General features: G+C 64.0%; 58 protein-coding genes, 1 tRNA gene and 1 pseudogene (1 of these 60 running past the window's edge). 31 read left to right on the plus strand and 29 right to left on the minus strand.

Annotated elements, in window-relative coordinates:
* Positions 1 to 84: pseudogene (locus CFE42_RS18160) on the plus strand (integrase core domain-containing protein); the annotation flags it as partial.
* 58 nt (positions 85 to 142) lie between these two features.
* Here CFE42_RS18160 and moeB read toward each other — a convergent pair.
* The 3 genes from moeB to gpmA all read right to left on the minus strand — a co-directional run bounded on the left by moeB (position 143) and on the right by gpmA (position 3443).
* On the minus strand, positions 143 to 892 hold the full coding sequence (moeB, locus tag CFE42_RS18165) for a molybdopterin-synthase adenylyltransferase MoeB (RefSeq protein ID WP_004633505.1): 750 nt from the start codon (positions 890 to 892) through the stop codon (positions 143 to 145).
* 69 nt (positions 893 to 961) lie between these two features.
* Positions 962 to 2578, minus strand: a complete 1617-nt coding sequence (locus CFE42_RS18170; RefSeq protein WP_004633503.1) for a S41 family peptidase — start codon at positions 2576 to 2578, stop codon at positions 962 to 964.
* A gap of 118 nt (positions 2579 to 2696) precedes the next feature.
* Positions 2697 to 3443, minus strand: a complete 747-nt coding sequence (gene gpmA, locus CFE42_RS18175; RefSeq protein WP_037044602.1) for a 2,3-diphosphoglycerate-dependent phosphoglycerate mutase — start codon at positions 3441 to 3443, stop codon at positions 2697 to 2699.
* A gap of 174 nt (positions 3444 to 3617) precedes the next feature.
* Between gpmA and CFE42_RS18180 the strand changes: the two genes are divergently transcribed.
* From CFE42_RS18180 to CFE42_RS18195, 4 genes are all read left to right on the plus strand, one after another.
* The gene (locus CFE42_RS18180) at positions 3618 to 4040 is read left to right on the plus strand and encodes a rhodanese-like domain-containing protein (protein ID WP_004633499.1); all 423 of its coding nucleotides are present in this window, start codon (positions 3618 to 3620) and stop codon (positions 4038 to 4040) included.
* Between the two features lie 18 nt (positions 4041 to 4058).
* Positions 4059 to 4316 carry a glutaredoxin 3 gene (gene grxC / locus CFE42_RS18185; RefSeq protein WP_004633497.1) on the plus strand — a complete coding sequence of 86 codons (258 nt, stop codon included), beginning with the start codon at positions 4059 to 4061 and terminating at the stop codon, positions 4314 to 4316.
* Between the two features lie 160 nt (positions 4317 to 4476).
* The gene (gene secB, locus CFE42_RS18190) at positions 4477 to 4995 is read left to right on the plus strand and encodes a protein-export chaperone SecB (protein WP_004633494.1); all 519 of its coding nucleotides are present in this window, start codon (positions 4477 to 4479) and stop codon (positions 4993 to 4995) included.
* A 107-nt stretch (positions 4996 to 5102) separates the two neighbouring features.
* A complete protein-coding gene (locus tag CFE42_RS18195) occupies positions 5103 to 6119 on the plus strand; it encodes an NAD(P)H-dependent glycerol-3-phosphate dehydrogenase (protein ID WP_024973709.1) in 1017 nt (338 codons plus the stop codon).
* Between the two features lie 29 nt (positions 6120 to 6148).
* Here CFE42_RS18195 and trmL read toward each other — a convergent pair whose 3' ends face one another.
* Both trmL and CFE42_RS18205 read right to left on the minus strand, forming a co-directional pair.
* Complete coding sequence (gene trmL / locus CFE42_RS18200) at positions 6149 to 6619, minus strand: tRNA (uridine(34)/cytosine(34)/5-carboxymethylaminomethyluridine(34)-2'-O)-methyltransferase TrmL (protein ID WP_004633490.1); 471 nt, start codon at positions 6617 to 6619, stop codon at positions 6149 to 6151.
* A gap of 111 nt (positions 6620 to 6730) precedes the next feature.
* Complete coding sequence (locus CFE42_RS18205; protein WP_004633488.1) at positions 6731 to 7453, minus strand: ComF family protein; 723 nt, start codon at positions 7451 to 7453, stop codon at positions 6731 to 6733.
* Positions 7454 to 7561: 108 nt separating this feature from the next.
* On the opposite strand from CFE42_RS18205, the gene CFE42_RS18210 reads away from it, so the two are divergent.
* The 9 genes from CFE42_RS18210 to CFE42_RS18250 all read left to right on the plus strand — a co-directional run bounded on the left by CFE42_RS18210 (position 7562) and on the right by CFE42_RS18250 (position 14040).
* Positions 7562 to 8503: a methyltransferase domain-containing protein gene (locus CFE42_RS18210; RefSeq protein ID WP_004633486.1), complete on the plus strand. Its 942-nt coding sequence runs from the start codon at positions 7562 to 7564 to the stop codon at positions 8501 to 8503.
* 192 nt (positions 8504 to 8695) lie between these two features.
* Positions 8696 to 8881 carry a hypothetical protein gene (locus CFE42_RS18215; protein WP_004633484.1) on the plus strand — a complete coding sequence of 62 codons (186 nt, stop codon included), beginning with the start codon at positions 8696 to 8698 and terminating at the stop codon, positions 8879 to 8881.
* A gap of 3 nt (positions 8882 to 8884) precedes the next feature.
* Positions 8885 to 9082 carry a DUF2244 domain-containing protein gene (locus tag CFE42_RS18220; protein ID WP_232295848.1) on the plus strand — a complete coding sequence of 66 codons (198 nt, stop codon included), beginning with the start codon at positions 8885 to 8887 and terminating at the stop codon, positions 9080 to 9082.
* A 47-nt stretch (positions 9083 to 9129) separates the two neighbouring features.
* Positions 9130 to 10386: a cytochrome c oxidase subunit II gene (gene coxB, locus CFE42_RS18225; protein ID WP_004633482.1), complete on the plus strand. Its 1257-nt coding sequence runs from the start codon at positions 9130 to 9132 to the stop codon at positions 10384 to 10386.
* A 40-nt stretch (positions 10387 to 10426) separates the two neighbouring features.
* A complete protein-coding gene (gene ctaD / locus CFE42_RS18230) occupies positions 10427 to 12031 on the plus strand; it encodes a cytochrome c oxidase subunit I (protein ID WP_004633481.1) in 1605 nt (534 codons plus the stop codon).
* A 53-nt stretch (positions 12032 to 12084) separates the two neighbouring features.
* Positions 12085 to 12216 (plus strand): cytochrome oxidase small assembly protein, encoded by a 132-nt coding sequence (locus CFE42_RS18235; protein ID WP_009277177.1) that lies wholly within the window; start codon positions 12085 to 12087, stop codon positions 12214 to 12216.
* Between the two features lie 49 nt (positions 12217 to 12265).
* Positions 12266 to 12874, plus strand: coding sequence for a cytochrome c oxidase assembly protein (locus CFE42_RS18240; RefSeq protein WP_004633477.1), 609 nt, complete (start codon positions 12266 to 12268; stop codon positions 12872 to 12874).
* Positions 12875 to 12878: 4 nt separating this feature from the next.
* Entirely contained in the window at positions 12879 to 13091 is a 213-nt protein-coding gene (locus CFE42_RS18245) for a DUF2970 domain-containing protein (RefSeq protein WP_004633475.1), read from the plus strand.
* Between the two features lie 88 nt (positions 13092 to 13179).
* A complete protein-coding gene (locus CFE42_RS18250) occupies positions 13180 to 14040 on the plus strand; it encodes a cytochrome c oxidase subunit 3 (protein ID WP_004633473.1) in 861 nt (286 codons plus the stop codon).
* A gap of 125 nt (positions 14041 to 14165) precedes the next feature.
* Here the strand turns inward: CFE42_RS18250 and CFE42_RS18255 are convergent, their stop codons facing one another.
* Positions 14166 to 14375: a twin transmembrane helix small protein gene (locus CFE42_RS18255; RefSeq protein ID WP_004633471.1), complete on the minus strand. Its 210-nt coding sequence runs from the start codon at positions 14373 to 14375 to the stop codon at positions 14166 to 14168.
* 69 nt (positions 14376 to 14444) lie between these two features.
* On the opposite strand from CFE42_RS18255, the gene CFE42_RS18260 reads away from it, so the two are divergent.
* From CFE42_RS18260 to CFE42_RS18280, 5 genes are all read left to right on the plus strand, one after another.
* Complete coding sequence (locus CFE42_RS18260) at positions 14445 to 15215, plus strand: SURF1 family protein (RefSeq protein ID WP_004633469.1); 771 nt, start codon at positions 14445 to 14447, stop codon at positions 15213 to 15215.
* Positions 15216 to 15267: 52 nt separating this feature from the next.
* On the plus strand, positions 15268 to 15924 hold the full coding sequence (locus tag CFE42_RS18265; RefSeq protein WP_004633467.1) for a protein SCO1/SenC/PrrC, involved in biogenesis of respiratory and photosynthetic system: 657 nt from the start codon (positions 15268 to 15270) through the stop codon (positions 15922 to 15924).
* A gap of 3 nt (positions 15925 to 15927) precedes the next feature.
* Positions 15928 to 17019, plus strand: a complete 1092-nt coding sequence (locus CFE42_RS18270; RefSeq protein WP_004633464.1) for a COX15/CtaA family protein — start codon at positions 15928 to 15930, stop codon at positions 17017 to 17019.
* Between the two features lie 20 nt (positions 17020 to 17039).
* The gene (cyoE, locus tag CFE42_RS18275) at positions 17040 to 17981 is read left to right on the plus strand and encodes a heme o synthase (RefSeq protein ID WP_004633461.1); all 942 of its coding nucleotides are present in this window, start codon (positions 17040 to 17042) and stop codon (positions 17979 to 17981) included.
* Between the two features lie 69 nt (positions 17982 to 18050).
* Entirely contained in the window at positions 18051 to 18656 is a 606-nt protein-coding gene (locus CFE42_RS18280; RefSeq protein ID WP_004633458.1) for an SCO family protein, read from the plus strand.
* A gap of 66 nt (positions 18657 to 18722) precedes the next feature.
* Here CFE42_RS18280 and rpoH read toward each other — a convergent pair whose 3' ends face one another.
* Together rpoH and CFE42_RS18290 are read right to left on the minus strand one after the other, a co-directional pair.
* Positions 18723 to 19652, minus strand: a complete 930-nt coding sequence (rpoH, locus tag CFE42_RS18285) for an RNA polymerase sigma factor RpoH (protein ID WP_004633456.1) — start codon at positions 19650 to 19652, stop codon at positions 18723 to 18725.
* Positions 19653 to 19850: 198 nt separating this feature from the next.
* The gene (locus CFE42_RS18290; RefSeq protein ID WP_004633455.1) at positions 19851 to 22769 is read right to left on the minus strand and encodes a diguanylate cyclase; all 2919 of its coding nucleotides are present in this window, start codon (positions 22767 to 22769) and stop codon (positions 19851 to 19853) included.
* A 240-nt stretch (positions 22770 to 23009) separates the two neighbouring features.
* Here CFE42_RS18290 and CFE42_RS18295 point away from each other — a divergent pair, with 240 nt between their 5' ends.
* Complete coding sequence (locus CFE42_RS18295; protein WP_004633452.1) at positions 23010 to 23414, plus strand: OsmC family protein; 405 nt, start codon at positions 23010 to 23012, stop codon at positions 23412 to 23414.
* Between the two features lie 13 nt (positions 23415 to 23427).
* Entirely contained in the window at positions 23428 to 24297 is an 870-nt protein-coding gene (locus tag CFE42_RS18300) for a pirin family protein (RefSeq protein ID WP_004633450.1), read from the plus strand.
* 14 nt (positions 24298 to 24311) lie between these two features.
* Here the strand turns inward: CFE42_RS18300 and ybiB are convergent, their stop codons facing one another.
* The 5 genes from ybiB to CFE42_RS18325 form a co-directional block, all read right to left on the minus strand.
* Positions 24312 to 25322, minus strand: a complete 1011-nt coding sequence (ybiB, locus tag CFE42_RS18305; protein WP_004633448.1) for a DNA-binding protein YbiB — start codon at positions 25320 to 25322, stop codon at positions 24312 to 24314.
* A gap of 176 nt (positions 25323 to 25498) precedes the next feature.
* Positions 25499 to 26302, minus strand: a complete 804-nt coding sequence (locus tag CFE42_RS18310) for an ABC transporter ATP-binding protein (RefSeq protein WP_004633445.1) — start codon at positions 26300 to 26302, stop codon at positions 25499 to 25501.
* Between the two features lie 17 nt (positions 26303 to 26319).
* Positions 26320 to 27171, minus strand: a complete 852-nt coding sequence (gene ntrB / locus CFE42_RS18315; protein WP_004633443.1) for a nitrate ABC transporter permease — start codon at positions 27169 to 27171, stop codon at positions 26320 to 26322.
* A 55-nt stretch (positions 27172 to 27226) separates the two neighbouring features.
* Entirely contained in the window at positions 27227 to 28507 is a 1281-nt protein-coding gene (locus CFE42_RS18320) for a CmpA/NrtA family ABC transporter substrate-binding protein (protein ID WP_004633441.1), read from the minus strand.
* A gap of 445 nt (positions 28508 to 28952) precedes the next feature.
* Positions 28953 to 29591, minus strand: a complete 639-nt coding sequence (locus CFE42_RS18325; RefSeq protein WP_004633439.1) for an ANTAR domain-containing protein — start codon at positions 29589 to 29591, stop codon at positions 28953 to 28955.
* 147 nt (positions 29592 to 29738) lie between these two features.
* Between CFE42_RS18325 and CFE42_RS18330 the strand changes: the two genes are divergently transcribed.
* Positions 29739 to 30440, plus strand: a complete 702-nt coding sequence (locus CFE42_RS18330) for a fumarylacetoacetate hydrolase family protein (RefSeq protein ID WP_004633438.1) — start codon at positions 29739 to 29741, stop codon at positions 30438 to 30440.
* 26 nt (positions 30441 to 30466) lie between these two features.
* Positions 30467 to 31117 (plus strand): maleylacetoacetate isomerase, encoded by a 651-nt coding sequence (maiA, locus tag CFE42_RS18335; RefSeq protein WP_004633436.1) that lies wholly within the window; start codon positions 30467 to 30469, stop codon positions 31115 to 31117.
* Between the two features lie 80 nt (positions 31118 to 31197).
* On the opposite strand, the gene ftsY is transcribed toward maiA, so the two are convergent.
* A complete protein-coding gene (gene ftsY, locus CFE42_RS18340; RefSeq protein WP_004633434.1) occupies positions 31198 to 32382 on the minus strand; it encodes a signal recognition particle-docking protein FtsY in 1185 nt (394 codons plus the stop codon).
* A 60-nt stretch (positions 32383 to 32442) separates the two neighbouring features.
* On the opposite strand from ftsY, the gene CFE42_RS18345 reads away from it, so the two are divergent.
* From CFE42_RS18345 to CFE42_RS18365, 5 genes are all read left to right on the plus strand, one after another.
* On the plus strand, positions 32443 to 33939 hold the full coding sequence (locus tag CFE42_RS18345) for a pitrilysin family protein (RefSeq protein ID WP_037044596.1): 1497 nt from the start codon (positions 32443 to 32445) through the stop codon (positions 33937 to 33939).
* On the plus strand, positions 33939 to 35291 hold the full coding sequence (locus CFE42_RS18350; RefSeq protein WP_004633430.1) for a pitrilysin family protein: 1353 nt from the start codon (positions 33939 to 33941) through the stop codon (positions 35289 to 35291). Before CFE42_RS18345 ends, CFE42_RS18350 begins: the two co-directional genes overlap by 1 nt.
* Positions 35292 to 35384: 93 nt before the next feature.
* Entirely contained in the window at positions 35385 to 36041 is a 657-nt protein-coding gene (gene rsmD / locus CFE42_RS18355; protein ID WP_004633428.1) for a 16S rRNA (guanine(966)-N(2))-methyltransferase RsmD, read from the plus strand.
* A gap of 197 nt (positions 36042 to 36238) precedes the next feature.
* Positions 36239 to 36742, plus strand: a complete 504-nt coding sequence (coaD, locus tag CFE42_RS18360; RefSeq protein WP_004633426.1) for a pantetheine-phosphate adenylyltransferase — start codon at positions 36239 to 36241, stop codon at positions 36740 to 36742.
* A gap of 50 nt (positions 36743 to 36792) precedes the next feature.
* On the plus strand, positions 36793 to 37056 hold the full coding sequence (locus CFE42_RS18365; RefSeq protein ID WP_004633424.1) for a YfhL family 4Fe-4S dicluster ferredoxin: 264 nt from the start codon (positions 36793 to 36795) through the stop codon (positions 37054 to 37056).
* Between the two features lie 68 nt (positions 37057 to 37124).
* Here CFE42_RS18365 and CFE42_RS18370 read toward each other — a convergent pair whose 3' ends face one another.
* The 8 genes from CFE42_RS18370 to CFE42_RS18405 all read right to left on the minus strand — a co-directional run bounded on the left by CFE42_RS18370 (position 37125) and on the right by CFE42_RS18405 (position 43941).
* Entirely contained in the window at positions 37125 to 37763 is a 639-nt protein-coding gene (locus tag CFE42_RS18370; protein WP_004633422.1) for a DUF4124 domain-containing protein, read from the minus strand.
* Between the two features lie 24 nt (positions 37764 to 37787).
* Positions 37788 to 38390: an aminoacyl-tRNA hydrolase gene (pth, locus tag CFE42_RS18375; protein ID WP_004633420.1), complete on the minus strand. Its 603-nt coding sequence runs from the start codon at positions 38388 to 38390 to the stop codon at positions 37788 to 37790.
* A gap of 169 nt (positions 38391 to 38559) precedes the next feature.
* Positions 38560 to 39186 (minus strand): 50S ribosomal protein L25/general stress protein Ctc, encoded by a 627-nt coding sequence (locus CFE42_RS18380; RefSeq protein WP_004633417.1) that lies wholly within the window; start codon positions 39184 to 39186, stop codon positions 38560 to 38562.
* A 152-nt stretch (positions 39187 to 39338) separates the two neighbouring features.
* Positions 39339 to 40289, minus strand: a complete 951-nt coding sequence (locus tag CFE42_RS18385; protein WP_004633415.1) for a ribose-phosphate pyrophosphokinase — start codon at positions 40287 to 40289, stop codon at positions 39339 to 39341.
* Positions 40290 to 40369: 80 nt separating this feature from the next.
* Positions 40370 to 40446 (minus strand) — tRNA-Gln (locus CFE42_RS18390).
* Positions 40447 to 40496: 50 nt separating this feature from the next.
* Positions 40497 to 41366: a 4-(cytidine 5'-diphospho)-2-C-methyl-D-erythritol kinase gene (ispE, locus tag CFE42_RS18395; RefSeq protein ID WP_004633411.1), complete on the minus strand. Its 870-nt coding sequence runs from the start codon at positions 41364 to 41366 to the stop codon at positions 40497 to 40499.
* A 14-nt stretch (positions 41367 to 41380) separates the two neighbouring features.
* On the minus strand, positions 41381 to 42004 hold the full coding sequence (gene lolB / locus CFE42_RS18400; RefSeq protein ID WP_004633409.1) for a lipoprotein insertase outer membrane protein LolB: 624 nt from the start codon (positions 42002 to 42004) through the stop codon (positions 41381 to 41383).
* Positions 42004 to 43941 (minus strand): tetratricopeptide repeat protein, encoded by a 1938-nt coding sequence (locus tag CFE42_RS18405; RefSeq protein ID WP_004633407.1) that lies wholly within the window; start codon positions 43939 to 43941, stop codon positions 42004 to 42006. Before CFE42_RS18405 ends, lolB begins: the two co-directional genes overlap by 1 nt.
* Positions 43942 to 44042: 101 nt before the next feature.
* On the opposite strand from CFE42_RS18405, the gene mutM reads away from it, so the two are divergent.
* The 3 genes from mutM (at position 44043) to mutY (ending at position 48403) form a co-directional block, all read left to right on the plus strand.
* Entirely contained in the window at positions 44043 to 44918 is an 876-nt protein-coding gene (gene mutM, locus CFE42_RS18410) for a bifunctional DNA-formamidopyrimidine glycosylase/DNA-(apurinic or apyrimidinic site) lyase (RefSeq protein WP_004633406.1), read from the plus strand.
* Between the two features lie 288 nt (positions 44919 to 45206).
* Positions 45207 to 47150 carry a dynamin-like GTPase family protein gene (locus tag CFE42_RS18415; protein ID WP_004633404.1) on the plus strand — a complete coding sequence of 648 codons (1944 nt, stop codon included), beginning with the start codon at positions 45207 to 45209 and terminating at the stop codon, positions 47148 to 47150.
* A 104-nt stretch (positions 47151 to 47254) separates the two neighbouring features.
* Positions 47255 to 48403, plus strand: a complete 1149-nt coding sequence (mutY, locus tag CFE42_RS18420) for an A/G-specific adenine glycosylase (protein WP_004633402.1) — start codon at positions 47255 to 47257, stop codon at positions 48401 to 48403.
* A 30-nt stretch (positions 48404 to 48433) separates the two neighbouring features.
* On the opposite strand, the gene CFE42_RS18425 is transcribed toward mutY, so the two are convergent.
* The 7 genes from CFE42_RS18425 to CFE42_RS18455 form a co-directional block, all read right to left on the minus strand.
* Complete coding sequence (locus tag CFE42_RS18425; protein ID WP_004633400.1) at positions 48434 to 49087, minus strand: LON peptidase substrate-binding domain-containing protein; 654 nt, start codon at positions 49085 to 49087, stop codon at positions 48434 to 48436.
* 102 nt (positions 49088 to 49189) lie between these two features.
* Positions 49190 to 50083, minus strand: coding sequence for an RNase adapter RapZ (gene rapZ / locus CFE42_RS18430; RefSeq protein WP_004633398.1), 894 nt, complete (start codon positions 50081 to 50083; stop codon positions 49190 to 49192).
* Positions 50084 to 50176: 93 nt separating this feature from the next.
* Positions 50177 to 50518 (minus strand): PsiF family protein, encoded by a 342-nt coding sequence (locus tag CFE42_RS18435; RefSeq protein ID WP_004633396.1) that lies wholly within the window; start codon positions 50516 to 50518, stop codon positions 50177 to 50179.
* 187 nt (positions 50519 to 50705) lie between these two features.
* On the minus strand, positions 50706 to 51680 hold the full coding sequence (gene hprK, locus CFE42_RS18440; protein ID WP_004633393.1) for an HPr(Ser) kinase/phosphatase: 975 nt from the start codon (positions 51678 to 51680) through the stop codon (positions 50706 to 50708).
* Positions 51681 to 51753: 73 nt separating this feature from the next.
* The gene (gene ptsN, locus CFE42_RS18445) at positions 51754 to 52209 is read right to left on the minus strand and encodes a PTS IIA-like nitrogen regulatory protein PtsN (RefSeq protein ID WP_004633390.1); all 456 of its coding nucleotides are present in this window, start codon (positions 52207 to 52209) and stop codon (positions 51754 to 51756) included.
* Between the two features lie 346 nt (positions 52210 to 52555).
* The gene (gene raiA, locus CFE42_RS18450; protein WP_004633388.1) at positions 52556 to 52909 is read right to left on the minus strand and encodes a ribosome-associated translation inhibitor RaiA; all 354 of its coding nucleotides are present in this window, start codon (positions 52907 to 52909) and stop codon (positions 52556 to 52558) included.
* Positions 52910 to 52959: 50 nt separating this feature from the next.
* Positions 52960 to 54125, minus strand: the 3' portion of a protein-coding gene (locus tag CFE42_RS18455) for an RNA polymerase factor sigma-54 (RefSeq protein ID WP_004633386.1). It continues 346 nt past the right edge of the window; 1166 of the gene's 1512 nt are visible here — the last part of the coding sequence; the start codon falls outside the window, past its right edge; the stop codon is at positions 52960 to 52962.

Consider the following 54125-nt stretch of genomic DNA (forward strand, 5'->3'; position numbering starts at 1 on the left):
GTGGCGCAGGCCGTGCATATCTACAACCACGAACGGCCTCATCTGGCCTTGAAATACAAAACGCCCGATGCGGTGCATCGGGCGCTCGGAGACTGAGCACAGTGTCAACCTATGGCAGGACTTGACAGCGTGTACCGGCGCGTCAGTGCGTGCCCCCGCAGACCGGACAGGACGGCTGTCGAGCGATGCGCATCGTCGTCCATTCCATCGTTAAACCGTCGAGCATCAGAAGGCGGCCGGCAAGCGAACTGCCGATGCCGGCGATCAGCTTGAGTGCCTCGGCGGCCTGCACCGTACCCACCATGCCCACCAGCGGCGAGAACACGCCCATCGTTGCGCACGCCACGTCGGGCGCGGGCTCGTCGGGTGGGAACAGGCAGGCGTAGCAGGGGCCGCCGGCGCGGCTGTCGAACACGCTGATCTGTCCGTCGAAACGGATGGCTGCGCCCGACACCAGCGGCACGCCAGCCCGCACGCAGGCAAGGTTGGTGGCCTGGCGAGTGCCGAAGTTATCGGAGCAGTCCAGTACCACGCTCACGCCATCAAGGCGTGCGCCGATGGCATCCGTATCGAGCCGGCGCTGCACGGCATGCACGCGCACGTCGGGATTCAGCCGAGCGATGGCCGCCTGCGCGGATGCCACCTTCGGCTGCCCGACCGATTCCGTTGTGTGGATGATCTGGCGCTGCAGGTTGGTCAGGTCCACCGTGTCGTCGTCGACGATGGTGAGCGTGCCTATGCCCGCCGCCGCCAGATACGGCAGGGCCGCAGCGCCCAGCCCGCCCGCGCCGATGACAAGCGCATGGCTTTCAAGCAGGCGCGTCTGCCCCTCGATGCCGATTTCGTCGAGCAGGATATGGCGCGAGTAGCGCAGCAGTTGATCGTCGTTCATGGTGGTGCAATGAAAAAGGCCGTGCAGTGCACGGCCTCGTAAGTTTGCCAGTGTTTGCCGGCAGGTGTCTTATCGTGCGCCGGTGGGCTCCGGCGCAGGCTGCACGCCGCTGGCCGGAACATTGGGCTTCGGTGCAGGCGGCTCGGAAGCCGGTGTGGCCTTGCCCTTGGGCAGCTTGGCCGGGGCGCTAGAATCCTTGGCCGCCGGCGATTTCACCGCCTTGTCCGGCACCGCGGCAGCCGCGGCTTCCAGCACCGACTTCGAGCGCTTGACCGGCTGACCCTTCAGGTCGGCAAGGGCTTGCTGGAGCATGAAATCTTCGGCCGAACCGAACTCGATCGGCTTCTTGTTGCGCTCCTTCTCGCGCTGCTCGGGCGTCTTCTTGGCGTTTTCTTCTTCCAGGCGACGCAGCTCTTCAACGCGGCGCTTTTCGCGCTCGGTCATCTCGGCTTCTTCCGATTCCTGCTTGTTGTGCAGGTGGCGTTCGGTGTCGATTTCGCGCGTGATCAGCGCGTCGTCCGGGTCGCCGTCCGGGTTCTGGTCAACCGGAATATCCGGGCGGATGCCCTTGGCCTGAATCGACTTGCCCGACGGCGTGTAGTAGTAGGCGATGGTTAGCTTGATGCCGGTGTCGTTCGACAGCGGACGCACCGTCTGCACCGAGCCCTTGCCGAAGGTCGTCTTGCCCATCGTCTTGGCACGGTGATGATCCTGCAGCGCGCCGGCCACGATTTCTGAGGCCGAAGCCGTGTAGGCGTTGGTCAGCACGATGATCGGCACGGTCTTGAACTCGGGATCCAGGCCCACCAGAGGGTCGGAATCCAAGTTGCTCAAGCGGTAGTTTGCGAAGGTCGCCTTGTACGTGCGCTTGGCATCTGGCACCTGGCCGTTGGTCGACACCACCGTCGCGTCCGGCGGCAGGAATGCAGCCGACACCCCAACTGCTGCCTGCAGCACGCCACCGCCGTTGTTGCGCAGGTCCAGGATCAGGCCCTTGAGGTGGGGGTCCTGTTTCGCCAGGTCATTGAGCTTCTTGGCCAGGTCCGGCACAGTGCGTTCCTGGAAGCTGGTAATGCGCACCCAGGCAATGCCGTTGTCCAGCATCTTTGCCTTGACCGACTGCACCTGGATCTCGGCGCGAGTGATGGTCAGCGGGAACGTGCGCTCTTCCTTCTTGCGGTAGATGGTCAGCGTGACCTTCGTGCCCGGGGCACCGCGCATGCGCTTGACGGCTTGCTCCAGCGGCATGCCGCGCACGGGCTTGTCGTCGATGCGGGTGATCAGGTCGCCCGGCTGCACGCCGGCGCGGAAGGCGGGGGTGTCTTCGATCGGGTTGATGACCTTAACCAGACCTTCTTCCTGCGAGATCTCGATGCCCAGACCGGCGAAGCGGCCTTGGGTCCCTTCCTGCAGCTCCTGGAAGTCCTTCTTATCCAGGTAAGCCGAATGCGGGTCGAGGCTGGCGACCATGCCTTTGATGGCTTCGGTCAGCAGCTTGTCGTCGTCCACCGGCTCGACATATTCACGCTTGATTTGGCCAAAGATGTCCGCCATGAGCCTGAGCTTTTCCAGCGGGAGCGGGCCGACCGTCGCGTTTTGCGCGGTGGCGGAGAGCTGGAGCGTCGCCAGGACCCCGGTGACGAGGCCGATGGCGATCAAGCTGATGTTCTTGAGCGAAGTTCGCATGTGTCGAGCGTGGACGTGGGAACAGTAGATAAACATGACCCGGGACGGCTCGCGCACATCCCGGGCTACAGGCTTCGACAGTATAAAGGCGTTGGAGTGCCGCAGCGCCCGTTACGGTTTATTTCGACTTGCCTTGGCTGGCCACCGCCGCGAGCGACGCGGCAATCGCTTCCTGGTCGCCCAGGTAGTAATGGCGGATCGGCTTGAGCTTGGCGTCCAGCTCATACACAAGCGGCGTGCCGTTGGGAATGTTCAGGCCGACGATGTCCGCGTCGGAAATGCCGTCCAGGTACTTCACCAGCGCGCGAATGCTGTTGCCGTGCGCGGCGATCACCACGCGCTTGCCGCTCTTGATGGCCGGTGCAATCGATTCTTCCCACAGCGGCATGACGCGTGCGACGGTGTCCTTCAGGCATTCGGTCAGGGGCACCTGTTCGCGCGTGAGGCCCGCGTAACGCGGGTTGCCGAAAGCGTCATTGTCGGCGCCGGGCTCCAGCGCGGGCGGCGGCGTGTCGTAGCTGCGGCGCCAGACGAGAACTTGCTCGTCGCCATATTGCGCGGCGGTTTCTGCCTTGTTCAGGCCCGACAGCGCCCCGTAGTGACGCTCGTTCAGACGCCATTCGTTGCGGGTCGGGATCCACATCAGGTCCATTTCGTCCTGCACGTGCCAGAGCGTGCGGATCGCGCGCTTGAGCACCGAGGTGTAGGCCAGATCGAACGTGAAGCCGGCTTCGCGCAGCAGTTTGCCGCCTTGGCGGGCCTGGGCGACGCCCGTGTCGGTCAGGTCGACGTCGACCCAGCCGGTGAAACGGTTCTCCAGATTCCACGTCGATTCGCCGTGGCGGATGAGGACGAGCTTATGCATGACTGCCATGATGAGAAGTGAGAAAACCTGCGCGGGGCTGTGGCGACGTGTCGTACGTCATCGTGCAGCCGCTGAAACCAACTATTTTATAATGCCGCGGGCATTGGGCCCCCGAATCGTTCGGCTGATGTTCGCCCAGTAGACTTGCTCGACCCATCCCAGGAAACCGATACCGTGAAGTTCTTCGCCGATTACAACAACCTCGCACTGCTTGCCGTCGCCATCGTTTCGGGTCTGCTGCTGCTCTGGGCGCCCATCCAGCGCCGCATTGCGGGCGGCGGTGGCGCCAAGGTAGGTGCTTCGGCGGCCACCCAGCTCATCAATCGCCGCAATGCTGTGGTGGTGGATGTGCGTGAAAACGCTGAATACGCCGCCGGCCATCTGCCGCAAGCCAAGCACGCGCCGCTTGGGGAGCTTGCAGGCAAGGCTGCCGGGCTTGCAAAGAACAAAGAGACCCCCATCATCCTCGTGTGCCAGACCGGCCAGCGCGCTGGGCGGGCCCAAGCAGTCCTGAAGCAGGCCGGTTACAGTGAGGTGTATTCGCTGGAGGGCGGATTGGCCGCCTGGCAACAAGCTGGCCTTCCGGTTGTGAAATAAAGAAACGAGGTTGAAGTTATGGCGCACGTGGTCATGTACAGCACCACCGTCTGCCCCTATTGCGTGGCAGCGGAACGACTCCTGAAGCAGCGCGGTGTTGAGCAGATCGAGAAGATCCTGATCGACCGCGAACCCGGAAAGCGCGAAGAGATGATGACGCGCACGAACCGCCGCACGGTTCCGCAGATCTACATCGACGAGCGCCACATCGGCGGCTTCGACGATCTGTCTGCGCTGGACCGCGAAGGTGGCTTGGTTCCGTTGCTGGCTGCTTGATTCGGCGGACTGCGCACCACACAGAAATGCCCGGCTTAGACCGGGCGTTGTACTTTCAGGCCGGCTCTCATAGCGGGCACCATCTGGTCATGTACCATACGCGTCTTGCGCGGCGGACGCTTCCGCCAAGCACTGTCCACATCCCATTTGAAGGCGAGTCATGAGCGACCAGCAACAGCAGCAACCGGGCCAGGATGGCCAGCCGTTCTTCAACATCCAGCGCGTCTATCTGAAGGACCTGTCGCTGGAGCAACCGAACTCGCCGCACATCTTCCTCGAGCAGGAACAGCCGTCCGTCGAAGTGCAGGTCGACGTGGCCGCATCGCAGCTGGCCGAAGGCGTATTTGAAGTGACCGTCATCGGTACCGTGACGACCAAGGTGCAAGAGAAGGTGGCGTTCCTGGTGGAAGCCAAGCAAGCTGGCATCTTCGATATCCGCAACGTGCCGGCCGAACAGATGGACCCGCTGCTGGGCATCGCCTGCCCGACCATCGTGTACCCGTACCTGCGCTCGAACATTGCCGACACCATCGGCCGCGCCGGCTTCCAGCCGATCCACCTGGCCGAGATCAACTTCCATGCGCTGTACGAACAACGCCTGGCCGCTGCCATGGAGCAGCAAGGCCAAGCCGGTGGCACTGGTCTGGTGATGCCGGACGGCTCGAAGGCCACCCACTAAGTACGAGGCGCACTGCGCCAGAGGCCCGCGCCAGCCGCACGCTTGCGCGGGCTTTTTTTTGCCCGACCTGTTGCTCGACCTTTGCCTGACCGATGTTGAACACGCGCATGCGAATTTCCGTTTTGGGTGCCGGTGCCTGGGGCACTGCCCTGGCCAGCCACGCCGCGCAATCGCACGACGTCATGCTGTGGGGGCGTGACGCGAACCTCGTCGCGCAGATGGCCGCCACACACATCAACGCGCCGTATTTGCCGGGCATGACGCTGCGGGCGTCGTTGCATTTTTCTGCTGATCTGCAAGCCGCGCTCGACCATGCGGCGGGCGACGACGCGCTCGCCGTCATCGCTTCACCTGTCGCCGGGCTGGCTGACCTGACCCGCACGATTGCCGCGCACGGCGGCGTGCGCAACGTGATCTGGCTGTGCAAGGGGTTCGACCCCGAAACCAGCGCACTGCCGCACGCCATCGTCGCCGATGTGCTGAAGGCGTCTGGCCGTACCGACCTCGCTGTCGGGGTGCTGTCGGGGCCGAGTTTCGCCAAGGAAGTCGCGCAGGGTTTGCCGTGCGCCATGACGGTCGCCTCGACCAGCGATGCGCTGTGCAAGCTCACGCAGCGCGGTTTTCACCATCACGCGATGCGCGTGTATGCAAGCGATGACCTCGTCGGCGTGGAAGTGGGCGGTGCCGTTAAGAACGTGCTCGCCATTGCGACAGGCGCCGCCGACGGCCTGGGCCTGGGGTTGAACGCGCGCGCCGCACTGGTGACGCGCGGGCTGGCCGAGATGACGCGCCTGGGGTTGGCGCTCGGTGGTCGGCTGGAAACATTCATGGGGCTGACTGGCGTGGGCGATCTGCTGCTGACCGCCACCGGCGATCTGTCACGCAACCGCACGGTCGGGATGCAGCTTGCGCAGGGCCGCACGCTCGACGACATCCTGCACAGCCTCGGTCACGTCGCCGAAGGCGTGCGTTGTGCGCGTGCCGTTGCGGCGCTCGCGCGCGCCAAGGGCGTGGACATGCCGATCACCTTTACCGTCTGCGAAGTCCTGTTCGAAGGGCTTCCTGCTGCGAAGGCGGTCGAGCGTCTGCTGCAGCGCGACGCCAAATCCGAATCGGCACGCTAGTCACGCCGCAATCAAGGGGCGCGTCAGGCTCAGGCGCCGCCCGCGAACCCGTTCTGCCGCCACGCTTCGAACACCACCACTGCCACGGTGTTCGATAGATTCAGGCTGCGGTTGTCCGGCCGCATCGGCAGGCGAATCCGCTGAGAAGCGGGAAACCACTCGCGCCGCTCCTCCGACAACCCGCGTGTTTCCGACCCGAAGACAAACCAGTCGCCCGGCTGGAACACCACGCTGGCAAACGGCGTCGAGCCGCGCGTGGTGAGCGCAAACATGCGCGTGAGATCGGGCTGCGCATCGCGCAGGAAGGCGTCCCAATCGGCATGCACGCGCATCGTCGCGTACTCGTGGTAATCGAGGCCGGCGCGGCGCATGCGGGCATCTTCGAGCGGAAAACCCAACGGTTCGATCAGATGCAGTTGCGCGCCCGTGTTGGCGCACAGGCGGATCACATTGCCGGTGTTGGGCGGGATTTCGGGTTCGACAAGGATGACGTTGAACATGACCGGGCGGCAGGAGGAATTTCGGCGGCGAGCTTATCCACATTGGGAAGGGTTGTCACCCCGCCACAGCTTGGCACAAACAGCGCGACACAATGTCGCACAAGCACGTGATCAAGGCGTGCGCAAGGCGACAACGTTGGTGACGCGGGTCGCGCCGGCGCGTTTGAGCTGCGTGGCGATCTCGCCAAGGGTCGTGCCGGTGGTCATCACATCGTCAACGACGCCGATGTGACGCCCCGCGATGCGCGCCGGCTCGGCAACGACAAATGCGCCGTGGAGGTTGGCCAGCCGCTCGGCGCGATCCAGCGTGGCCTGCGCGACGTTGTCGCGCACACGCTGCAGGGCGTTGGCGTGGGCCGGAATGTCCAATCGGCGGGCGATCCGGCGGGCAACCTCCCATGCCTGGTTGTAGCCGCGCGAGCGCAGGCGGGCCGGCGAAAGCGGCACTGGCAGCAGCACGTCCGGCAGGTCGCCCGGCGCCGCCGCGAGTGCGTTGCCCAATTGGGCTGCCAGCCAATCTGCCAATGGCAATTGCGCCCGAAATTTCAATCCAGTGACAAGGTGGTCGAGCGGCCAGGCGTAGTCGGCGATGACGACGGTCGCGTCAAAGTCGGGCGCGCCGGCCAAACATGTGCGGCAATGCCGGGCGGCGTGCCGGGCATCCAGTGCAATGGCGCATTGGATGCAGCGCCGCCTGTGCAGATGCGAGGCCAGGTCGCCCGTGCAGCCGTTGCACACCAGGTCGCCCTGAACCGCGCCGCAAAGCGCGCAGGCGCATGGCAACAAATGGCGCAGTCCTGCCCGAAACCATGCCGATAACGCGTGTTTATGCATGCAAAAAGCCGCTATCCAAGCCGATTTGCGGCTTCTGCGCTATCAGACGGCGCCTCAAACTGCGGGCCGGTATACTTGGCGACCGCAGTGTTCCGTCCCGCCTTGTCGATGTCTGATCCCGTCCTTGCTCGCCCTGCCGCCTTGCGGCGCGCCTTCGATCGCCGCGCCGCGCGTTTCGCCGACGTGGACTTTTTGCTGCGCGAAGTGGGCAGTCGCATGCAGGACCGGCTGTCCTACATCAAGGCCACGCCTGTCCGCGCGCTGGATTTGGGTTGCGGTCTGGGACAAGGCTTGGCGGTGCTGCGTGCGCAATATCCGGATGCGCAGATCTGCGGGGTGGACTGGTCGTCCGCCATGCTGGCGCAAGCGCAGAAACTCGACCCGCAGCGCACTGACGCCGGATGGCTCGGCAGGCTGCTGAAGAAGCGGCCGGTCTTTGACTTTGCCCAGGCGGACTTTCGCGCTTTGCCCTTTGCTGGCGCGTCGTTCGACCTGCTGTGGTCGAACCTGGCGCTGCACTGGGACCCGGCGCCGCACGCGATCTTTCCAGAGTGGCACCGCATCACCACGGAAGGCGGCCTGCTGATGTTCAGCCTGTTCGGTCCGGATACCCTGCGCGAGCTGCGCAGCGCCCTGGCCGGCATCGACGCGGGCGTCCATACGCTGCGCTTTGTCGACATGCACGACATTGGCGACATGCTGGTGCACAGCCGCTGGTCTACACCCGTCATGGACATGGAGCAGATCACGATCACCTACGAAACGCCGCAGGCGTTGCTGGCCGATGTGCATTTGCTGGGCGGCATGGCCGGCTTGACGGACGAAGCCGGCCACAGTCTCTCGGGCGCCGGCCTGCACACGCCCCGCTGGCGCCAGCGACTATTCGACGCACTCGACGCGCAACGCAATCCCGATGGGCTGATTCCGCTGACCTTCGAAATCGTCTACGGCCACGCCTGGAAGCTTGCGCCCACCCAGCGGCAGGCGCTGGACGAGCAGGGAAGGGCGATGATCCCGATCGATCAGATCGGTCGCAAACCGCGCGCCTGAAGCGCTTTTAGTGCGGGAACGGCATTGGCTCGGCCTTGTCAAGCCGGGACTTGCATAAAGGCGCTTTACCTTGTTCGGGGTCAATCGCGGCCATATAATGCGCCAGTTTGTCGCAGCAGTCCCCCAAAGGCCTATCCCGTTTTTTGCCACGGGCGAACCGTTCGGGTATGCATCCGAGGCAGGAGTGGTTCAATGCACGACATTGAAACCGTGCTCCACCCAGCATGCGGCGCCTCCACCATCTCGGAATCGCCGCGCAAGAACTGGCTCATGAAGCGAAACTGCTCGCTTTCAACCCGCCAGATTGGCTGGTCCACCCCCTTGGTCGTCATTTCCCCGTTCGTAATCGCTTGGTTTTCTGCCTGGCAAGTCGCGTGATTGGTGTTGCCTGATGCGGGGCTGGAGGTCGCGATTCTCGGATGGGCATTGCTGTACTATGCCCGCCACGCCTCCGATTACGGGCACGTCTGGCCGGAAGATGGCGCGCGCGTGATCCAGCAGGTGAGCGCCAGGCGGCGCAAGCTTGCGGACGAGCTTTCCCGGTGTTTGGGACACGGGCAACCAACCCAGGTCTCATGAGCCGCGCACCGGGGCAGAGTGGAATCTGTCAATTGGGTAGATAAAAAATGAAAATGTTGAATAAGACATTGGCAAGTTTGCTGGCGGCAGGCTCCCTCCTCGCCCTCAGTCAAACGGCCCTGGCAGTGGAAGACATGCCAGGCGGCCCCGCAGTGCGGCAGCTTAATCTCGCGCCTCCGGTCACCAAGATCGCCGCCGAGATCCATTGGCTGCACTGGATGATGCTGATCATCTGTATCGTGATCTTCATCGGTGTTTTCGGGGTGATGTTCTACTCCATTTTCAAGCACCGTAAGTCGGTCGGTCACAAACCGGCGACGTTCCATGAAAGCACCACGGTCGAAATCATCTGGACCATCGTGCCGTTCCTGATCGTGATCGGGATGGCGCTGCCGGCCACCAAGGCCGTGGTCGCCATGAAGGACACCACCAACTCCGACCTCACCATCAAGGCCACCGGCTACCAGTGGAAGTGGGGTTACGACTACCTGAAGGGCGAAGGCGAGGGCATCTCGTTCCTCTCCACGCTCACCACGCCGCGCGACCAGATCAACAACCAGGCGCCCAAGTCGAACACGTACCTGATCGAGGTCGACAACGAGCTGGTCGTGCCGGTCAACCGCAAGGTGCGCATCGTCACGACCGCCAACGACGTGATCCACTCGTGGATGATCCCAGCGTTCGGCGTGAAGCAGGATGCGATTCCGGGCTTCGTGCGCGACGCATGGTTCAAGGCAGAGAAGGTCGGCGTCTATCGCGGCCAGTGCGCCGAGCTTTGCGGCAAGGAACACGCCTTCATGCCGATCGTCGTGCGCGTGCTCTCGCAGGACGACTACACCAAGTGGGTCGACGGCAAGAAGAAGGAAATGGCCGCCAAGGCCGATGACCCGAACAAGACCTACACGCTGGAAGAGCTGAAGTCGCGCGGCGAGAAGATCTACATCGCCAACTGTGCGGTCTGCCACCAGCCGAACGGCAAGGGCGGTGGTCCGTTCCCGGCGCTCGATGGCTCGAAGATCGCCAATGGCCCGCTGGCCGACCACGTTGGCATCGTGCTGCACGGCAAGGGCGCGATGCCGCCCTGGGCTTCGGCGCTGAACGATGTCGAAATCGCTGCCGTCGTCACTTACGAGCGCAACAACTGGGGTAACCATACCGGTGACCTGCTGCAGCCGACGCAAGTGAAGGATGCGCGCGGCGGCAAGATGCCCGAAGGTGGGGCTGCCAAGACCGCTGCAACTGAATCCGCCGGTAAGGTGGCATCCAAACAAGCGAATGCGGCCGAAGACCGCAACGCTGGCTGATTGATCGTCTGCGTGACGAACCGAACCTAGGAGTTCCTCGATGAGCACCGCTGTTACGCACCCGCAAGATCACGCGCACGGTCATGGAGACGACCACGCGCACGACCATCCGCACGGCTGGCGCCGTTGGCTGTTCGCGACCAACCACAAGGACATCGGTACGCTGTACCTGCTGTTCTCTTTCATGATGCTGCTTTCAGGCGGCACGCTGGCCCTGCTGATCCGCCTTGAGCTGTTCCAGCCCGGCCTGCAGTTCTTCCATCCGGAGCTGTTCAACCAGTTCACCACCCTGCATGGCCTGATCATGGTGTTCGGCGCCATCATGCCGGCCTTCGTGGGCTTTGCGAACTGGATGATCCCGCTGCAGGTTGGCGCGTCCGACATGGCGTTTGCGCGGATGAACAACTTCAGCTTCTGGCTGCTGCCCCCTGCTGCGCTGCTGCTGGTGGGCTCGTTCTTCGCCCCGGGCGGCGCCACCGCTGCCGGCTGGACGCTCTACGCGCCGCTGTCGGTGCAGATGGGCCCGGGCATGGACATGGCGATCTTCGCGATCCACATCATGGGCGCATCGTCGATCATGGGCGCGATCAACATCATCGTGACCATCCTGAACATGCGCGCGCCGGGCATGACGCTGATGAAGATGCCGATGTTCTGCTGGACGTGGCTGATCACGGCGTACCTGCTGATCGCCGTGATGCCGGTGCTGGCAGGCGCGATCACCATGGTGCTGACCGACCGCCACTTCGGGACGAGCTTCTTCTCGGCAGCCGGCGGCGGTGACCCGGTGATGTACCAGCACATCTTCTGGTTCTTCGGGCACCCCGAGGTGTACATCATGATCTTGCCGGCGTTCGGTATCGTCAGCCAGATCGTGCCGGCCTTTGCGCGCAAGCCGCTGTTCGGCTACAGCTCGATGGTGTATGCCACGGCGTCGATCGCCATCCTGTCGTTCATCGTGTGGGCACACCACATGTTCACGACCGGTATGCCCGTCACCGGCCAGCTGTTCTTCATGTACGCGACGATGCTGATTGCGGTGCCGACCGGCGTGAAGATCTTCAACTGGGTGGCCACGATGTGGCGCGGCTCGATGACGTTCGAGACGCCGATGCTGTTTGCGATCGGCTTCATCTTCGTGTTCACGGTGGGCGGCTTCACGGGCCTGATCCTGGCCGTGGCCCCGATCGACATCCAGCTGCAGGACACCTACTACGTGGTGGCGCACTTCCACTACGTGCTGGTGGCTGGTTCGCTGTTCGCGCTGTTCGCGGGCTTCTACTACTGGGGCCCGAAGTGGTCGGGCTACATGTACAGCGAGACGCGCGGCAAGATCCACTTCTGGGGTTCGATGATCACGTTCAACCTCACGTTCTTCCCGATGCACTTCCTGGGCCTGGCAGGCATGCCGCGCCGCTATGCGGACTACCCGCAGCAGTTTGCCGATTTCAATGCGATCGCGTCGATCGGAGCTCTGGGCTTCGGTCTGATGCAAGTGTATTTCTTCTTCTTCGTGGTGCTGCCGTCGTACCGCGGTGGCGAGAAGGCTGCCGACAAGCCTTGGGATGGCGCGGAAGGCCTGGAGTGGACCGTGCCGTCGCCGGCGCCGTTCCACACCTTTGAAGAACCGCCGCACGTGAAGTAATGCAGGTGTTGCGGGGCTGGCGAGTGCCGGCTCCGCGATCCTCCGGACAAACGATGTCGAATCCAGAAAAAAGCCCAACGCCCGAGCAACGCGCTGCCAACCGTCGCCTGGGGTTGATCCTCGGCACGATCGCGCTGGTTTTCTTTCTGGGTGTGATTTTCAAGCGCGTGGTGTTCGGCGGCTAGCCGGGCAAGCGACGCGCTGGTCGCTGAACCGAGATTTCGCGAGACCCCTATGAGCCAGACACCGGCGCAGCCGGACCCGACCCAAAACGACAAAGCTCTCGAGCGCGGCCTGAACCGTTCCATGCTCGGCAAGCTGGCCGTCGTGGTCGCGATCATGTTCGGCTTCGGCTACGCGATGGTGCCGTTGTACAAGAAGATCTGCGAGATCACGAACATCAACGTGCTGAACACGCGTGATGAGGATGGCGGCGCGCTGCGCAACTCCCAGGTCGACAAGACGCGCACGATCACGGTGGAATTCGATTCGAACAGCCAGGGGCCGTTCCGCTTCCGCCCGGTCAAGAACAGCATGGATGTGCACCCCGGCGAGATCAGCCAGATCGTCTACGAGGTGGTGAACAAGGAGGGGCGTACGGTGGAGGCGCAGGCCATCCCGAGTTACGCGCCCAAGCAGGCAACCGAGTTCTTCAAGAAGATCGAGTGCTTCTGTTTCAAGCAGCAGACGCTGACGGCCAACGAGTCACGCGAGATGCCGGTGGTGTTTGTGATTGATCCGGATCTTCCCAAGGACGTGAAGACGATCACTCTGTCCTACACTTTCTTTGAAATCCACGCGCCGTCGGTCATTGCGCCGGCGATGCCGAACAAGGGAACGTGAGGACATGGACGACCTGAAGGAAGCGACCAAGCGGCGCGCATCATTCGCACAGACGATGAAGGCGGTGTTCTGGTCCTTCTTCGGGGTGCGCAAAGGCCGCGACCACGACCGTGACATGGCGCAGTTGAATCCGGTGCACGTGATCGTGGCGGGCATTCTGGCGGCGGTGATCTTTGTGGTTGTGTTGTTGCTGATCGTGCGAGCCGTGGTCGGTTGAGGATTGAGCAGGTTGAGGAGACGGCCCCGCAGCATGGGCCGGGCAATATCGAGTGGATTCTTAAAAAAATAGAGCTGGAGAAAAAGAGATGAGTGCGAATCGAGCAAACGCTCCGTACTACTTCGTGCCCGGGCCCTCGCGGCATCCGATTACGGCAAGCCTCGGCCTGCTGATCGTGCTGTTGAGCTCCGCTGCATGGGTGAATGCCCAGCCGTGGGCCCCGTGGACGTTCCTGGTCGGGCTGCTGTGGTTCCTCTTTGTGCTGCGCGCGTGGTTTGCCGACGCCATCTCCGAATCCGAGACCGGCAAGTACGGCGACCGCGTGGATGCCTCGTTCCGCTGGTCGATGAGCTGGTTCATCTTCTCGGAAGTGATGTTCTTCGCGGCGTTCTTCGGCGCGCTGTTCTATGCCCGCACGATCGCCATGCCGTGGCTGGGCGATCTGAACAACAAGCTGCTGTGGCCGGACTTTAACGCGCTATGGCCGAACGCTGGCCCCGCCGGCACGGTATCACCGTTCACGACGATGGGCCCGTGGCCGATCCCGACCATCAACACGGCGCTGCTGCTGACCTCCGGTGTGACGCTCACGTGGGCACATCATGCGCTGCGTGAAGGCAAGCGCGCGCAGGTCATCCAGGGTCTGCTGCTGACGATCCTCCTGGGCTTTACGTTCATGGGCTTCCAGGCGTTCGAATACATCCACGCCTATCACGAACTGAACCTGAAGCTGACCTCGGGCATCTACGGTTCGACGTTCTTCCTGCTGACGGGCTTCCACGGCTTCCACGTGACCATGGGCGCCATCATGCTGTCGGTGGTGCTGGGGCGTGTGATCAAGGGCCACTTCACGCCGGAGCATCACTTCGCATTCGAAGGCGCCGCGTGGTACTGGCACTTTGTGGACGTGGTGTGGCTGGGCCTGTACGTGGTGGTGTACTGGCTGTAAGACAGCATGGGAATGGGGCAGCGCAGCGCGGCCCCGTAGCCCGGCCCACGACAGGTGAAGACAATGCCGCAGACGGGACACCGCTGCGGCGTTTTCGTTTTTCTGGCGTGAGGGATTTGCCGTGGCTACTGGCCGAATTGGATGCCGGTGCTGTGGATCCACCCCAACCGATTGGCGACCAGGATGAAGATGAACAGCGCGATCGAGAAACCGACGCGGAACATCAAGGATCGAACGGTCCGGTTGCTGTGGCCCTTGTCGCGCATCAGGAAGAACAGCGCGGAGGCAAGGCTGCCGAGGATCAGCAGAAACGCAATGGCAACGACGATGCGCATGGAGGGTTGCCGGTTGGGCAATGACGGGTTGGAAATGGCTGCCGGGCATTATCTCACCGAGGCCGCGCAATGACCGAGCGCGTACCGATGCGACGCTGGTTTGCGCCTGTGCCGATGTTGGCAGGTGTGGCGCTGATCGCGCTGACGTGCTCGCTGGGGCGTTGGCAGCTTTCGCGTGCGCACGAGCGCATCGAGCGCCAAGCCCGCATCATGGCGCTGGAAAATGCGCCCGCCCAGCGCATCACAGCGCAGCCGGTGACAGCAGATTCAGTAATGTACAGGCCGGTGCTGCTGCGTGGAACGTTCGACGTGGCGCACACGGTGCTGCTCGAGAACCGCCCGCACGTCACCAACGACGTATCGCGCCCGGGTTTCGAGGTGCTCATCCCGCTGAGGCTGGAAGGTGCGGGCGGGCGCGCCGTGTTGGTCGACCGGGGCTGGTTGCCGCGCGATCCAGCCGATCGCACGCGCATCGCGCCGTACACCACGCCGGCGGGCGAAGTGCAGGTCGAGGGGATGGCGGTGCCACATGCCAGCCGGGTCTTCAGTCTGGGCAGCAAGGACGGCGCGGATGAAGTCGGCCACCGACTTAGGCAGAATATCGACCTCGACGCTTTCTCGCGCGAAATCGGCGTGCCGCTCCAACCGTTCGTGGTGCAGCAGCAGTCCGACGTGGAGGACGGCCTGTTGCGCGATTGGCCGCGCGCAGACCTGGGCGCCGAGCGCAATTACGGCTACGCGTTCCAATGGTTTGCGATGGCGGCGGCAGTGCTTGGGCTGATGGTCTTTTACAGCGTGCGGCGTTATCGCCGCTTGGCGGGCCGCTCCGAGCCCGCCTGAACACGAACTTGCGTTGCGGCCTAGTGCCGCAGCTGAATGTATTGGGAATCACATGGTGAATCAGGAATCTGCACCCGGCGCGCCCGGCACACTCGGGGCGTCCGAAGACCCGCGCATCGACGCGCGCACACGCCGCGGCCGCTTGATGATGCTGTTCCTGCTGCTGGTGTGCGCCTCTCCGGTAATCGCGTCGTACCTTGCGTATTACGTCTTCACCCCCGCCGGCGGCAAGGCGGCGTACGGCGCGCTGGTCGATCCGCAGCGCCCCATTCCGACCGGTCTGATGGTGCAGGACGAGCACGGCGCTGAAGTGCCGCTCGCTAGCCTCAAGGGCAAATGGCTGATGGTGTCCGTAGATGGCAGCGCCTGCGACGACAACTGCGCGCGCAAGCTGTTCACCATGCGCCAGCTGCGCATCGGCCAGGGCCCGGACCGCGACCGCATCGTCCCTGTCTGGCTAGTGACCGACCGGGGGGAGATCGACCCGCGCCTCATCAAGGCGTACAACGACGATTACGGTGCCGTGCGCTTCCTGCGCGCGCCCGAGCTGCCGAAGAACTGGCTTGCCGACGGCAAGACGCCGCCGACGGACCACCTCTTCCTGGTCGATCCGCTCGGCAACCTGATGATGCAGTTCCCGAAAGATCCAGACCCGAAGAAGGTGCGCGCAGACATGACGCGGCTCTTGAAGTATTCGCGCATCGGATAAGCCATGCTGCTGCAACTTGCTTCCATTGGCATCCTGATCGCGCTGATCCCACTCTGTTACGTGCTGGTCAAAGGGGATCGCAACAAGTACCGGAAGCTGGTGTGGATCACCGCTTTCCTCACGCTGGACTTGATCATGTTCGGCAGCTTCACGCGTCTGACGGATTCAGGCCTCGGTTGCCCGGATTGGCCGGGCTGCTACGGCACCTCCAACCCGTTCCACGCCCGTGAAGACATCCATGCTGCACAGGCCGCCATGCCGAGCGGCCCCGTCACCTGGATGAAAGCGTGGATCGAGATGACGCACCGCTACTTCGCGCTTGCGTTGGGCGTGCTGATCATCACTCTGGTGGTGCTGGCGTGGGTCAAGCGCAAGGAACTGCAGCAGTCTCCCTGGTATGCGACGGCGGTGCTGGCGCTGGTGTGTGTGCAAGGCGCCTTTGGCGCGTGGACGGTCACGCTCAAGCTGCAGCCGGCCATCGTGGTGACGCACTTGCTGCTCGGCATGTCGCTGCTGGCCGCGCTGATCTGGCTCGGCTGCAAGAACGACGCGCCGCGTGCGGTCGATGCGCGCGGCGCGTCGTTGCGCATGGCGGCGGCCATCGGGCTCGTGCTGCTTGTTGTGCAGATTGCGCTGGGTGGCTGGGTCAGCACGAACTACGCTGTGCTGGCCTGTACCGATTTTCCGTTGTGCAACGGCCAGTGGATTCCGCCGATGGACTTTGCGCACGGCTTCACGTTCTGGCGCCAGCTCGGCAAGACCGCCAGCGGCGATTTCATCTCGCAAGATGCGCTGGTCGCCATCCATTGGACGCACCGCGTGTTTGCAGTCGTTGTGCTGAGCTACCTGGCGTGGCTCGGTGCGCGCGCACGTCGCATTGGCGGCCTCGGCCGCGTTGCGACGGTGCTGCTCGTCGTGTTGGCCGTGCAATTGGCGACGGGCCTTTCGAACATCGTGCTGGGCTGGCCGCTGCTGGCTGCCGTGGCGCACAACGGTGGCGCGGCCGTGCTGCTGTTGCTGATGGTGCGTCTGCATTACCTGATCGGGCTCGCACAAGCGCGAGCGCCGATGCCTGTGGCGGCTGCCGTCGTCTGAATGCCGTCTGACCGTTTTTTATGAATACCGTGGCAACCCCAACAACTTCCACTCAACTTCCTGGCTGGCGGACGACCGCATCGCAGTATGCGGCGCTCACCAAGCCGCGCGTCACGCAGCTTGCCGTGTTCTGCGCCGTGATCGGCATGTTCCTGGCCACGCCGGGCATGGTGCCGTGGCCGGTGCTGATCGGCGGCGCGGTCGGCATCTGGCTGTTTGCCGGCGCTGCTTTCGCCATCAACTGCCTGGTCGAGCGCAAGATCGATGCAATGATGCGCCGCACGGCCTGGCGCCCGTCGGCAAGCGGTGAACTGGGCACGCGGCAGATCCTGGTGTTCTCGTTGGTGCTGGGCGGCGCGGGCATGTGGACACTGCACGTGTTCGCCAACGACCTCACGATGTGGCTGACGTTCGCCACCTTCATCGGCTACGCGATCATCTACACGCTGCTGCTCAAGCCGGCCACACCGCAGAACATCGTGATCGGCGGTCTCTCGGGGGCGATGCCGCCGGCGCTGGGCTGGGCGGCCGTCGCCAACAGCGTGCCGGCCGAGGCGTGGATCCTGGTGCTGATTATCTTTACCTGGACGCCGCCGCACTTCTGGGCACTCGCGCTGTACCGCCGCGCAGACTACGCCAAGTCGGGTCTACCGATGCTGCCGATCACGCACGGCGAGAAATACACGCTGCTGCATATCCTCTTGTACACGCTCATCATGATCGCCGCGACCATCCTGCCGTTCGTCTACGGCATGAGCGGCTATATCTATCTGGTGACCGCGCTGGTGCTCGGCTTCGGCTTCCTCTCGTATGCCTGGCGCATGTACCGCAAGTACTCCGACGCGCTGGCGCAGAAGACTTTCCGCTACTCCATCATCTACCTGTCGATCCTGTTTGCCGCGCTGCTGGTGGACCACTACTTCAAGTTTGGCCCGGCGCTTACGCAAAGCGCGGCGCTGTGACGCACAGGGGCGCCAGCGAGCATGTGCTGTTGGCGGTACGCTAGGCGGTCTGCTTCCAACACAATGACCATGCTCTCTTTCCGATACTTCCGCGCCGCGCTGTTCGCCATGCTGGCCGTCGCCGTGCTGGCGCTCGCGGCGTGCAGCGACAAGCCGGCCTTCAAGAACCTCGACATCACCGGATCCAAGAGCTTCGGCACCGATTTCTCGTTGACCGATCACACCGGCAAGCGCCGCACGCTCGAAGATTTCCGCGGCAAGGTCGTCGTCATGTTCTTCGGTTACACGCATTGCCCCGATGTCTGCCCGACCACGCTGGCTGAGCTGCGCGCCGTGATGGATACCCTCGGCAAAGACGCCGACCGCGTCCAGGTCCTGTTCGTCACCGTCGACCCGGAGCGCGATACGCAAGACCTGCTGGCCAAGTACGTGCCCGCGTTCGATCCGCGCTTCATCGGCCTGCGTCCGGCCAACGAGACTGAACTGAAGAAGGTCGCGTCCGACTTCAAGGTGTTCTACAGCAAGGTGCCGGGCAGCTCGCCCGACAACTACACCATGGATCACACCGCCGGCAGCTACATGTTCGATCCGAAGGGCAACCTGCGCCTGTTCATCAAGCACGGCCAGGGCCCGGAGCCGATCGCGCACGACATCAAGCAACTGCTGGCCGACTGATCTTCCGCCACCGCCCAAAGAAAAAGCCCGCCAATTTGGCGGGCTTTTCATTGCAGGGCGGGCAGCTTAGGCGAAGGCCTGCAGCGCACCCTTCATCTTTTTCATCGCGGCCGATTCGATCTGGCGAATGCGCTCAGCCGACACGCCAAACTCGTCGGCCAACTCGTGCAGCGTCGAGCCGCCCGATCCGTCGTCGTTCACGTTCAGCCAGCGTGCTTCGATGATGCGGCGGCTGCGATCGTCCAGCTTGGCGAGGGCGGCTTCGATGCCCTCGCTTTGCATGCGGTCGTTGCTACGCGCTTCGATCACGCGGGTCGGCTCGTTGTGCGTATCGGCCAGGTAGGCGATGGGAGCGAACGACTCCTCACCGTCGTCCATCTGGCCTTCCAGCGCAATGTCGCCGCCGGACAGGCGCGTTTCCATCTCGCGCACTTCCGTGCCCTTGACGTTGAGTTCGGCCGCCACGGCGTCGATCTCGTCCGACGTGAAGGTCGCCTGCGCATCCTGCTTGTGACTGCGCAGGTTGAAGAACAGCTTGCGCTGGGCCTTGGTGGTGGCCACCTTGACCATGCGCCAGTTCTTCAGGATGTACTCGTGCATCTCGGCCTTGATCCAGTGCATCGCGTATGAGACGAGACGCACGCCCTGATCCGGGTCGAAGCGCTTGACGGCCTTCATCAGGCCGATGTTGCCTTCCTGGATGAGGTCGGCATGCGGCAGGCCATAGCCGAGGTAGCCGCGGGCGATCGACACCACCAGACGCAGGTGCGAGAGCACCAGTCGGCGAGCGGCATCGAGGTTGTCGTTGTCGCGGTATTCGCGGGCCAGACGCTGTTCTTCTTCGGCCGACAACATCGGCACACGGTTGACGCTCTGGATATAGGCGTCGATGTTGCCCAGGTTGCCGGGGAACGCCAGTGCCCATCCATTACCGGCGTTGCCGGACGGCTGGGTGGCGATTGCGGAAACGGTATTCACGGGGATGACTGCGTTCACTCAGGACTCCTGTCGAAATCCAGTGGAGATTTGGAAAGGCATCTTAGCACTCCAACCGGATGAGTGCTAATAGGACATTTTTGTCGGGTTGATAGTTCCTGTAAATCAGGATTTGTCTTCTAATAGTGAGATGTTTGCGACGCAACAAAAAGGCGCCGCACCCAGTCATAGACCGTGATGGAAGGGTTCGGTTCTCGCCTATGCCGCCGTGTTACGGCCGCGTGACTTTGCCCAGTAAAGTGCTCGATCGGCTTCACGCAGGGCGGCGTCTGGATCACGTACCTCCGGGCCCGGGCAGGCCACGCCAACGCTCGTGGTGACGTGCAGGACGGTGCCATCCGACAGGTGGATCGGCGGGCGGATCGCGCTGACGATCTTCTGCGCGGTGTGCAGCGCATCATCCGGGGCGTCGATGGGGTCGAGCAGGATGATGAATTCGTCACCTGCGAGGCGGGCGACGGTGTCGGTGCGGCGCACGGCACGTTGCAGCCGGTGTGCGACCTCCACCAGCACCGTATCGCCGGCGGCGTGGCCGTAAGTATCGTTGATGTGCTTGAAGTGGTCGACGTCCAGGTACAGCACGCCAAGCGGTGCCGGCAGGCGCTGACGACGCTCCAGTGCGGCGCGCAGGCGCTCGTAGAGTTCGTAGCGGTTCGGCAGGCCGGTGAGGGCATCAAAGTGCGCCATCCGTGACAGTTCCATCTCGCTGCGCTTGGCTGCGGTCACGTCCTGCACGAAGGCGTAAAAGCCACAGCGGCCGTCATGTGCTTCTGCGGAGTCGGGGACGAGCTGGCCGCGGAAATGTCGAGTGCGGTTGCGCGGGCCGGCGGCGTGCGGCTTTTCGTACCAGGGCGCGGTGATCTCGAATTCGACCGATTCTCCGCGTTGGGCGCGCACCATATACGGTGCCAGCAAGGCGTACGTGCCTGGCGTGAACACCCGTTCCGGCATCTGGCCGCATACCTCCTCGGGCGTGCGCTGCAACCAGCGCGCATGCGTGACGTTGCAGAAGGTGAAGACGCCGTCGGGGTTGATGTGCGACACCAGCAGCGGCGCGTTGTCGAGCACGAGCTTGAGCGCGCGTTCGCTGCGCGCCAGGGCCAGCTCGGCGGCGGTGCGCGCCGTCAGATCCTGCAGCACCGAGAAATAGCCGCGCAGCGTGCCGCGATCATCGTAGTCAGGAAAGTAGTGGCCGCTCAGGTAGCGGGGCACGCCCGTGCGCATGGACGTGATCTCGAACTGCACGGGGTAGCCGGCCAGCACTTCGGTCATGTAGGGCAGCAGCGTGCGGTAGTCCTCAGGGGCGTAGATGTCGCGCACGTGGCGGTCGAGCATCTCGCCTTCACTGCGGCCGAAGGCTTCGAGCAGGGTGCGGCTCGCAAAGCGGACGATGCCGTCGGAGTCGACGTAGCTGAGCTGCGCGGGCACGTTGTCGGCCACCAGGCGCAGTTGTTCGCGGCTCGCGCGCAAGGCATCACGGCGGCGTTCCAGGCTTTCGTTTGCGGTACGCAGCGCGCGTTCGGACGCGGCCAGCCGGTTGGCAAACGGCCGCACCGTCAGGCGGATGACCAGCACGCTGGCGATCATCAGGCACAGCATGAAGGCGCCGAGCCGCTCGAACTGCACGCGCATCGGGGCGTACAGCTCGGCGCTCGCGATCTTGCTGATCAGCGCCAGGCCCGTGTGGCCGATGGGCGTGTAGCTGAACGATGTCGGCATGCCGTGGATGTCCTGCCACTGGCCGTAGCCTGCCTCGCCCGCTAGCGCCAAGCGCGACGGCAGCGGCCGGCGGTCGACCGTAAGAGCCGGCAATTCGAACACGTACGCATCGAAGCGCTGCGGAAACGACATTGCACGCCCACGCGCATCAAAGCCCGACATCGCCAGCGTTTCGGTCTTTCCGATGCCGCGCTCGTTGGCGTAGCGGCCGGTCATGTGGGCGAGCGGTTGCTCTGCGACCAGCCAGCCGATCTGCATGCCGTCTGCCATGACGGGCGTTTCTGTGCGCATGGCAAATCCGTGTACCCATTGCAGCGTGACGCGCTCGGGCGCGAGGCCGGCGTGCAGCCGAATCGACAGCTCGGGCTCAAGCGTTTGCGTGCCGAGACTGACGATGCCCTCGCCCGCCAGCGTACGCAGTTGCAGGTACGAGTACCCTTGCTGGCGATACGCCTGCAGCGCGCTCTCGCTGCGCAGGCGCGCCGCATTGTCGGTGGGATGGCGCAGCACTTCCTGGATGTACGTGGCGGCGGCCACCAGGCGCGGGTTTTCCGCGCGCATGTCCAGCAGTTGGTCAAGCTCTTCAGCGTAGCTGGATAGGGCCCGCGCCCGCGCGGTGCCGAATGTCAGGCCGACGCTGTCCACCTGGATGATGAACGCCGTGATGGTCGCTCCCAGGCCTGCAAGTACCACGCAGCCGCCGCTGATCCACACGATGGTGTCTTCCGGCGACAAGCGCAGGCGCAACACGCCCGGCTGCCGGACCACCGCAACGCACAGCACGCCCATGACCACCAGCAGCGTGCAGATGGCCGCTACGTCCGAGGCGCGCCACACCAACCACGCCGGGTACAGATATTCGAGCGCCATGGCGCGGCCAAGCAGGTCGCCCGCGCAGAGCAGCATCGCCAGGCCGACCAAGCCCCAGAACCACCGCGCGCGGTGCGGTTTGCGCAACGTCGGCACAAGGCTCAGGGCCGTCGCCGATGCGGCCATCGCCAGCGCGTGGCTGGGGTGCATGCCGCCAATCCATCCGGTCACCCATTGGCGGTCCAGCCATGTGTGCATGCCCGGAAAGTCGAGCCCGATCGGCCATCCCGTGATCATCTCGGCCAGCCGCAGCGTGGACAGCACCGCCACCACGCCGCCCAGCCCCCGGGCCACCGGATCTGCCCAGCGCACATTCGGCCGTACCGTCCCGACGAGCAGCGCAGCCAGCCCCGCGCCAAGCAGGGTCAGGTTGACGCCGGTGGCGAACACGATCAGCAGCCGATCGCTGCCGAGCTTCACTGCCCACGGCCAATGCCGCAGCCAGCCGACCATCACGGTCAGCCCAACAAGGACGAGGAGGAAGCCGATGCCGCCGGCGATGGCGACAAGCGGCCGGCGAGGAACCATGCGGGTGACGCGTAAGCGGGAGGTTTCTGGGCGGATGTCTTCTAACCGGAAGATCGGCCGAAAACCGCGCCGCTTGAGCGTTTCCACCCCAATGGGTGGGCCGAATTGCCATGTCTGCAATGTCGAGTGATCGAAGCGCCCGTGAAAGCGATGCGCGACGCACGTCGGGTCTTCTCCCGTGCCGTCACGCAAGTTGGCTACACTGCCCGGACATCGCAGAAATCGCTACAGGAGCCGTCAATGAGCATCGTCGTCAGCAAGGACACCGAAGGCCTTTTTCGCCACAAGGTCACCTTTCCCGAAGGCGTGACCTACACCGATGTGCCCAAGCCGACTGGCGAGGGCAGTGCGCCCGACCCGCACGCCTACTTTGACGCGGCCCTGGCCAGCTGCAAGGCGCTGACCGTCACGCTGTATGCGCGCCAGCGCAAGTACCCGCTCGATTCGATTGACGTGGCTGTGGAGCACGACGGCACCCAGGAACGCCAGGGCCGCTACAAGCTGCGCACCGTGCTGACCCTGCACGGCAACCTGACCGACGAGCAACGCGCCGACCTGCTGCGCGTGGCCGGCAAATGCCCCGTTCACAAGCTGATGACCGAGGTCGAGATCAGCGTCGACACCGAACTCGCCGAGCACGCCTGAGGAGGCTTCCGTCATGACTTCCATCCAGCACATCATTGGCCCGCACGTGCGGGACCTCGGCGGTTTCTCGGTCAAGCGCGTGCTGCCCTCGGCAGCGCGTCAGACGGTGGGGCCGTTCATCTTCTTCGATCACATGGGCCCGGTGGATTTCGCCCCCGGCGAGGGCATCGACGTGCGCCCGCACCCGCACATCGGGCTGGCCACCGTCACGTACCTGTTTGACGGCAGCATGGTCCACCGAGACAGCCTCGGCAGCGTGCAGACCATCACCCCCGGCGACGTGAACTGGATGACGGCCGGCAACGGCATCGTCCACTCCGAGCGTTCCTCGCCGGAAGGGCGCGAAAAGGGCGCGCGCATGCACGGCATCCAGACCTGGGTGGCGCTGCCGAAGGACCAGGAAAAGGTCAACGCCAGCTTCGCGCACCATGCGGCCGAGACGCTGCCCAAGCTGGAGTGCCCAGGCGTGCAGGGCGTGGTCATCGCGGGAGATGCGTTCGGGCTGACGTCGCCGGTGAAGGTGAGTTCGCGCACGCTGTATGTGGCGCTGGAACTCGCGGCCGGCGCATCGCTGGTGATTCCGCCTGAGCATGCAGACCGTGGCCTGTATCTGGTCGACGGCGCCGTCACCATCGACGGCGAGGCGCTCGACCCGCAGCACCTGGCCGTGCTGGAGCCCGGCGGCGACGTGACGCTCACCGCGCAGGCATCGTCACGCGTGATGCTGCTGGGCGGTGCCCCGACCGATGGCCACCGTCACATCTACTGGAACTTCGTCGCCAGCGACAAGGCCGACATTGAAGACGCCAAGCAGCGCTGGGAGAGCGACGCCTTCGCTCACGTGCCCGGCGAAACGGAGCGCATTCCGCTGCCGTCCAAGTAAGACCGGGCGATCGATCAGGCAGCCTGCGCCGGTCGTGCACAGCGCACGATCGCGCGGACCTGCTTGGCGATCGGCTCCGGCACCGGCTGCTTGCCGTCGAGCACCGCTTCAATCCACCGCGCCGTTGCCGCCACGTCTGTCCCCACGGGCAGCTCAGGCGGTGCGTCGCTTGAACCTTCCACCGCTTCGATCACCGTTTCGTGCGCGCCGTCGTGCAGCCACTCCACCGCGCTGCCGCGCCGCGCATCGGCCACTGCCTCGCCTTCGGTGCCGCGCGCCAGCAGCACGTTGGCCGGATGACGCAGGAAGTAATCGGTGAGCGTGTCGCGGTATTCCGGGTGCGTGTAGCTGACCAGCCGTAGCGCCTCGTGCGGCGCGTGCCCGCCGACGGGCTGCAGCATCTTCACCACCGTGTGGGCGGAATTGCGCAGGCCGACGATCTCGCGCTTATCCAGCAGTGCCGTCAGTTCGGGAGAGAGCACGTCGATCGGCACATAGGCCAGGCGATCGCGCTCCAGGCGCTCGCGGGCGTCGTCCATGTGTTCGCAGAGGGGCCAGCCGAGCGCTTCGAACAGCGCAGCCGTGGTGACGCGGCCGTCGAAGCGGCGGATGCCATGCACCAGCACCGGCACACCTTCGCGCGCCAGCAGCTTGGCCAGCAGCGGCACCAGGTTCGGCTGGCGGCGGGCGCCGTTGTAGCTGGGGATGACGACTGGCAACGCATGCTCGGGCGTGTCCGGCGCCGGCAGCGGCCGGCAATGCGCATGCGTGGCTTCGAGCATGCCGTCGAGTTCTTCCGGGGTCTCGCCTTTGATGCGGTAGGCCATGAGGATGGCGCCGAGCTGCACGTCGGAGATGCGGCTTTCCAGCATGGCCGTGAAGAGCGCACGGGCATCGTGCTTGACCAGCGCGCGGGCGCCGTCTGCGCCGCGGCCAATTTCCTTGATGAAGCGGGCAGCGGGGAAGGGGGCGTTCGCGAGAGCGTCTTCAGCGGCGGTGTCGGGGAGGATGGGAGGGGCAGGCATTGTTCATGGCGCGGGTGATGGGCTCGGGGGTGATCATAGCGCTGTGGGTTGCGCGCTGGCGCCATGTCGTGGTGTTTTTTGCCCTGGTGGTGCATCCCTTGTTTCATCCCCTGCCGGGGCATGAAACAGGAGATGGACCACCAAGGTAAAAACAACAAAGCCATCCCCACAGCGAATCAAGCCGCCTCCGCCACCGGATGCCTCTGCTTCCGATACAGAAAATCCAACACCGCCGTCCGGTAAGCGTGATAAGTCGGATCCTCCGCCAACGCCATCCGATCCCGAGGCCGCGGCAAATCCACCGTCAACACCTCACCAATCGTCGCAGCCGGCCCATTCGTCATCATCACGATGCGGTCCGCCAGCAGCACTGCTTCATCCACATCGTGCGTGACCATCACCACCGTGCTGCCGGTTGCGGCAACGATCTTCAGCAGCTCATCCTGCAGATGCGCCCGCGTGAGTGCATCCAGCGCGCCAAAGGGCTCATCCATCAGCAGCACCTTCGGCTCCATGGACAATGCGCGAGCGATCCCGACACGCTGCTTCATCCCGCCCGAGATTTCATGCGGATGCTTCTGCTCGGCATGCGACAAGCCGACCAGTGCCAGCGCCGCATGCGTGCGATCACGCAACTGCGCTTTGGTCTCGCTCTTGCCGAAGACGCGCTCGACGGCGAGATACACATTGTCAAAGCACGTGAGCCACGGCAGCAGCGAATGGTTCTGAAACACCACCGCCCGATCCGGCCCCGGCCCGGCAATCTCGCGCTCGGCCAGGATCAGTCCGCCGCTGGTCGGCCGCGTCAGCCCGGCGATGAGATTGAGCAACGTCGATTTACCGCAGCCCGAGTGCCCGATGAGCGCGATGCACTCACCGCGCGCAACCGTCAGGTTGATGTCGCGCAGGGCGACGAACGGGCCGCGCTTGGTCTTGAACGTCTGCCCGACGTTTTCAATGCGCAGGATTTTGTCTGTCATGGCGATCCCCATTTCGCTCAAACCGCGTCGTACGAGAAGCGCCGCGCAATCGCCAACAGCGCGTGCTCGAGCAGCAAGCCCACCACGCCAATCACGAAGATCGCGATGACGATGTGTTCGACCTTCAGGTTGTTCCACTCATCCCACAGCCAGAAGCCGATGCCGACACCGCCGGTCAGCATTTCCGCTGCCACGATCACCAGCCACGCCGTGCCGATGGACAGCCGCACGCCCGTCAACATGTACGGCAGCACTGCAGGAAACAGCACGCGCGTGAACACTTTCCATTCAGAAAGGTTCAGCACGCGCGCCACGTTCAGGTAGTCCTGCGGCACGCGCGTCACGCCCACGGCGGTGTTGATCACCATCGGCCAGATCGAGCAGATGAAGATCGCCCAGATGGCCGCCGGGTTGGCCGACTTGAACAGCAAGAGGCCAATCGGCAGCCACGCCAGCGGCGACACGGGCCGCAGCAGGCTGATGATGGGCGAGGCCATCGCATTGAGAAACGCAAAGCGCCCGATCAGGAAGCCCGCCGGAATGCCAATGACTGCAGCCATGCCGAAGCCCGCACCCACGCGCGCCAGCGAAGCGAGCACGTTCCAGCCCACGCCCTGGTCATTCGGGCCATTGCGGTAGAACGGATCGGCAAACAACGCGACCGCTGCTTTCCACGTCACCGCTGGTGTCGGCAATGCGGGGATGGCCGTGGCAATGCCCTGCCACGCCAGTACAAACAGAACCAAGCCCAGCACGGGCGGAAAGCCGCGCACCACGGCGGCGACAAACCAGTCGCGCACGGCAAAGCGGCGGCTTTCAGGGGCGGCGTCGGACTGCACGCCGGACAACGTTTTGACGAGCGTGTTCATGTCGGGCTCCATCGATGTGAGGGACCGCAATCAGAAATTCGGAAGGCCGGAGGCGTCAGGCTTTCAGCTTGAAGCCGTCCGCATACGCGGCAGGGTTCTTCGCATCCCACACCACGCCGTCGATCAACTTGGCCGTGCGCATGTCGCTCTTGGGCGGCGGCGTGCCGGTGGCGGTTGCCGCCTGCTTGAAGATGTCCACGCGGTTGACCTGCTTGGCCACGGCCAGGTAATCCGGATGCGCCTTCAGCAGGCCCCAGCGCTTGTGCTGCGTGAGGAACCACATGCCGTCCGACAGGTACGGAAAGTTGACCGCGCCGTCGTGATAGAAGCGCATCGGGTCCGGGTCGTCCCACGTCTTGCCCAGACCATTCGTATAGCGGCCGAGCATGCGGTCGAGAATGATGTCCATGTCGGTGTTGACGTAGGACTTGGCGGCAATGGTCTCGGCCGTCTTGCGGCGGTTCGATGCGGATGCATCGATGAACTTGCTTGCCTCCAGCACCGCTGCCGTGAGCGCACGCGCGGTGTTCGGATACTTCTGCACGAACTCCGCCGTGGTGCCGAGCACCTTCTCGGGGTGGTCTTTCCAGATGGCCTGTGTGGTCTCGGCGGTAAAGCCGATGTTGTCTGCAATCGCGCGGGCACCCCACGGCTCGCCCACGCAGTAGCCATCCATGTTGCCCACCCGCATGTTCGCGACCATCTGCGGCGGGGGCACGGTGATCGCCTTCGCGTCCTGCAGCGGGTGGATGCCGTGCGCGGCCAGCCAGTAGTACAGCCACATCGCATGCGTGCCGGTCGGGAAGGTCTGCGCGAACACATATTCGCGCTTGTCTTTCGCCATGACGGCCTTCAACGACGCCCCATCCTTGACGCCCGCTTCCTTGAGCTTGGACGACAGCGTGATCGCCTGGCCGTTGTTGTTGAGCGTCATCAGCACGGCCATGTCTTTCTTGGGGCCGCCAATGCCGAGCTGCACGCCGTAGATCAGGCCATACAGCACGTGCGCCGCATCCAGATCGCCCGACACGAGCTTGTCGCGTACGCCGGCCCACGAGGCTTCTTTCGACGGCGTGATCTTGATGCCGTACTTCTTGTCGAGGCCGAGCGTGGATGCCATGACCACCGAAGCACAGTCCGTGAGCGGGATGAAACCCACCTTCAGTTCCGTCTTCTCGGGCGCATCGGAGCCGGCGGCCCAGGCCCCGGCACGCACCAGCGGATCGATCAATGCCACGGCACTGCCTCCTGCAATCGTCGCCGCGGCTTTCATGATGCTGCGGCGCTTCGGGTTGATCGGGTTGACGAGAGCGTCGGTCTTGTCTGGCGCGGCCATCCATGGCTCCAAAGAAAAAGCGTCCCGACGCGCGACCGCCGCCCATCCGAAAGAGGGGCGCGCTGCCGTGCATCGGGACGCCGTTGTCCCGTGCCGGTACCCACGTTGGCACCGGCTTCGCAGCGACACTTGCAAGGGGTATGCCAACGTTGAGCGATGCATGCTGGCGTTTCGCGTTCCGATCTCCACGCGCCGAGCTTTTTTCTCGGCGTTCCAAGTTCAGAACTCGGCGCGTGAGGCTTTTAGCTCGGCGGTTGAGGCTCGGAACTCGGCGCGTGAGGCTTTTAGCTCGGCGGTTGAGGCTCGGAGCTCGGCGTGTGAGGCTTTTAGCTCGGCGTGCGAGGCTTTTAGCTCGGCGTGCGAGGTTCGGGACGCCGCGCGCGACTGGTGCGTTTCCAGCGCCGGAGTTGTGCGGCGCACCAAAACTGGGCGGCGGCCCGACCGCTCAGCCAGCCATCACATCGATCACGCGTTGTGCGGCTTCCACCAGCTTGATGTTGCGATCCATCGCCATCTTGCGCAGGCGCTTGAAGGCGTCGTCTTCCGACAGGTTCATCTGCTTCATGAGCATGCCCTTGGCGCGCTCCAGGACCTTGCGCTCGGCGAGTTGCGTCTTGGCGGTGTCCAGCTCGGCACGCAACTCACGCTCGTGTTCGAAGCGGGCATAGGCAACGTCCAGCACGGCCTTCACACGCGTGGGCTTGATGCCGTCGACGATGTAGGCGGTGATGCCGGCGGCAAACGCCGTCTTGATGCGCGTGGCGTCGTCGTTGTCGGTGAACAGCACGATGGGGCGCGGAGCATGCTGCGTGGCCACGCAGACGTGCTCGATGGTGTCGCGCGCGGCCGATTCGGAGGCGACGATCACCATGTCGGGCTGGGTCTCGGCGATGCGGTCGGGCAGCGTCAGGTCGGCATCCGCCAAGCCGACGTCCACGAAGCCGGCCTCGGCCAGCCCGGTGCGGATCAGCTCCAGATTGATCTGTTCGGCGTCGAGCGGATCGCGCACCAGCAGCACGCGCATCGGCGCGGCCGGGTGGTTGGCAGCGGGCGGGGCGGATGGGGTGGGCGGTTTCGCTTGCATGGTGCAAAGTGGGGCAGGGTGCACGTCGCTTATGCAAGAACCGCGCCGGGGCGGTGCGGGTGTATCCTCGCAAACTCGTCGGTCGCCGGGGGGCGGTGGCCGCAGTTTCCCACCTGTTCCAATCCAGCTTAGTCCGAGGAGACCCGCATGACCGATTTCGTCGTCACCCCGCCCGCCGTCAATGGCATTCCCGTGCGTGGCGGGCATGGCCAGTTTCCGGTGCGCCGTGTGTACTGCGTCGGCCGCAACTACGCCGCCCATGCGCGCGAGATGGGTTCCGACCCCGACCGCGAACCGCCGTTCTTCTTCTGCAAGCCGGCCGACGCCGTGCGCTACGTTGCCGACGGCGAGACCGGCCAGTTCGTCTACCCGACTGAAACCAAGGATTGCCACTACGAGATCGAACTCGTGGTTGCCATCGGCACGGGCGGGCGCGACATCGCCGTGGAAACGGCAGCCAACCATGTCTACGGTTACGCCATCGGCCTGGACATGACGCGCCGCGACCTGCAGAACGCTGCCAAGAAGGGCGGCCGCCCGTGGGAGACCGGCAAGGCGTTCGACGGCTCGGCCCCCATCGGCCCGATCGTGCCGGCCAAGGATGTGGCCCACCCGGACAAGGGCGCCGTGACGCTGTCGGTCAACGGCCGCGAACACCAGCGCGGTGATCTGTCGGACCTGATCTGGTCGGTGCCGGAAACCATTGCGTATCTGTCGCGCCTGTTCGAGCTGCGCCCGGGCGATCTGATCTACACCGGCACGCCCGAAGGCGTCGGCCCGGTCGTCGTCGGCGACCTGATGGTCGGCAAGATCGACGGCGTGGGCGAGCTGCACGTGAAGGTGATTTGATAGACCCGCTAGAAGAGTCAGAAGCCATGTCGATCAAGCTGTACAACTATTTCCGCAGTTCGGCGTCATTCCGCGTGCGTATTGCCCTGGAGGTCAAGGGCCTGCCGTACGACTACGCGCCGGTCCACCTGCTCAAGGGCGAGCAACTGGCCCCCGACTTCGTCAAGCTGAACCCCGATGCGCTGGTGCCCGTGCTGTGCGATGGCAACGACGTGCTGAACCAGTCTTTGGCCATCGTCGAGTATCTGGAAGAGACGCATCCCGAGCCCACGCTGCTGCCGGGTTCGGCGAGTAATCGCGCGCACATCCGCGCGATCGCGCTGGCCATTGCATGCGAGATCCATCCGCTCAACAACCCACGCGTGCTGAAGTATCTGAAGCACATGTTCAACGTGGAAGAAGAGGCGCGCAACGAGTGGTATCGCCACTGGGTGAAGCTGGGGTTTGCGGCGTTGGAGACGCGGCTGTCACAGTCGCCGCTGACCGGTGCCTACTGTGTTGGCGACACGCCAACGCTGGCCGACGTGTGCCTCGTGCCGCAGGTGTTCAACGGCAAGCGGTTCGATGTGGCGGTGGAAGATTACCCGACGCTTGCGCGCATCTTTGCGCACTGTATGGCGCAGGAGGCGTTTCAGCGGGCTGCGCCTGCGGCGCAGCCGGATGCGGTTTCCGCGTAATTTGTAGCGGTACTGTGCAAAACAAAACGCCCTGATCAAGTCAGGGCGTTTCTACGTTGGAGCGTTGCGCGCGAGGGTGGTCAACCCAACAACGCATCCGCAAATTCGCGCGCGGAAAACGGCTGCAGGTCCTCAACCTGCTCGCCCACGCCGATGAAGTACACCGGCACCGGCCGCTGCCGCGCGATGGCGGCCAGGATGCCGCCCTTGGCGGTGCCGTCCAGCTTGGTGACGATCAGGCCCGTGAGGCCCAGCGCTTCGTCAAAGGCTTTGACTTGCGCGAGGGCGTTCTGCCCCGTGTTGCCGTCGATCACCAGCAGCGTTTCGTGCGGCGCCGTGGCCATCGCCTTGGCGGTCACGCGGCGCACCTTCTTCAGCTCTTCCATCAGGTGCAGCTGCGTCGGCAGGCGGCCAGCGGTGTCCGCCATGACGATGTCGATGCCGCGTGCGCGTGCGGCGTTTACTGCATCGAAGATCACGGCGGCGGGGTCGCCCGATTCCTGCGCCACGACCGTGACGTTGTTGCGCTGTCCCCAGATCACGAGTTGCTCGCGCGCGGCGGCACGGAACGTGTCGCCTGCGGCCAGCAGCACCGATTGACCGTAGGTCTGGAAGTGCTTGCACAGCTTGCCGATGCTGGTCGTCTTGCCGGCGCCGTTCACGCCCGCGATCATGATCACCATCGGCTGCTCGCGGCCGAGCACCATGGTTCTTTCCAAGGGGTGCAGCAGCTCGACCAGCAGGTCACGCAGGGCGGTCTTCACGCCTTCGGCGGTTTCGATGCGCTGTGCCTTGATGCGGCGGCGCAGTTCGCCGAGCAGGTATTCGGTGGCGTCGACTCCGGCGTCGGCCATGAGCAGGGCGGTCTCCAGCTCTTCGAACAGCGCTTCGTCCACCTTCACGCCCACGAACAGCGTGGTCAGGCCCTTGCTCGTCTTCGACAGGCCGGAGCGCAGGCGTGACATCCAGCCCTTGCGCGCCTGCTCGATCACAGCAGGCGTCGGCACGGTTTCGATATCGTCGGCTTGCATGTCGAGTGGAGGCTGCACGGCAGGCGCGTCCGGCACGGCAATGTGGACCGGCGCAGCGACAGGTCCGGGAGCAGGTGCAGCGACGGGCTGGGGTGCGGCAACCGGGGCGGGAACGGGAGCGGGGCCTGGGATGGCAGCCGGGGCAGGCGCCTGCGCGGCTTCGGGCGCCGCTGCGGGCGTGGGTTCGGCGGCCGGTTGCGGCTCTGCCTTGCGCTTTTTCCAGAAACTAAACATCGTAAAAGGCAGTCTATTTCGCCGTTAGAATCAAGCGTCGAATTTTATCAGACAGCCCTTATGCGCTCTTCCATGCGAATCGTTTCAAACCGGGCCCGGTCGCGCGTCTGGCAATTGGCCGCGATGGCCTTGGCGGCGGGCCTGCTGGCCGGCCATGTTGGCGCGCAGGAGCTGGCCGCTGCACCGGGCCGTCCGGTGGCCACAGCCAGCAGTGCCAAAGTAGGTGCCAGCCAGTCCGACACGCACGAATACAAGCTGCCCAACGGGCTGCAGTTGATCATCAAGGAAGACCACCGCGCCCCCACCGTGGCGCACATGGTCTGGTATCACGCCGGCAGCATCGACGAGCACAACGGCACCACGGGTGTCGCCCACATGCTTGAGCACATGATGTTCAAGGGCACCAAGGCAGTTGGCCCGGGCGAGTTCTCCCGCCGCGTGGCTGCCCTGGGTGGCCGTGAAAACGCCATGACCACGCGCGACTTCACGATGTACTTCCAGCAGATCGAGAAATCGCACCTGGCCGATGTGATGGGGCTCGAAGCCGATCGCATGGCCAATCTCCAGCTGACCGACAAGGAGTTCAAGCCGGAGATGAACGTGGTGAAGGAAGAGCGCCGCATGCGCATCGACGACTCCGCCCGTTCCACTGTCTATGAGCAGATGCTCGCCACGCTGTTCAATGCCGCGCCGTACCGCAACCCGACCATCGGCTGGCCGGGCGACCTCGACACGATGACGGTGCAGGACGCCCAGAACTGGTACCACGCCTGGTACACGCCCAACAACGTCACCGTGATCGTCGCGGGCGATGTGAAACCCGACGAAGTCTTCCGCCTCGCGCAGCGCACCTACGGCAAGCTCAAGCCGCATGCACTGCCGCGCCGCTATGCGCAGGAGGAGCCCAAGCAGATCGGCGTGAAGCGCATCTGGGTGAAGGCGCCGGCCGAGAATCCGTACGTTGTGCTGGCCTACAAGGTGCCGCGCCTGAGCGATGTGGAAAAAGACGTCGATCCGTATGCGCTGGAAGTCCTGTCGGCCGTGCTCGATGGCTATGACAACGCGCGCCTGCCGAGCCAGCTCGTCAAGGGCGAAAAGCGCATCGCCGACGATGTCAACGCCGGCTACGACGGTCTGAACCGCGGTCCGTCGATTTTCCTGATGGACGGTACGCCCGCCGACGGCCACACCACCGCCGAGATCGAACAGGCGCTGCGCGGGCAGATCGAGCGCATCGCCAAGGAAGGCGTGACCGATGCCGAACTGAAGCGCGTGAAGGCACAGGTTGTGGCCGCGCAGATCTACAAGCGCGACTCGGTCTTCGGTCAGGGCATGGAGATCGGCATGAACGAGATGAGCGGCCTGTCGTGGCGCTCCATCGATCGCCAGCTTGAGAAGATCAAGAGCGTGACGTCGGCGCAGATCCAGCACGTGGCGCAGACGTACTTCAGCGAAGACAACCTCGTCGTTGCCACGCTGCTGCCGCAACCGATCGATCCCAACAAACCGGCGCGCAAGCCCGTTCCCGGCATGCGCGATGAAGGAGGGCTGCGTTGATGCGCGCCATGTCTCTGACCCTCAAGACGGCGCTGGTCGCCATTGTTGCAGCGGCGGCCCAGAGTGCCCTGGCCGCGCTGCCCATCGAACACTGGACGGCGACCACTGGCGCGCGCGTGTACTTCGTACCAAGCCCGTCGATTCCGATGCTGGACATCAACCTCGACGTGGATGCGGGTTCGCGCTATGAGCCGGCTGCCAAGGTGGGCCTGGCCTCCCTCACAGCGGGCATGCTCGACAAGGGCGTCGCGGCGCAGGGCAACGCGCCCGCCCGCGATGAAGCGGCGATTGCCGACGCGTTCGCCGATGTGGGCGCGAGCTTTGGCGGCGGTGCCGGTGGTGACCGCACGAGCCTGCGCCTGCGCACGCTGTCCGACCCCGTTGAGCGCGGCCCGGCCATCGCGCTGATGACGCAGATCATTTCAGCGCCGACCTTTCCGGACGCCGTCCTCGCGCGCGACAAGCAGCGCCTGGTGGCTGCGATCCGCGAATCGTTGACCAAACCGTCGGTGCTCGCCGAGCGCGCATTCGGCAAGGCCATCTACGGCACGCATCCGTACGGGCAGACCGCTGCGCCGGAAACGGTGGAGAGCATCACGCGCGACGACATCGTGCGCTACTACCAGGCCAACTACACGGCTAAGCGTGCCGTGGTGACGCTGATCGGCGCGATCAGCCGCCAGGAAGCCGAGGCCATCGCCGAGCAGATCACGCGCGGCCTGCCAGCTGATGGCGCCACGCCGCCGGCGCTGCCTGACGTGAAGATGCCGCTGGCCAAGGCGGAGACGATCCGCATTCCGCATCCGGCGCAGCAGGCGACCATCATCCTCGGGCAACCGGGCATCGCGCGTGGCGACAAGGATTACTTCCCGCTGCTGGTCGGCAACTACGTGCTCGGTGGAGGCGGTTTCAGTGCGCGGCTGACGAACGAAGTGCGCGAGAAGCGCGGCCTGACGTACAGCATCGGCAGCTACTTCGCGCCCGCCGCGCAGCCCGGTCCGTTCGAACTGGCACTGCAGACGCGCAAGGACCAGACCGAGGAGGCGCTGGGCGTGGTGCGTGACACCGTTGCCAAGTTCGTCGCCGATGGCCCGACCGACGTGGAGCTAAAGGCGGCCAAGGACAACCTCGTCAACGGCTTCCCGCTGCGCCTGGACAGCAACCGCAAGCTGCTGGACAACGTGGCCAACATCGGCTGGTACAACCTGCCGCTCGACTACCTGGATACCTGGACGCAGCGCATCGCGGCTGTCACGCGTGACCAGGTGCGTACGGCATTCCAGCGCGCGCTGCAGCCGCAGACCATGGCGACGATCGTTGTGGGCGGTCCGGAGAAGGCCGCCGCGAATTGACGCACGGGGTCTTTATCCGAAAAACCGGCGGCATTTCCCGCCGGTTTTTGTTTGCGCTCGTTTTATGGGGCAACAGCCCCTAAAATCGCGCCCATGGCACCTCGTACCCCCAGCTCCAAAGGCCCCAAGGCCAAGACCGCCACGTCGCATGCGCGCGCACCTCAGCAGGTGCGCATCATCGGCGGGCAATACAAGCGCACGCCGCTCCCGGTGGTCGACGCCGACGGCCTGCGCCCGACCAGCGACCGCGTCCGCGAAACCGTCTTCAACTGGCTTGGTCATGACCTGACCGGCTGGCGCTGCGCCGACATCTTTGCCGGCACCGGGGCGCTCGGCTTTGAGGCGGCTTCGCGCGGCGCTGCGCACGTGACGCTCGTGGAAAACCACGCCCAGGCTGTGCGCGCGTTGCACGCCATCCGCGACAAGCTGGGCGCACGCATGGTCGACATCGTATCGGGCGACGCCTTTGCCTGGCTCGCTCGCCAGCCCGATGCGGCGCTCGATGCTGTGTTCATCGATCCGCCGTTTGCACAGGACTGGACGTTACGCGCGTTGGAAGCCGCGGCCCGGGTGGTCAAGCCCGGCGGCGTGATCTACGTTGAAGCGGCGCAGCAGCTGGCGGATGTGAGTGCTGATTCACATGGTGGCGAGCCGGCCGCCAGCATCGGGCTACCGGCTGACCTGGTGCTCCACAAATACCTGCGCGCCGGTGCGGTGCATGCACATTTGCTGCTCCGCAAAAACGGTTAAACTACGCCGCTCGCAGCCGATGCATGAGCATCGGGCGGCACCTGCAATGCGGGTGCGCTCGATCGATATCGGCGGCACAGGCGGCAGGCTCGGGACCTGCCGCGCTCGATAACGCAACGGTGTCCGAATGCAGTACCGGCGCGGCCATGTCCCACGCCGACGCTTACGGATGCTCTTTTCCCCTTGGTGGAGGAACCATGGTGATCGCGGTTTATCCCGGCACTTTCGATCCGTTCACGCGCGGCCACGAAGACCTCGTGCGGCGTGCGTCCAACATCTTCGACGAGCTGATCGTCGGGGTGGCGCAGAGCCCCAACAAGCGGCCGTTCTTCGCGCTGGAAGAGCGCATCGAGATCGCCCGTGAAGTGCTCGGCCATTACCCCAACGTGCGGGTCGAAGGATTTTCCGGTCTCTTGAAAGATTTCGTGCGCAAAAACGGCGCGCGCGTCATCGTGCGGGGCCTGCGTGCCGTGTCGGACTTCGAGTACGAATTCCAGATGGCCGGCATGAACCGCTACCTGCTGCCGGATGTGGAAACCATGTTCCTCACGCCGTCGGATCAGTACCAGTTCATCTCCGGTACGTTCGTCCGCGAAATCGCCGTGCTCGGCGGTGACGTCAGCAAGTTCGTGTTCCCGTCGGTCGAAAAATGGCTCAAGGAAAAGACCGGCAAGACGGAAGGGTCGGGCAAATCGGAATAAAATGACGCTTTGGCGAGCGCTGGCTCGCCGGCCATTTCAAGGAAGGCATCATGGCGCTCATAATTACCGATGAGTGCATCAATTGCGACGTATGCGAGCCAGAGTGCCCCAACGGCGCGATTTCGATGGGCCCGGAAATCTACGTGATCGACCCGGGCAAATGTACCGAATGCGTCGGCCACTTTGACGAGCCTCAGTGCCAGCAGGTCTGTCCGGTGGACTGCATCCCCAAGGACCCGGCCCATGAGGAAACGCACGAGCAGTTGATGCAGAAGTACACCCAGCTCACCTCCGCACCACCACGCGCGGCGTGAGCACACAAAAAAGAGACGGCTCTGGCCGTCTCTTTTCATTGGTGCCTACCGTCTTGTTGGCGGTGCGCCTACTGGATCGGCAGCAGATCTTCCGGCCCTTCGTAGGCATAGCCGGGCTCGCAGACGATGCGGTAGTACGGGTAATGCGGATGCGGGGGGCGCGGCACGATCGGTGTGGGCGCCACAGGTGCTTGCGCGAACGGCCTCGGGCCATTGCCGGGTTGGCGAAGTGCGCCAGCAGCCGGCGCGGGAGGCTGGCGGATCACCGGCATCGGTGTCGGATAGGGTTGCGGATAGGGCAGCGGCCCAACGTAGACGCGATGGCAGTAGCGAACGCCCTCCTGCGCAACCACCACTTTCTGCCGTTGGTCGCGGCGCGCCTGTTCGGCCGCCTGTGCCGCGATCTGGGCTTGGCGAGCGTCTTCGGCCGCCTGTGCTTTGCGACGGGCGGTTTCCATCTGCTGGACTTCGGCGGCCTCCGCGGTGGCGCGTTCGCGGGCAGCCTTCTGGTCGGCGGCCGTGGGCGTGTTGTCGATCATCGGTACGGGCTTCGCGCGCGTGCCGCAGGGGTGGTCGGAATAGGTCGTCTGACCGTTCTCGTTGCAGCGATACACCTGCGCGTGCGTTGGCAGGCTAGCCGCAGCCAAGCCGAGCGCCAGACCCGTCAGCACGGCGGGGCGTGAGGTCAGTATGGCGAACGGTGTCATGGCGGTGTCCTCAGTGCTGGCGGATCAGTGTGCGGTATGCAGGCGCATCATCGCTTTCTCGGCGTTGCCGGCAATCAGCTCAGGCAGCGCATCGAGGCTCTGGTCGATGGCGCGGTCGATGAGGTCCTGTTCTTCCTTGCGAGGCGCTTTGAGCACGAAGTTGGCGACGTCATGCTGACCGGACGCTGCCGTGCCCGGCGGCAACAGGTTGCGCGGATGGCCGATGCCAAGGCGCAGCCGCCAGAACTGTTGCGTGGTCAGATGTGCGGCAATGTCCTTCAGGCCGTTGTGGCCACCGGATCCGCCACCGAGCTTGAGCTTGACGGTGCCGGGCGGCAAATCCAATTCGTCATGCACGACCAGGATTTCATCGGGCATCACCTTGTAGAAGCGTGCCAGCGCCACGGTGGCCAAGCCGGAGCGGTTCATGAAGGTTTGCGGCTGGAGCAGCCACACCTCGTTGCCCCAAAGGTTGGCGCGGGCTGCATAGCCGTGGAAGCGCGTCTCGTTGCGCAGCGTCACGTTGCCCATGCGCGCGAGTTGGTCGACCAGCCAGAAGCCGGCGTTGTGTCGTGTCGCCGCATATTCGGCGCCCGGATTGCCGAGGCCGACGATGAGTTTGATCATGCGATTCGTATCAGTGTCAGGTGCAGGAAGCGCCCCTTGATCGTACAAGCATAGCTGCTTTCTACAGCCTGGAGACGGGGCGGCTCGGGCCGCTCAGGCAGAAAAAAAGCCCGGCGAGACAGGCTCGGCGGGCTTTTTTCGCTCGCACCGAAGTGCGAGGTGCGGCAACTTAGGCTGCCGGCTTGTCTTCGCCTGCAGCTGCAGCGCCTTCTTCGGCGGCAGCGGACTTCTCGCCAGCCGGCACGCTGATGTTGGCAACAGCCGGGTTCTCATCGCCACCGTGGGTGAGGATGGTCACGCCCTTCGGCAGCTTGAGGTCAGCGATGTGCAGGGTCTGGCCGATTTCCAGCGTACCCAGATCCACTTCGATGAACTCCGGCAGGTCGGCCGGCAGGCACGACACTTCGACGTCGTTCAGGATGTGGTTCACGATGCCGTGGCCCAGCTTCACGCCCGGTGCGGTTTCCTGGTTCAGGAAGTGCAGCGGCACCTTGACGTGGATCTTTTCCTTGGCCGACACGCGTTGGAAGTCGACGTGCAGAACCAGTTGCTTGAACGGGTGCAGTTGGAAGTCACGCAGCAGCGCCTTTTCAACCTTGCCAGCCACTTCGATGTCGAGGATCGACGAGTGGAAGGCTTCCTTCTTCAGCGCGTGGTACAGCGCGTTGTGATCGAGTTCGATCAGCTTCGGCTCGGCGCCAGCGCCGTAAATGATGGCCGGGGTCTTGCCGGAATTGCGCAGGCGGCGGCTCGCACCAGTGCCCTGAACGCTACGCTCGAAAGCGACAACTTTCATGATTGCTCCAAACGAAAAAGACGACTCGCGACCAAGCCGTCTGGTGAACGGAGCACCATATTGCGCCCCGCAGACACCGCAGAAGAGCCGTCTAACCGACGTTTTCTGCAGTAAAGCCTTGAATTATAACAGTAAGCCGCTCGGGTGCCGAATTATTCAGCAAACAGCGACATGATCGAATCACCGCGCACGATGCGGGTGAAGGTCTCGGCCAGCAGCGGCGCAGTCGAGAGTTGGCGGATCTTGCCGCACTTGATGGCGTCTTCGCGCAGCGGGATGGTATCGGTCACGACCACTTCGTCGAGCGCCGAGTCTGCAATGCGGGCGGCCGCACCACCCGACAGCACCGGGTGCGTGCAATACGAGAACACTTGCTTGGCACCGCGTTCCTTGAGTACCTGCGCGGCTTTGCACAGCGTGCCGCCGGTGTCGATCATGTCGTCCATGATCACGCAGTTGCGGCCGTCGACTTCACCGATGATGTTCATCACCTCGGCGACGTTGGCTTTCGGGCGACGCTTGTCGATGATCGCCAGATCCACGCCGAGTTGCTTGGCCAGTGCACGTGCACGCACGACACCGCCGACGTCGGGCGATACCACCAGCAGGTCTTCGTAGTTCTTCTTGCGCAGGTCTTCGAGCAGGATTGGCGACGCGTAGATGTTGTCGACCGGGATATCGAAGAAGCCTTGGATCTGGTCGGCGTGGAGGTCCATCGTCAGCACGCGTTCGACGCCGGCGACCTCTAGCATGTTGGCCACGACCTTGGCCGTGATCGCCACACGCGCCGAACGCGGGCGACGGTCCTGTCGGGCATAGCCGAAGTAGGGGATGGCGGCCGTGATGCGGCGGGCAGACGCACGCTTGAGCGCATCGACCATCACCATCAATTCCATCAGGTTGTCGTTGGTCGGGGCGCAGGTGGATTGCAGGATGAATACGTGCTTGCCGCGCACGTTTTCCTGGATCTCGACCTGGACTTCACCATCGGAGAATCGGCCGACGAGGGCCTTGCCTAGCGGAATGCCTAGGTGCTTGACGACAGCTTCGGCGAGTTTCGGGTTGGCGTTGCCGGTAAAAACCATCAAGCCTTCGCTGCTCATCGGGGCACCTGTTTTTCGACTTCAGACGCGCCGGTCAGTTAACACCAACCGGGCTATTGCTGGAAATATGAGGAAGAAAATGGCAGGGGCGGAAGGATTCGAACCTACGCATGCCGGAATCAAAATCCGGTGCCTTAACCAGCTTGGCGACGCCCCTACACAACCTATCGGTTACCGCCTCCATTGCAGAAGCGATAACAGCAAACCTTACACAGCAAATCTTGCGAGCGGGTGATGCGTCAGACCTGCCGCACACCGACCTTCCCATTCGGAAGGCACCTGATCCGCCACCGCTTGCGCATGCTCAACGTTGTCGAACGGAGCAAATACGCAGGCGCCGGATCCGGTCATTCTTGCCAGAGGGCTGAACTGACGCAGCCAGACAAGTGCTCGGGCGATTTCGCCGTATTTCCTTTCCGCCACCGCTTGTAGATCGTTGCGACCGTAAGCGAAAACAATTTGTTGGTCAGGAAAGTCCGTAATTATGGTGAGTGGCGTATCGCGTGTCAACCCTTCATCGGAAAAAATTGCGGGGGTGGGCACATGCACGCGTGGGTGAATCACCACGAACGCAGCCGGCGGCAGCGTGATGGGCGTGAGTTCTTCGCCGATACCCTCGGCGAAGGCGTTCTGGCCGAATACAAAGAAGGGCACGTCGGCGCCGAGCTTGAGGCCGATCTTCATCAGTTGCGCGCGCGGCAGATCAAGGCCCCAAAGGCGATTGAGCGCGAGCAGCGTGGTGGCGGCATCAGACGAGCCACCACCAAGGCCTCCGCCCATCGGCAGGCGTTTCTCGATGGCGATGTCGACGCCGTAGGTGCAGCCGGTTTCCGCTTGCAGCAGGTGCGCGGCGCGGATCACAAGGTCGTCATCGGCGGGCACGCCGAGGATGTCGGTGGTGCGCACGAGGCGGCCGTCGGGGCGGCGCCCGAAATGCAGCGTGTCGCTCCAGTCGATCAACTGGAAGACGGTTTGCAGCAGGTGGTAGCCATCGGGCCGGCGGCCGACTACATGCAGGAAGAGATTGAGCTTGGCGGGCGCGGGGCAATCACGCAGCTCGACGGGGGCGGAAGACATGGCGAAGCGAGGCGTTACTGGTCGAGCACGAGCCGCACCGAGAGCGGGCCGTTGGTGCCCTGCGGGCGATCAAGATCGAGCCGGCGGATGCCGACCTTGGCACCATCGGTGTTGTTGCCGTCGTCAGTCCAGGCGACGTAGTGGACAGTCCAGCCGTTCTGCTCGATGGTTTCGGGGCGCGATTGCGCATCGCGTGCCACGCGTGCCGGTGTGCCGGGCGCGGGGCGGGCGCGCAGCCAGTCGCGCAAGCCGGAGACCGGCAGCGAAAAGCCGAGCGCATCCTGCATCAGCGTGTCGACCTCGGGGGCGCGGCGAGGCGGCTGGTTCGGCAGTTCGAGCGTGGCGCCCTGGTTGCTTTGGCTGACGATGGCAAGCGTCTGGCCCAGCGGCGACATCAACTCAAGCTGCACGTCGGGTCCGCGCTCGCGCCACAGGAAGCTGCCGACGGCGCTTTGCTCGGCGTTGTTTTGCGTGTAACGGGCCGAGAAGCGACCTTGATAACGCGTGATGTTGGTATCGGCGTCTTGTGTGCCAGCGAAGAGATCGTTGGCTGGCCGCAAGCTTGCGCAGCCGCTGAACAGCGCGCAGCCAGCGCCGAGCATCAGCGCGCCAAGCGCGTGCGCGAACCGCATTGCCATCAATTTGTACTCACGGGAACATTGGGCACCGGCTGGCCGAAGCGGCGCAGCGTGTCGCGCAGCGTGGTGTCGTTTACGTCGAGCTTGGACGCTTCGGTCCAGATCTGGCGTGCGTCGTCCTGCTTGCCCGATTGCCACAGCACTTCGCCCAGGTGCGCACCGATTTCGGCTTGCGGGGCGGTAGCCCACGCCTTGCGCAGGATGTCAGTGGCGGCGGGCAGATCGCCGCGACGGTACTTGACCCAGCCGAGGCTGTCGGCGATGTAGGGATCGTCCGGCGCCAGCGACACGGCTTTCTCCAGTAGCTCCTGCGCCTCCTGCAGGCGCACGCTGCGATCGGCCAGCGAGTAGCCGAGCGCGTTGTAGCCGATGGCCTGGCCGGGACGCAGGTCGATCACCTTGCGCAGCAGCGTCTCCATGTTGTCGTAGTGGCCGTCGTGCTCTTCGAGCATCGCCAGTTGGTACGAATACTCGACGTTATCCGGATCGTTCTTGAGCAGCTCATTGACGCGGGCGCGGGCGCGGCCGTAGGCCTTGGCGTCCATCAGCATGCCGATTTCGGCCTGGCGGATGCCGTCCATCAGGGCCTGGCGGCGCGGGCCATCGGGCACGTCTTCGGAATCGGCGACGAGTTCATCGAAGGTCTGTTGCGCCTCGTCGATACGGCGCAGCTTGCCGAGCAACTGGCCGCGCTTGATGCCGGCTGCCAGCGCGGTCTGGCCATCGGTGTCGCCATTGGCCGAACCGGTGATCTTGTCGACCCAGCCGAGCGCGCCGGCGTAGTCTCGCTTCTCCTCGGCCAACTGGGCGAGGCCCTGGTAGCCGGGTTCTGGGCTCAGGGTGGGCGACTTGGCGGTGGCCGTGACGTATTCCTTCAGGTAACGCTCGGCGTCGTCGTACTGGCGCTGCTGCAAATTCAGCAGGCCCAGGGCAAGCGTGATGCGCGCATCGTTGGGCGCGATCTTCTTGAGCGTTTCGAATTCAGCGCGCGCCTTGTCCTGCTGATTGCGCACGAGGTACATGCGGGCGAGCGCCAAGTGGCCGTCGATGGACGCTGGCGCGGCTTTCAGGAAGCTGCGCAGGCCAGTGATGGCGGCATCGGGGTCGCTGTCGGCACGCAGTTCGGCGGCGAGGATGGCGGCGTCTTCATACCCGGGACGCAGCTTGAGCGCGGTGTCCAGTTCCGTCAGTGCGCCGGCGGTGTCCTTGGCGGCGACCTTCGCGCGGGCCAAGGCCAGGTGCGTTTCGGGGCGCTGCATGTCGTGCGAGGCGATGCGCTGCAGTGCGCCTACGGCACCCGCCGGATCGCTGCTCTTGGACATCTGCTGCTGCAATTGCAGCAGGGCATCGGCACGCTGGCCGGGCGAGACCTTGTTCAACTGCGCTTGGAGCATCGGTTCGACTTCCGACCACTGACCCGTTGCCACCAGCAGGAGCTGCTGCACCTGGCGTGCCGGCATGGACGTCGGCGACAGCTCTACCCACAGGCGCGTGGCGATCAGTGCTTGCGCGGGGGAGCGCGTCAGAAACGCGATCTCGGTGGCGCGCTGGGCAAAGCGGGGGTCGCGTGTGTCTTGCGCGAGCCCGAGGTAGGTTCGGTATGCCGGTTCGACCAGCCCGCGCTGCAGCGACACTTCCGAGGCCAGCACGCGGTACATGATGTCTTCAGTGAGCGCGACGCGCGGCAAATCGGTGCGCTCGGACCTCAGCAGGCCGGGGCGTGGGCGCGAGCGTTCAATCTGGATGGCTGCGCGGCCGCCCGTGCCGCCTTCCTGCGCAGCCTGGGCAATGAGCGGGGCGCCAGCCACCGACTGCGACGACCACGCCGGCAAGCTCGTCAGCCCTCCCGCCACCAGCGCGGCCAGCAGGGCCGTTCGGCTGCGCAGGAATCGCCGCGGGCGTTGCGTCGCAGGCGAACGGGAGAGGGCGTGAGGCATGGTCTCGAAGCTCCGGATAGGGGGTCAGGGCATTGTAGCCTGACCGCTACAATCGTCCGCATCGTAAAAAAAGTTGGAGCAGCACATGGGATGGAGGTTCGATGCCTGAGTTGCCGGAGGTCGAGGTCACTCGCCTGGGCTTGCTACCGCATATTACTGGGCGACGTATCGTGCGCGCCGTGGTGCGCCATCACGGCTTGCGCTGGCCCGTCGATCCGGCGCTGCCGGAGTTGCTCGCTGGCCTGACCGTTACGCGTCTGCTGCGCCGGGGCAAATACCTGCTCATCGAATGCGTGCCCGAGGTGGAGCAGTCCGGCCGCGCCGCCGATACTGTGGGGGGCTGGCTGCTCATCCATCTTGGTATGACGGGCACCTTGCGCGTGCTGGAAACGCCCGTGCCGCCAGGCCTGCACGATCACGTCGATATCGAACTCGCCGGCGCAACTGGCGTACACGTCACACTGCGCTATCGCGACCCGCGCCGGTTTGGTGCCGTGCTTTGGCATGCAGGCGATGAAGCCGGCTTGGCCGAACACCCGCTGCTGCGCAACCTCGGCATCGAGCCGTTCGACGCGCGATTCGACGGCGACTGGATGTTTGCCCGCACGCGCGGGCGCCGGGTGGCCATCAAGTCGGCGCTGCTGGCCGGCGACATCGTGGTCGGCGTGGGCAATATCTATTGTTCGGAGAGCCTGTTTCGCGCCGGTATCCGGCCGACTACGGCGGCGGGCCGCATCAGCCGGCCACGCTATGCGGCGTTGGCCGATGCCATTCGTGCCACCTTGGCCGATGCCATCGCGCGTGGGGGCAGCACGCTGCGCGACTTTGTCGGCTCGGACGGACAAAGCGGCTACTTCCAGCTTGAAGCCTTCGTGTACGACCGCGCCGGTCTGCCGTGTCGCGCGTGCGGCACTCCGATCCGCCAGATCGTGCAGGGCCAGCGCTCCACGTTCTATTGCCCGACCTGCCAGCGCTGATCGGCCTGCGAAAGGCATCGAAAGCCGCCTGGGAACCTGGCGCTGGAGCGATCTGGCCGCCATTTCGCAAGGTTTTTGAAGTGGGGTGTGGGGCCGCCGATGGCATCCCGCAACACTTACCTGCCGGGGCTGGGGAACCTTGCGGAAAGTTCGCCCGGAAGGTGGCGGTTCACTGTATCGTTCCACCTAAATTTGTGCATTTCTGTGCCGTAATTGGGCGGTAACAGCGATGTCGAGGGGCGCGCGCATTTTTTCGCGGTCGGGTCGCGCACACAATAAGACAGAATGATGAACAACACACTGAGCACACAGTTCGAGCAGTACAGCGCCTGGCGCGCTTCGGTACTGCAATCGGTGGGGGAATTCCAGGACTGGCTGCAAGCCCAGGAGCTGTACGACGCGCAAGCTGACATGCGCGCGCAGCGAATCCGTGGCGTCCTGCGCAGCGACAAGCTCAAGGTCGCCTTCATTGCCGAGTTCTCGCGCGGCAAGAGTGAACTGATCAACGCGATCTTCTTTGCGGATTTCGGCCGCCGCATCCTGCCATCGTCCGCGGGCCGGACCACGATGTGTCCGACTGAGCTGATGTACGACGAAAGCTATCCGCCGTCGATCCGCCTGCTGCCGATCGAGACGCGTCTGCACGACGCATCGACGGCCGATTTTCGCGATGCGGGCAGCCACTGGCTGTCGGTCCCTCTCGACCCGTCGTCGCCCGAGGGCATGCTCGAAGCGTTCCGCCACGTGGTGGAAACCGTGCGCGTGCCGAAGGAAGAAGCCGAGCAGCTCGGCCTCTATAACGACGCCGATCCCGACGCCGCGTTCTCGGTGGATGCCGCCGGCACGGTCGAAGTGTCGAAGTGGCGTCACGCGATCATCAATTTCCCGCACCCGATGCTCAAGCAGGGGCTGGTGATCCTGGATACGCCGGGCTTGAACGCCATCGGTACCGAGCCGGAACTGACACTGCGGCTGATTCCAGATGCACATGTCGTGGTGTTCGTGCTGGCAGCGGACGCCGGCGTGACCAAGAGCGACCTGGAGCTGTGGCGCTCGCACGTCGGTGGTGGCCAACGCAAGGGCTGCATCGCGGTGCTCAACAAGGTCGATGGCCTGTGGGATCCGCTCAAGTCCGAAGAGGAAGTCGAGAACGAAGTCAGTCGTCAGATCATGACGACGGCGCAGGTGCTCGATATCGATGTCGAGCGCGTGTATCCGGTGTCGGCGCAGAAGGGCCTGGTGGCCAAGGTCAGCCATGACCATGAGCTGCTGGCCAAGAGCCGGCTGCTGGAGCTGGAGTCGGTGCTGTCGGATCAACTGATTCCGCAGCGTCGCGAGATCGTCACCGAGCAAGTGCAACTGGCGGTGAAGGATATGGCCACCGGCGCGCAGCAACTGCTGCAGATGCGCCGCCGCGATATCGTCGAGCAGTTGTTCGAACTGCGCGGCCTGCGCGGCAAGAACCATACGATGGTCAAGCACATGCTGATGCGCGTGCAGGGCGAGAAGGAAGAGTTCGAGCAGAGCATCGCCAAGTTCCAGGCGCTGCGCACGGTGTTCGGCCGCCACAGCGCGGAGATCATCAAGAGCGTGCAGCTCAAGCAGATCCGCTCGACGATGCGCGAGGCGCGCGAGAAGATGAAGGAGCGCGTGTTCTCGCGCGGCCTGCGCGACGACATGGACAAGTTGTTCGGCCACCTGACCGGCCTGGTGCGTGATGCAGCGAATCGCATTGACCAACTGCACCAGATGGTTGATGGCATGTACAAGAAGTTCAACGCCGAGCACGGCTTCACGCTGTCGCCGCCGCTGCGCTTTTTGGGCACGCGCTACGACGCTGATCTGAAAGAAACGCTAATGCTGGCGCACAACCACTTTGGTGCGTTCAGCTTCCTGACCCGCCCGAAGCCGCAACTCGTGCACGGCGCGTTCTCGACGGTGGCCAGCCGCGTGCTGGATACCTTCCAGGACATGAACCGCGACATCGAGATCTGGCTGAAGTCGGTCATGACACCGCTCGAAGCGCAGGTGCGCGATCACCAGAAACAACTGCGTAAGCGTGTCGATTCGATCGAGCGCATTCACGAGGCCACCGATACGCTCGAAGCGCGCATCACCGAACTCGAAGCGTTGCTCAACACGCTCGACGAGCGCAGCGGCACGATTGCCCAGTACACCGACCGCATTCTCGCGGCTGGAACGATCCTGGAGCGGCAGTCGTTCGCGGCCTGACGCAAATCGTTGTTCACGGAGAGGGCGCCTGCGGGCGCTTTTTTCGTTCTGGTAGGATCGCCGCCAGCGCGCATCTGCTGCGCGCCGCTTCTTTCATCACACGCATGACCGCCACCCCTCGCCGCACGCGCCGCGCCGCGCAACCTGCTGCCGTTTTGCCTTCGCTTCCCGACGATTTCGCGGTGCGTGTCATCGCCTGGCAGCAGCGTCATGGCCGTCACCATCTGCCGTGGCAGAACACGGGCGATGCGTATCGCACGTGGCTCTCCGAGATCATGCTGCAGCAGACGCAAGTGAGCGCGGTGCTGGGCTACTACGCACGCTTCATCGAGCGCTTCCCGACCGTGCAGGCGCTGGCCGCTGCGCCGGCAGACGACGTGATGGCTGCGTGGGCCGGCCTCGGCTACTACACGCGCGCGCGCAACCTGCATCGGTGCGCACAGATCGTGGTGGCCGAGCACGGTGGCATCTTCCCGCGTGATCCCGACGTGTTGGTCGCGCTGCCCGGCATCGGCCGCTCGACCGCCGCGGCCATCGCCGCGTTCTCATACGGCGTGCGCGCGGCCATTCTCGATGGCAACGTCAAGCGCGTGTTTGCACGTGCGTTCGGCATCGATGGCTTTCCCGGCGACAAACGCGTCGAAGACACCATGTGGCGCATCGCTGAAACCCTGCTACCGCCGGCCGAAGGCATTCAACCTTACACCCAGGGTTTGATGGACCTGGGTGCCACCGTCTGCACGCGCGGCAAGCCGGCATGCCTGACCGGCGAACGCGCCTGTCCGCTCGAATCGCTATGCGAAGCGCGCAGTACCGGTCGCGTGATGGAGCTACCCGTGCCGCGCCCGCGCAAGGCGATACCCGAGCGCGCAGCGACACTCGTCATCGCGCTGCACGCCGACGCGGTGTTGCTGCAGCGTCGTCCGCAACGCGGTATCTGGGGTGGGTTGTGGTCGTTGCCGCTGGTGGGCGAGATGGACGACGCGCTGGACGCACATCCGCTGGATGTCGACACCGTGCGTCGTGCCGCGCAGGCATATGGCGCGGTCTCAACCTTGGAGATGGCCGGCGCGCTCACGCACACCTTCACACACTTCCGCCTGCAGATGCATCTGCTGCGCGCGGAGATTGCCGCGCCCGCTGCGCTTGGCGACGACTGGCGCTGGATACCGCTTGCACAACTCAATTCAGTGGGATTGCCTGCGCCGGTGAAGTTGGCGCTGGAGACGCTGGTGCAGCCAAGCCTGATCTAGCCAGCCCGGTCTGGCCAGGCGGATACGGCATCACAGAATGTGGTGTTGCTTCATGTAGCGATGGACGATCTCGATGCGCATGCCGGCGTCCATCAGTTCCATCAACTTCTGCTTGGCCTTGAGCGGCACCGGCAGCAGTTCGCACAGCCGATTCGCGACCCAGCTCGGGCTGTTCCACTCGTACGGTTCGACCATCGGAACGTTGCCGTCTTCGCGCGAGCCGAGCGTGGTGATGATGCGGCGAAGGGCGCCCACGCAATCGTCGAAGAGTTCGCCCTTGCAGTCTTCCACGTCGGCGCCGATGGGCTCAACCGTGCCGCGCATGAGGCCGTCTGGCGTCGTCTCGAACGACAGCACCTTGAAGCGCTGCGTGCCACGCACCTTGATCATCAGCAGGCCGAGCTGCTCCATATCGCATTCGACGATGTGGGCGATGCAGCCCACGTCAACCGGCACGGTTGTGCCGTCTGTCGTGGCGACTTCATTGCCGCGCTCGATCAGGCAGACGCCGAACGGCGTCTTGTCGCGCAGGCATGTGCGCACCATGTCCATGTAGCGGGCTTCGAAAATGCGCAGCGGGAGAAGGCCACCCGGAAACAGCACCGTATGCAACGGAAACAGCGGCAGCTCGGTGGGCAGCGGCGGCAGCGGCGAGAACGGAGAGAGAGCGATGTCTTCTTGCATGGACGGGCATTCAGCAGACGGCGGCAAGACTTTCGCGTGGCGCCGCGCAAGAAGCCGCATCCAAATGAGACTGGTCCGCGCGCGGGGTATGTCGGGCGCAGTTCAGCCGTCTACGGCCAATTCGCGGTGGCGGACCAACACATTACCATGCGCGCGGAAGTACGTGGCAAGCCGTTCCGCGATGTACACGGAACGATGCTGGCCACCGGTGCAGCCGATCGCGACGGTCAGGTAGCTGCGGTTGTCGGCGATGAAGCTCGGCAGCCACTTTTCCACGTAGGCGCGAATGTCTTCTGCCATCGCAAGTACCATCGGCTGACTTTGCAGGAAGTCGATGACAGGCTGGTCGCGGCCCGTGAGTGGGCGCAATTGCGTGTCGTAGTACGGGTTGGGCAGTGAACGCACGTCGAAGACAAGATCGGCGTCGGTCGGCACGCCATGCTTGAAGCCGAACGATTCGAACATCAACGTGATGTCGTGCGGCTCGTCGCTGATGAATTCTTTGATGTACGCGCGCAGGGCGTTCGTGCGCAGCGTGCTGGTGTCTATGCGGTGCGCTGGATCGGCCAGCGGGCTGAGCAGCTCGCGCTCCATCTCGATCGCTTCGATGAGCGAGGTGTCGAGGCCCTTGGCAGCCGCCTGCACATTGGCCGCGGTATCCGGGCGGCCGTTACGGATCGACAGCGGATGCCGGCGGCGCGTCTCGGAATAGCGCTGCACCAGCGCGGTCGTGCTCGCCGTCAAAAACAGCATGCGAACGTCGTGTTCCTTGCGCAGCACGGTGACCGTCTCGGGCACCTTGCGCAGCGATTCACGGCTGCGGATGTCAGTGGCCACGCCCAGATGCGTATAACCCTGGTCCGCCAGGTAGCGCGCCAGTTCGGGGATGAACTGCGCGGGCAGGTTGTCGACGCAGTAGTAGCCTGCGTCTTCAAGTACGTTCAGGGCGACCGATTTCCCTGAACCCGACATACCGGTGATGAGAATGATCCGCATGCCGCGAGGATAGCATCCCTGTGTTGCAAAGCAGCGGCCAACAAAAAAAGGCGACCGATGCGGCCGCCTTTTTGAAGCGAGGCTAACGGGCGCTCAGCCGTTCGAGAGGCACGCTTTCTGGGCGTTCTTGTACTCGTCGCCCTTCTTGCCCTTGTTGGCTTTGGAGCAGGCTGCCATCTTTTCCTGCTGCGTCATCGGCTTGGCGGCAGCTGCCGGCTTGTCCGACAGGCAGCCTTTCATGAAAGCCTTGCGCTCGTCGCCTTTCTTGCCGGCGGCGTCCATGTTGCATTGCTTCATCTTGTCTTGCTGCGAATTCTTGGCTGCCGGGGCGGCAGCAGGTGCGGCCGGCGCGGCTGCGGGTGCGCTGCCTTGGGCGAATGCCTGGCCAGCCAGGAACGGGAGCGCCAGGGCGCAAGCGGCAATCAGTTGTTTCATCGTCGTGTTCTCCTTGGGTACCGACAGAAGAGCGGGCGGAGACAAACCGCCACGCTCGCGATGAACGCCGCCGCGTGCGTGCTCGGCGCATTCCCTCCCACAACGGAGAGGCAGCATGTCGGGTTGACGTTTCGCAGCGAAAACTAGGGTAAAACCGACCTGGAGACGAAACTTTGTAGCGGCTTTGTTAAAGCAGACGGCCCTGGGGCGAGTGGGAAGCGGCTTCAGCCTGCATGGCGGCTCGCTGGCGGTCCATGAAGTCGCGCAACGTATCAATGCCGCGCAGGCGCAGGATGGTGTTGCGCACCGCGGCTTCGACCAGCACGGCCAAGTTGCGGCCAGCAGCCACCTGAATCTTCACCATGTGGATTGGCAGACCGAGCACATCGAGGTACTGCGAATCGAGCGGCAGGCGCTCGAATTCGCCATCGTTGCGGCGCACGAGTTGCACGATCAGCTTGATCTTCATCTTCCGGCGCACCGCCGTCTCACCGAAGATCGTCTTGATGTCGAGCAGGCCCAGGCCGCGCACTTCCAGCAGATTCTGCAGCAGCGGCGGGCAGCGGCCTTCGATAAAGTCCGGCCCCAACCGCACGAAGTCGACTGCATCGTCGGCAACCAGGCCGTGGCCGCGCGAGATCAGTTCCAGGCCCAACTCGCTCTTGCCCAGACCCGAATCGCCCATGATCAGCACGCCCATGCCGAGGATGTCGAGAAACACCCCGTGCATCGTCACGCGCGGCGCCGAGATGCGCGACAGATACAGGCGCAGATGATCAATGACGGCAGCCGAGGAAATCGGTGACGTGAACAGCGGTGTGGACGAGCGCGTGCAGCGCAGTTCCAGATCGGGCGGCGGATCGACGCCATCGGCCACCACCAGGAAGGGCGGCTCCAGCAGGATCAACTCGCCCATCTGGCGCTTGCGGTTTTCTTCCGACAAGCGTTGGTAGTAGGTGATCTCGGGCTTGCCGAGCACCTGGATGCGGTTCGGGTGGATGAGGTTCAAGTGCCCGACCAGGTCGGCTGCAGACGTCGCCTCCTTGGCGAAGTCCACGTCGAACGCGCGGTCCGCGCCCTCCAGGCCGGCGACCCACGAGAGCTTCAGATCAGCTGCGTTGTCGTCAAAGATCGATTGGGCGATGACGCCGGTCAGTTCCATAGCAGGGCACAGTGATGCCGACGGGGCATAGCGCGTTCGCAATCGGTTGCGCTTGCCCCCGATTGCGCCGCGATCAGGGCCGCCAGTCGGTCAGTAGCTGGTGAATCGCCTCGGGCGACGGCAGGGTGGCGAGGCCTTCGCGCATGTCCCGGTCGGACAGCAGTTGGGCGATTTCAGAGAGGATTTCCAGATGCTGCTGGGTGGCCTGCTCAGGCACCAGCAGAAAGATCAGCAGCGAGACAGGTTTGCCGTCGGGTGACTCAAAAGGCACCGGTTCAGAGAGGCGCATGAATGCAGCCAGCGGTTGCTTGAGCCCCTTGATCCGGCCGTGCGGGATGGCTACGCCAGCGCCCAGGCCCGTGGAGCCCAGCGATTCGCGTGCAAACAGGTTGTCGGTGACCACTGCGCGGGCCACGCCGTGGTTGTTCTCGAACAGCAGGCCGGCCTGTTCAAATACCCGCTTTTTGCTGGTTACGCTGACGTCGAGGGCAATGTTCCCGGGCGGCAGCAGTTTGGCCAAGCGATTCATGTGCAATGCGTGAAATGAGCGGCGTCTTTCTGCACCAAGATGGCGCGCGGACAATGGGGTCATTATAGACCACGTGTCGCGCGGCTTTGTGCGGCGCACCAGTGGTGCACCGCGCAGGGCAGAGAAGCGAATCCCCCGGGGCTGCGATCAGCCGGTGCCGGCAATGTGCGCGCGGCATCGACCCTGTTTTTGCCAGCATCGCGCCAAAAGCCGCGCCACGCCAGCGTTCATACTTTCGTCAGATTTTAGCCCGACTTAAATCCGTTGCAATCGGATTCGTCACGAATGCACCACGGCATAAAAAAACCGCGCCACCTCGGGGCGCGGTTTCTGTGGTGCGGTCTTGCTATTGCTGCATCTGCACGGCTTGAAAGGCCTGGTGCTTCATGCTGTCACGATCGTGCCCTTGCACGCGGTCCTTGTATTTGATCACTTGCCGGTCGAGCTTATCGACGAGTAGGTCGATGGCCGCATAAAGATCTTCATGGTGTGATTCGACGAAGACGTCCTTACCCTTGAGGTGCAGGTTGATTTCCGCGTACTGACGCCGATCCTTCTCCTTGTGGTTATCGACCGATAGCAACACGCTGACGCCAATCACCTGATCGAAGTGCCTGATCACACGCTCCAGTTTCGTTTCCACGTACTCACGCAAAGCAGGCGTGATGTCCAGGTGGTGTCCACTGAGTTTGAAGTTCATAGCGGTTCTCCTTCTCAAGATGGGCCGCACCGGAACTGCCCGCGATGCGGCTATAAAGACTTGCGCAAATTCACTGCAGGGATCTTGAGGGCTTCGCGGTATTTGGCCACCGTCCGACGGGCCACCACGAATCCTTGTTCGCCTAACAGCTCGGCAATTCTGCTATCGGACAGAGGATTCTTCGGGTCTTCGGCTCCTACAAGTTGCTTGATGAGCGCGCGTATCGCAGTGGACGACGCGGCCCCGCCGGTTTCCGTCGATACATGGCTGCCGAAGAAGTACTTCAACTCGAACGTCCCCATCGGGGTCGCCATGTATTTGCTCGTTGTCACACGGGAGATCGTGGACTCGTGTAGACCCAGTGTATCGGCTATTTCCCGCAAAACCAAGGGGCGCATGGCGATTTCGCCGTGCGTGAAGAAGCTCTTTTGACGCTCGACAATCGCTTGCGAGACACGCAGGATCGTATCGAAGCGCTGCTGGATGTTCTTGATCAGCCAACGTGCTTCCTGCAGCTTCTGCTGCAGATTGGCAGCGCCCGATTCACCGCGGCTGCTGCGCAGGATCTGCGCGTACATGTCGTTGATGCGCAGCCGCGGCATGACGTCGGGGTTCAGTTGCGCCATCCAGCCTGCGCTTGTCTTGCGCACAATCACGTCGGGCACCACGAAATCCGCTTCGGCGCGGCCGAATGCATGACCCGGAAACGGTGCCAGTGAACGAATCAGCTCATGCGCAGCTTTCAGTGTGGGTTCGTCGACGCACAATGCCTTCTTCAAGCGCGTGTAGTCGCGCGCGGCCAGCAGTTCGAGATGCTGATTAACGATGATGAGCGCCAGCCCTTTCGCTGGCGAATCGAGCCGATGCAATTGCAACGACAGGCATTCGGCCGCTGAGCGCGCGCCAATGCCGGGCGGATCAAAGCTCTGCAGCATGCGCAGCGCGGCTTGCAGTTCGTCGAGTTCGACTTCGAGTTCGGCCGGCAGATCTGCGAGGATTTCGTCGAGCGTGCCCGACAGATAACCTTCGTCGTCGAGCGATTCGATCAGGAAGATGACGAGGCCCTTGTCGCGCATCGAGAGCTTGAGCGGCGCGAGTTGTTCCATGAGGAATTCGCGCAGGCTTTGCTCGGCTTCGCGCAACTGCAGTGGCGCGCGATCGTCTTCGTCGGATTGCGGCTTGCGGGCGAAGTCGTCGAGGCTCCAGTCGGAGCGGT

Origin of the sequence: Ralstonia sp. PBBBR1 (genome assembly GCF_002256165.1) — a bacterium.
Taxonomy (GTDB): Bacteria; Pseudomonadota; Gammaproteobacteria; order Burkholderiales; family Burkholderiaceae; genus Ralstonia; species Ralstonia thomasii.

Excerpts from the sequence above, each read along its gene's own strand:
- moeB (WP_004633505.1), bottom strand. The coding sequence starts at position 892 with ATGAACGACGATCAACTGCTGCGCTACTCGCGCCATATCCTGCTCGAC.
- CFE42_RS18170 (WP_004633503.1), bottom strand. The coding sequence starts at position 2,578 with ATGCGAACTTCGCTCAAGAACATCAGCTTGATCGCCATCGGCCTCGTC.
- gpmA (WP_037044602.1), bottom strand. The coding sequence starts at position 3,443 with ATGCATAAGCTCGTCCTCATCCGCCACGGCGAATCGACGTGGAATCTG.
- grxC (WP_004633497.1), top strand. The coding sequence starts at position 4,059 with ATGGCGCACGTGGTCATGTACAGCACCACCGTCTGCCCCTATTGCGTG.
- secB (WP_004633494.1), top strand. The coding sequence starts at position 4,477 with ATGAGCGACCAGCAACAGCAGCAACCGGGCCAGGATGGCCAGCCGTTC.
- CFE42_RS18195 (WP_024973709.1), top strand. The coding sequence starts at position 5,103 with ATGCGAATTTCCGTTTTGGGTGCCGGTGCCTGGGGCACTGCCCTGGCC.
- trmL (WP_004633490.1), bottom strand. The coding sequence starts at position 6,619 with ATGTTCAACGTCATCCTTGTCGAACCCGAAATCCCGCCCAACACCGGC.
- CFE42_RS18205 (WP_004633488.1), bottom strand. The coding sequence starts at position 7,453 with ATGCATAAACACGCGTTATCGGCATGGTTTCGGGCAGGACTGCGCCAT.
- CFE42_RS18210 (WP_004633486.1), top strand. The coding sequence starts at position 7,562 with ATGTCTGATCCCGTCCTTGCTCGCCCTGCCGCCTTGCGGCGCGCCTTC.
- CFE42_RS18215 (WP_004633484.1), top strand. The coding sequence starts at position 8,696 with ATGCACGACATTGAAACCGTGCTCCACCCAGCATGCGGCGCCTCCACC.
- coxB (WP_004633482.1), top strand. The coding sequence starts at position 9,130 with ATGAAAATGTTGAATAAGACATTGGCAAGTTTGCTGGCGGCAGGCTCC.
- ctaD (WP_004633481.1), top strand. The coding sequence starts at position 10,427 with ATGAGCACCGCTGTTACGCACCCGCAAGATCACGCGCACGGTCATGGA.
- CFE42_RS18235 (WP_009277177.1), top strand. The coding sequence starts at position 12,085 with ATGTCGAATCCAGAAAAAAGCCCAACGCCCGAGCAACGCGCTGCCAAC.
- CFE42_RS18240 (WP_004633477.1), top strand. The coding sequence starts at position 12,266 with ATGAGCCAGACACCGGCGCAGCCGGACCCGACCCAAAACGACAAAGCT.
- CFE42_RS18245 (WP_004633475.1), top strand. The coding sequence starts at position 12,879 with ATGGACGACCTGAAGGAAGCGACCAAGCGGCGCGCATCATTCGCACAG.
- CFE42_RS18250 (WP_004633473.1), top strand. The coding sequence starts at position 13,180 with ATGAGTGCGAATCGAGCAAACGCTCCGTACTACTTCGTGCCCGGGCCC.
- CFE42_RS18255 (WP_004633471.1), bottom strand. The coding sequence starts at position 14,375 with ATGCGCATCGTCGTTGCCATTGCGTTTCTGCTGATCCTCGGCAGCCTT.
- CFE42_RS18260 (WP_004633469.1), top strand. The coding sequence starts at position 14,445 with ATGACCGAGCGCGTACCGATGCGACGCTGGTTTGCGCCTGTGCCGATG.
- CFE42_RS18265 (WP_004633467.1), top strand. The coding sequence starts at position 15,268 with ATGGTGAATCAGGAATCTGCACCCGGCGCGCCCGGCACACTCGGGGCG.
- CFE42_RS18270 (WP_004633464.1), top strand. The coding sequence starts at position 15,928 with ATGCTGCTGCAACTTGCTTCCATTGGCATCCTGATCGCGCTGATCCCA.
- cyoE (WP_004633461.1), top strand. The coding sequence starts at position 17,040 with ATGAATACCGTGGCAACCCCAACAACTTCCACTCAACTTCCTGGCTGG.
- CFE42_RS18280 (WP_004633458.1), top strand. The coding sequence starts at position 18,051 with ATGCTCTCTTTCCGATACTTCCGCGCCGCGCTGTTCGCCATGCTGGCC.
- CFE42_RS18290 (WP_004633455.1), bottom strand. The coding sequence starts at position 22,769 with ATGGTTCCTCGCCGGCCGCTTGTCGCCATCGCCGGCGGCATCGGCTTC.
- CFE42_RS18295 (WP_004633452.1), top strand. The coding sequence starts at position 23,010 with ATGAGCATCGTCGTCAGCAAGGACACCGAAGGCCTTTTTCGCCACAAG.
- CFE42_RS18300 (WP_004633450.1), top strand. The coding sequence starts at position 23,428 with ATGACTTCCATCCAGCACATCATTGGCCCGCACGTGCGGGACCTCGGC.
- ybiB (WP_004633448.1), bottom strand. The coding sequence starts at position 25,322 with ATGCCTGCCCCTCCCATCCTCCCCGACACCGCCGCTGAAGACGCTCTC.
- CFE42_RS18310 (WP_004633445.1), bottom strand. The coding sequence starts at position 26,302 with ATGACAGACAAAATCCTGCGCATTGAAAACGTCGGGCAGACGTTCAAG.
- ntrB (WP_004633443.1), bottom strand. The coding sequence starts at position 27,171 with ATGAACACGCTCGTCAAAACGTTGTCCGGCGTGCAGTCCGACGCCGCC.
- CFE42_RS18320 (WP_004633441.1), bottom strand. The coding sequence starts at position 28,507 with ATGGCCGCGCCAGACAAGACCGACGCTCTCGTCAACCCGATCAACCCG.
- CFE42_RS18325 (WP_004633439.1), bottom strand. The coding sequence starts at position 29,591 with ATGCAAGCGAAACCGCCCACCCCATCCGCCCCGCCCGCTGCCAACCAC.
- CFE42_RS18330 (WP_004633438.1), top strand. The coding sequence starts at position 29,739 with ATGACCGATTTCGTCGTCACCCCGCCCGCCGTCAATGGCATTCCCGTG.
- maiA (WP_004633436.1), top strand. The coding sequence starts at position 30,467 with ATGTCGATCAAGCTGTACAACTATTTCCGCAGTTCGGCGTCATTCCGC.
- ftsY (WP_004633434.1), bottom strand. The coding sequence starts at position 32,382 with ATGTTTAGTTTCTGGAAAAAGCGCAAGGCAGAGCCGCAACCGGCCGCC.
- CFE42_RS18345 (WP_037044596.1), top strand. The coding sequence starts at position 32,443 with ATGCGCTCTTCCATGCGAATCGTTTCAAACCGGGCCCGGTCGCGCGTC.
- CFE42_RS18350 (WP_004633430.1), top strand. The coding sequence starts at position 33,939 with ATGCGCGCCATGTCTCTGACCCTCAAGACGGCGCTGGTCGCCATTGTT.
- rsmD (WP_004633428.1), top strand. The coding sequence starts at position 35,385 with ATGGCACCTCGTACCCCCAGCTCCAAAGGCCCCAAGGCCAAGACCGCC.
- coaD (WP_004633426.1), top strand. The coding sequence starts at position 36,239 with ATGGTGATCGCGGTTTATCCCGGCACTTTCGATCCGTTCACGCGCGGC.
- CFE42_RS18365 (WP_004633424.1), top strand. The coding sequence starts at position 36,793 with ATGGCGCTCATAATTACCGATGAGTGCATCAATTGCGACGTATGCGAG.
- CFE42_RS18370 (WP_004633422.1), bottom strand. The coding sequence starts at position 37,763 with ATGACACCGTTCGCCATACTGACCTCACGCCCCGCCGTGCTGACGGGT.
- pth (WP_004633420.1), bottom strand. The coding sequence starts at position 38,390 with ATGATCAAACTCATCGTCGGCCTCGGCAATCCGGGCGCCGAATATGCG.
- CFE42_RS18380 (WP_004633417.1), bottom strand. The coding sequence starts at position 39,186 with ATGAAAGTTGTCGCTTTCGAGCGTAGCGTTCAGGGCACTGGTGCGAGC.
- CFE42_RS18385 (WP_004633415.1), bottom strand. The coding sequence starts at position 40,289 with ATGAGCAGCGAAGGCTTGATGGTTTTTACCGGCAACGCCAACCCGAAA.
- ispE (WP_004633411.1), bottom strand. The coding sequence starts at position 41,366 with ATGTCTTCCGCCCCCGTCGAGCTGCGTGATTGCCCCGCGCCCGCCAAG.
- lolB (WP_004633409.1), bottom strand. The coding sequence starts at position 42,004 with ATGGCAATGCGGTTCGCGCACGCGCTTGGCGCGCTGATGCTCGGCGCT.
- CFE42_RS18405 (WP_004633407.1), bottom strand. The coding sequence starts at position 43,941 with ATGCCTCACGCCCTCTCCCGTTCGCCTGCGACGCAACGCCCGCGGCGA.
- mutM (WP_004633406.1), top strand. The coding sequence starts at position 44,043 with ATGCCTGAGTTGCCGGAGGTCGAGGTCACTCGCCTGGGCTTGCTACCG.
- CFE42_RS18415 (WP_004633404.1), top strand. The coding sequence starts at position 45,207 with ATGAACAACACACTGAGCACACAGTTCGAGCAGTACAGCGCCTGGCGC.
- mutY (WP_004633402.1), top strand. The coding sequence starts at position 47,255 with ATGACCGCCACCCCTCGCCGCACGCGCCGCGCCGCGCAACCTGCTGCC.
- CFE42_RS18425 (WP_004633400.1), bottom strand. The coding sequence starts at position 49,087 with ATGCAAGAAGACATCGCTCTCTCTCCGTTCTCGCCGCTGCCGCCGCTG.
- rapZ (WP_004633398.1), bottom strand. The coding sequence starts at position 50,083 with ATGCGGATCATTCTCATCACCGGTATGTCGGGTTCAGGGAAATCGGTC.
- CFE42_RS18435 (WP_004633396.1), bottom strand. The coding sequence starts at position 50,518 with ATGAAACAACTGATTGCCGCTTGCGCCCTGGCGCTCCCGTTCCTGGCT.
- hprK (WP_004633393.1), bottom strand. The coding sequence starts at position 51,680 with ATGGAACTGACCGGCGTCATCGCCCAATCGATCTTTGACGACAACGCA.
- ptsN (WP_004633390.1), bottom strand. The coding sequence starts at position 52,209 with ATGAATCGCTTGGCCAAACTGCTGCCGCCCGGGAACATTGCCCTCGAC.
- raiA (WP_004633388.1), bottom strand. The coding sequence starts at position 52,909 with ATGAACTTCAAACTCAGTGGACACCACCTGGACATCACGCCTGCTTTG.